Source organism: Sulfitobacter sediminivivens (genome assembly GCF_042611115.2).
Taxonomy (GTDB): domain Bacteria; phylum Pseudomonadota; class Alphaproteobacteria; order Rhodobacterales; family Rhodobacteraceae; genus Sulfitobacter; species Sulfitobacter sediminivivens.
In genome coordinates this window covers 55,796-109,211 of the sequence record NZ_JBHGAR020000010.1, presented here as the reverse complement: position 1 = coordinate 109,211, position 53,416 = coordinate 55,796, and the positions used below count along the sequence as shown (strand labels likewise).

Annotated in this window: 68 protein-coding genes (1 of these 68 only partly in view); 38 read left to right on the top strand and 30 right to left on the bottom strand. The window is 56.9% G+C overall.

Translation table 11 applies throughout. The annotated features are described in order from the left end of the window. Positions 1-129: 129 nt before the first annotated feature. The 6 genes from ACEWL3_RS12060 to ACEWL3_RS12035 all read left to right on the top strand — a co-directional run bounded on the left by ACEWL3_RS12060 (position 130) and on the right by ACEWL3_RS12035 (position 3,873). On the top strand, positions 130-684 hold the full coding sequence (locus ACEWL3_RS12060) for a LabA-like NYN domain-containing protein (protein WP_386182938.1): 555 nt from the start codon (positions 130-132) through the stop codon (positions 682-684). Between the two features lie 119 nt (positions 685-803). Beyond that, the gene (gene ispH, locus ACEWL3_RS12055; RefSeq protein ID WP_386182939.1) at positions 804-1,754 is read left to right on the top strand and encodes a 4-hydroxy-3-methylbut-2-enyl diphosphate reductase; all 951 of its coding nucleotides are present in this window, start codon (positions 804-806) and stop codon (positions 1,752-1,754) included. Next, entirely contained in the window at positions 1,751-2,218 is a 468-nt protein-coding gene (locus ACEWL3_RS12050) for a DUF3429 domain-containing protein (RefSeq protein ID WP_386182941.1), read from the top strand. The genes ispH and ACEWL3_RS12050 overlap by 4 nt, the downstream gene beginning before the upstream one ends. Beyond that, positions 2,215-2,808 carry a methyltransferase domain-containing protein gene (locus tag ACEWL3_RS12045; protein ID WP_386182943.1) on the top strand — a complete coding sequence of 198 codons (594 nt, stop codon included), beginning with the start codon at positions 2,215-2,217 and terminating at the stop codon, positions 2,806-2,808. Before ACEWL3_RS12050 ends, ACEWL3_RS12045 begins: the two co-directional genes overlap by 4 nt. After that, positions 2,801-3,253: a ribonuclease HI gene (gene rnhA, locus ACEWL3_RS12040; protein ID WP_386182945.1), complete on the top strand. Its 453-nt coding sequence runs from the start codon at positions 2,801-2,803 to the stop codon at positions 3,251-3,253. The genes ACEWL3_RS12045 and rnhA overlap by 8 nt, the downstream gene beginning before the upstream one ends. Next, positions 3,250-3,873 (top strand): trimeric intracellular cation channel family protein, encoded by a 624-nt coding sequence (locus tag ACEWL3_RS12035; protein ID WP_386182947.1) that lies wholly within the window; start codon positions 3,250-3,252, stop codon positions 3,871-3,873. The genes rnhA and ACEWL3_RS12035 overlap by 4 nt, the downstream gene beginning before the upstream one ends. A 40-nt stretch (positions 3,874-3,913) precedes the next feature. Here ACEWL3_RS12035 and ACEWL3_RS12030 read toward each other — a convergent pair whose 3' ends face one another. The 5 genes from ACEWL3_RS12030 to def (ACEWL3_RS12010) are packed head-to-tail and all read right to left on the bottom strand — an operon-like array spanning position 3,914 to position 6,599. Beyond that, positions 3,914-4,150 (bottom strand): hypothetical protein, encoded by a 237-nt coding sequence (locus tag ACEWL3_RS12030; RefSeq protein WP_114879897.1) that lies wholly within the window; start codon positions 4,148-4,150, stop codon positions 3,914-3,916. A 3-nt stretch (positions 4,151-4,153) separates the two neighbouring features. Beyond that, the gene (gene fmt, locus ACEWL3_RS12025; RefSeq protein WP_386182950.1) at positions 4,154-5,068 is read right to left on the bottom strand and encodes a methionyl-tRNA formyltransferase; all 915 of its coding nucleotides are present in this window, start codon (positions 5,066-5,068) and stop codon (positions 4,154-4,156) included. Positions 5,069-5,092: 24 nt separating this feature from the next. Further along, positions 5,093-5,590, bottom strand: coding sequence for a peptide deformylase (gene def, locus ACEWL3_RS12020; RefSeq protein ID WP_386182952.1), 498 nt, complete (start codon positions 5,588-5,590; stop codon positions 5,093-5,095). Then, entirely contained in the window at positions 5,587-6,084 is a 498-nt protein-coding gene (def, locus tag ACEWL3_RS12015) for a peptide deformylase (RefSeq protein WP_386182954.1), read from the bottom strand. The genes def (ACEWL3_RS12020) and def (ACEWL3_RS12015) overlap by 4 nt, the downstream gene beginning before the upstream one ends. After that, a complete protein-coding gene (gene def, locus ACEWL3_RS12010; RefSeq protein ID WP_386182956.1) occupies positions 6,081-6,599 on the bottom strand; it encodes a peptide deformylase in 519 nt (172 codons plus the stop codon). Before def (ACEWL3_RS12010) ends, def (ACEWL3_RS12015) begins: the two co-directional genes overlap by 4 nt. Before the next feature lie 97 nt (positions 6,600-6,696). On the opposite strand from def (ACEWL3_RS12010), the gene ACEWL3_RS12005 reads away from it, so the two are divergent. Continuing rightward, positions 6,697-7,872, top strand: a complete 1,176-nt coding sequence (locus ACEWL3_RS12005; protein WP_386182958.1) for a MalY/PatB family protein — start codon at positions 6,697-6,699, stop codon at positions 7,870-7,872. 43 nt (positions 7,873-7,915) lie between these two features. On the opposite strand, the gene ACEWL3_RS12000 is transcribed toward ACEWL3_RS12005, so the two are convergent. Then, entirely contained in the window at positions 7,916-8,269 is a 354-nt protein-coding gene (locus ACEWL3_RS12000; protein WP_386182960.1) for a hypothetical protein, read from the bottom strand. Between the two features lie 170 nt (positions 8,270-8,439). Between ACEWL3_RS12000 and ACEWL3_RS11995 the strand changes: the two genes are divergently transcribed. Beyond that, positions 8,440-9,414, top strand: coding sequence for a glutathione S-transferase family protein (locus ACEWL3_RS11995; RefSeq protein ID WP_386182962.1), 975 nt, complete (start codon positions 8,440-8,442; stop codon positions 9,412-9,414). Between the two features lie 9 nt (positions 9,415-9,423). Here the strand turns inward: ACEWL3_RS11995 and ACEWL3_RS11990 are convergent, their stop codons facing one another. After that, a complete protein-coding gene (locus ACEWL3_RS11990; protein WP_386183212.1) occupies positions 9,424-9,789 on the bottom strand; it encodes a response regulator transcription factor in 366 nt (121 codons plus the stop codon). Positions 9,790-9,993: 204 nt separating this feature from the next. On the opposite strand from ACEWL3_RS11990, the gene ACEWL3_RS11985 reads away from it, so the two are divergent. From ACEWL3_RS11985 to ACEWL3_RS11970, 4 genes are read left to right on the top strand one after another with little or no spacing between them, the layout of a single operon-like run. Then, positions 9,994-10,941 carry a threonine-phosphate decarboxylase gene (locus tag ACEWL3_RS11985; protein ID WP_386182964.1) on the top strand — a complete coding sequence of 316 codons (948 nt, stop codon included), beginning with the start codon at positions 9,994-9,996 and terminating at the stop codon, positions 10,939-10,941. Next, positions 10,938-11,852, top strand: coding sequence for an adenosylcobinamide-phosphate synthase CbiB (cbiB, locus tag ACEWL3_RS11980; RefSeq protein ID WP_386182966.1), 915 nt, complete (start codon positions 10,938-10,940; stop codon positions 11,850-11,852). The genes ACEWL3_RS11985 and cbiB overlap by 4 nt, the downstream gene beginning before the upstream one ends. Before the next feature lie 9 nt (positions 11,853-11,861). Next, positions 11,862-13,034 (top strand): lytic murein transglycosylase, encoded by a 1,173-nt coding sequence (locus tag ACEWL3_RS11975; protein WP_386182968.1) that lies wholly within the window; start codon positions 11,862-11,864, stop codon positions 13,032-13,034. A gap of 15 nt (positions 13,035-13,049) precedes the next feature. Next, positions 13,050-13,445 (top strand): rhodanese-like domain-containing protein, encoded by a 396-nt coding sequence (locus tag ACEWL3_RS11970; RefSeq protein ID WP_386182970.1) that lies wholly within the window; start codon positions 13,050-13,052, stop codon positions 13,443-13,445. A gap of 12 nt (positions 13,446-13,457) precedes the next feature. On the opposite strand, the gene ACEWL3_RS11965 is transcribed toward ACEWL3_RS11970, so the two are convergent. The 3 genes from ACEWL3_RS11965 to ACEWL3_RS11955 all read right to left on the bottom strand — a co-directional run bounded on the left by ACEWL3_RS11965 (position 13,458) and on the right by ACEWL3_RS11955 (position 17,837). Then, entirely contained in the window at positions 13,458-13,808 is a 351-nt protein-coding gene (locus ACEWL3_RS11965; protein ID WP_386182972.1) for a hypothetical protein, read from the bottom strand. Between the two features lie 42 nt (positions 13,809-13,850). Further along, positions 13,851-17,306 carry a chromosome segregation protein SMC gene (gene smc, locus ACEWL3_RS11960; RefSeq protein ID WP_386182974.1) on the bottom strand — a complete coding sequence of 1,152 codons (3,456 nt, stop codon included), beginning with the start codon at positions 17,304-17,306 and terminating at the stop codon, positions 13,851-13,853. Between the two features lie 123 nt (positions 17,307-17,429). Further along, on the bottom strand, positions 17,430-17,837 hold the full coding sequence (locus tag ACEWL3_RS11955; RefSeq protein WP_386182976.1) for a hypothetical protein: 408 nt from the start codon (positions 17,835-17,837) through the stop codon (positions 17,430-17,432). A 118-nt stretch (positions 17,838-17,955) separates the two neighbouring features. Here ACEWL3_RS11955 and ACEWL3_RS11950 point away from each other — a divergent pair, with 118 nt between their 5' ends. Beyond that, the gene (locus tag ACEWL3_RS11950) at positions 17,956-18,723 is read left to right on the top strand and encodes an FCD domain-containing protein (RefSeq protein WP_386182978.1); all 768 of its coding nucleotides are present in this window, start codon (positions 17,956-17,958) and stop codon (positions 18,721-18,723) included. Between the two features lie 108 nt (positions 18,724-18,831). Here ACEWL3_RS11950 and ACEWL3_RS11945 read toward each other — a convergent pair whose 3' ends face one another. The 6 genes from ACEWL3_RS11945 to ACEWL3_RS11920 form a co-directional block, all read right to left on the bottom strand. Further along, positions 18,832-19,404: a F0F1 ATP synthase subunit B gene (locus tag ACEWL3_RS11945; RefSeq protein ID WP_386182980.1), complete on the bottom strand. Its 573-nt coding sequence runs from the start codon at positions 19,402-19,404 to the stop codon at positions 18,832-18,834. Between the two features lie 3 nt (positions 19,405-19,407). Then, positions 19,408-19,968 carry a F0F1 ATP synthase subunit B' gene (locus ACEWL3_RS11940; RefSeq protein ID WP_386182982.1) on the bottom strand — a complete coding sequence of 187 codons (561 nt, stop codon included), beginning with the start codon at positions 19,966-19,968 and terminating at the stop codon, positions 19,408-19,410. A gap of 89 nt (positions 19,969-20,057) precedes the next feature. Continuing rightward, a complete protein-coding gene (locus ACEWL3_RS11935) occupies positions 20,058-20,282 on the bottom strand; it encodes a F0F1 ATP synthase subunit C (RefSeq protein ID WP_114879913.1) in 225 nt (74 codons plus the stop codon). 69 nt (positions 20,283-20,351) lie between these two features. Further along, positions 20,352-21,110 (bottom strand): F0F1 ATP synthase subunit A, encoded by a 759-nt coding sequence (locus ACEWL3_RS11930; RefSeq protein WP_386182984.1) that lies wholly within the window; start codon positions 21,108-21,110, stop codon positions 20,352-20,354. A 1-nt stretch (position 21,111) separates the two neighbouring features. Beyond that, a complete protein-coding gene (locus ACEWL3_RS11925) occupies positions 21,112-21,441 on the bottom strand; it encodes an AtpZ/AtpI family protein (RefSeq protein WP_386182986.1) in 330 nt (109 codons plus the stop codon). 204 nt (positions 21,442-21,645) lie between these two features. Then, positions 21,646-22,539, bottom strand: a complete 894-nt coding sequence (locus ACEWL3_RS11920) for a LysR substrate-binding domain-containing protein (RefSeq protein ID WP_386182988.1) — start codon at positions 22,537-22,539, stop codon at positions 21,646-21,648. A 106-nt stretch (positions 22,540-22,645) separates the two neighbouring features. Between ACEWL3_RS11920 and ACEWL3_RS11915 the strand changes: the two genes are divergently transcribed. Continuing rightward, on the top strand, positions 22,646-22,888 hold the full coding sequence (locus ACEWL3_RS11915; protein WP_386182990.1) for a hypothetical protein: 243 nt from the start codon (positions 22,646-22,648) through the stop codon (positions 22,886-22,888). A 39-nt stretch (positions 22,889-22,927) separates the two neighbouring features. Then, positions 22,928-23,269 (top strand): ArsR/SmtB family transcription factor, encoded by a 342-nt coding sequence (locus ACEWL3_RS11910; RefSeq protein WP_386182992.1) that lies wholly within the window; start codon positions 22,928-22,930, stop codon positions 23,267-23,269. Positions 23,270-23,445: 176 nt separating this feature from the next. Here ACEWL3_RS11910 and ACEWL3_RS11905 read toward each other — a convergent pair whose 3' ends face one another. Together ACEWL3_RS11905 and ACEWL3_RS11900 are read right to left on the bottom strand one after the other, a co-directional pair. Further along, positions 23,446-24,339: a DMT family transporter gene (locus ACEWL3_RS11905; RefSeq protein ID WP_386182994.1), complete on the bottom strand. Its 894-nt coding sequence runs from the start codon at positions 24,337-24,339 to the stop codon at positions 23,446-23,448. After that, positions 24,336-25,214, bottom strand: a complete 879-nt coding sequence (locus ACEWL3_RS11900) for a LysR family transcriptional regulator (RefSeq protein ID WP_386183214.1) — start codon at positions 25,212-25,214, stop codon at positions 24,336-24,338. The genes ACEWL3_RS11905 and ACEWL3_RS11900 overlap by 4 nt, the downstream gene beginning before the upstream one ends. A gap of 110 nt (positions 25,215-25,324) precedes the next feature. On the opposite strand from ACEWL3_RS11900, the gene ACEWL3_RS11895 reads away from it, so the two are divergent. From ACEWL3_RS11895 to trmD, 13 genes are all read left to right on the top strand, one after another. Next, positions 25,325-25,909 carry an FMN-dependent NADH-azoreductase gene (locus ACEWL3_RS11895; protein ID WP_386182996.1) on the top strand — a complete coding sequence of 195 codons (585 nt, stop codon included), beginning with the start codon at positions 25,325-25,327 and terminating at the stop codon, positions 25,907-25,909. After that, entirely contained in the window at positions 25,875-26,156 is a 282-nt protein-coding gene (locus ACEWL3_RS11890; RefSeq protein WP_435000929.1) for a hypothetical protein, read from the top strand. The genes ACEWL3_RS11895 and ACEWL3_RS11890 overlap by 35 nt, the downstream gene beginning before the upstream one ends. Positions 26,157-26,705: 549 nt before the next feature. Next, complete coding sequence (ffh, locus tag ACEWL3_RS11885; protein ID WP_386183000.1) at positions 26,706-28,202, top strand: signal recognition particle protein; 1,497 nt, start codon at positions 26,706-26,708, stop codon at positions 28,200-28,202. After that, positions 28,199-28,531, top strand: a complete 333-nt coding sequence (locus ACEWL3_RS11880) for an NIPSNAP family protein (protein WP_386183002.1) — start codon at positions 28,199-28,201, stop codon at positions 28,529-28,531. The genes ffh and ACEWL3_RS11880 overlap by 4 nt, the downstream gene beginning before the upstream one ends. Continuing rightward, positions 28,532-29,053, top strand: a complete 522-nt coding sequence (locus ACEWL3_RS11875; protein WP_386183004.1) for a GNAT family N-acetyltransferase — start codon at positions 28,532-28,534, stop codon at positions 29,051-29,053. Positions 29,054-29,058: 5 nt separating this feature from the next. Then, positions 29,059-29,613, top strand: a complete 555-nt coding sequence (locus ACEWL3_RS11870) for a GNAT family N-acetyltransferase (protein WP_435000926.1) — start codon at positions 29,059-29,061, stop codon at positions 29,611-29,613. Beyond that, complete coding sequence (locus ACEWL3_RS11865; protein WP_386183008.1) at positions 29,610-29,906, top strand: chorismate mutase; 297 nt, start codon at positions 29,610-29,612, stop codon at positions 29,904-29,906. Before ACEWL3_RS11870 ends, ACEWL3_RS11865 begins: the two co-directional genes overlap by 4 nt. Positions 29,907-29,927: 21 nt before the next feature. Further along, positions 29,928-30,344, top strand: a complete 417-nt coding sequence (gene rpsP, locus ACEWL3_RS11860; protein WP_386183010.1) for a 30S ribosomal protein S16 — start codon at positions 29,928-29,930, stop codon at positions 30,342-30,344. Positions 30,345-30,362: 18 nt separating this feature from the next. Continuing rightward, positions 30,363-30,992, top strand: a complete 630-nt coding sequence (gene bluB / locus ACEWL3_RS11855; RefSeq protein WP_386183012.1) for a 5,6-dimethylbenzimidazole synthase — start codon at positions 30,363-30,365, stop codon at positions 30,990-30,992. Beyond that, positions 30,992-31,141 (top strand): hypothetical protein, encoded by a 150-nt coding sequence (locus ACEWL3_RS11850; protein ID WP_205389828.1) that lies wholly within the window; start codon positions 30,992-30,994, stop codon positions 31,139-31,141. The genes bluB and ACEWL3_RS11850 overlap by 1 nt, the downstream gene beginning before the upstream one ends. Beyond that, positions 31,138-31,659: a ribosome maturation factor RimM gene (gene rimM / locus ACEWL3_RS11845; protein WP_386183015.1), complete on the top strand. Its 522-nt coding sequence runs from the start codon at positions 31,138-31,140 to the stop codon at positions 31,657-31,659. Before ACEWL3_RS11850 ends, rimM begins: the two co-directional genes overlap by 4 nt. After that, positions 31,659-32,444, top strand: coding sequence for a sulfotransferase (locus ACEWL3_RS11840; RefSeq protein ID WP_386183017.1), 786 nt, complete (start codon positions 31,659-31,661; stop codon positions 32,442-32,444). Before rimM ends, ACEWL3_RS11840 begins: the two co-directional genes overlap by 1 nt. Beyond that, positions 32,441-33,226: a tRNA (guanosine(37)-N1)-methyltransferase TrmD gene (gene trmD / locus ACEWL3_RS11835; RefSeq protein ID WP_386183019.1), complete on the top strand. Its 786-nt coding sequence runs from the start codon at positions 32,441-32,443 to the stop codon at positions 33,224-33,226. Before ACEWL3_RS11840 ends, trmD begins: the two co-directional genes overlap by 4 nt. A gap of 36 nt (positions 33,227-33,262) precedes the next feature. Here the strand turns inward: trmD and ACEWL3_RS11830 are convergent, their stop codons facing one another. Both ACEWL3_RS11830 and ppk2 read right to left on the bottom strand, forming a co-directional pair. Next, complete coding sequence (locus ACEWL3_RS11830; protein WP_386183021.1) at positions 33,263-33,511, bottom strand: HP1242/YdcH family protein; 249 nt, start codon at positions 33,509-33,511, stop codon at positions 33,263-33,265. Positions 33,512-33,536: 25 nt separating this feature from the next. Continuing rightward, positions 33,537-34,373 carry a polyphosphate kinase 2 gene (gene ppk2 / locus ACEWL3_RS11825; protein ID WP_386183216.1) on the bottom strand — a complete coding sequence of 279 codons (837 nt, stop codon included), beginning with the start codon at positions 34,371-34,373 and terminating at the stop codon, positions 33,537-33,539. Positions 34,374-34,771: 398 nt separating this feature from the next. On the opposite strand from ppk2, the gene rplS reads away from it, so the two are divergent. The 4 genes from rplS to ACEWL3_RS11805 all read left to right on the top strand — a co-directional run bounded on the left by rplS (position 34,772) and on the right by ACEWL3_RS11805 (position 37,506). Next, entirely contained in the window at positions 34,772-35,158 is a 387-nt protein-coding gene (gene rplS / locus ACEWL3_RS11820; protein WP_386183023.1) for a 50S ribosomal protein L19, read from the top strand. Between the two features lie 5 nt (positions 35,159-35,163). Then, a complete protein-coding gene (gene rpmE / locus ACEWL3_RS11815; RefSeq protein WP_114879935.1) occupies positions 35,164-35,385 on the top strand; it encodes a 50S ribosomal protein L31 in 222 nt (73 codons plus the stop codon). A gap of 232 nt (positions 35,386-35,617) precedes the next feature. After that, positions 35,618-36,427, top strand: coding sequence for a division plane positioning ATPase MipZ (locus ACEWL3_RS11810; RefSeq protein ID WP_386183026.1), 810 nt, complete (start codon positions 35,618-35,620; stop codon positions 36,425-36,427). Between the two features lie 179 nt (positions 36,428-36,606). Continuing rightward, complete coding sequence (locus tag ACEWL3_RS11805; protein ID WP_435000922.1) at positions 36,607-37,506, top strand: calcium/sodium antiporter; 900 nt, start codon at positions 36,607-36,609, stop codon at positions 37,504-37,506. 40 nt (positions 37,507-37,546) lie between these two features. Here ACEWL3_RS11805 and ACEWL3_RS11800 read toward each other — a convergent pair whose 3' ends face one another. Then, positions 37,547-38,422 carry a DMT family transporter gene (locus ACEWL3_RS11800; protein WP_386183030.1) on the bottom strand — a complete coding sequence of 292 codons (876 nt, stop codon included), beginning with the start codon at positions 38,420-38,422 and terminating at the stop codon, positions 37,547-37,549. Positions 38,423-38,449: 27 nt separating this feature from the next. Then, positions 38,450-38,899: a MarR family winged helix-turn-helix transcriptional regulator gene (locus tag ACEWL3_RS11795; protein ID WP_386183032.1), complete on the bottom strand. Its 450-nt coding sequence runs from the start codon at positions 38,897-38,899 to the stop codon at positions 38,450-38,452. 68 nt (positions 38,900-38,967) lie between these two features. Between ACEWL3_RS11795 and hmgA the strand changes: the two genes are divergently transcribed. The 5 genes from hmgA (at position 38,968) to ACEWL3_RS11770 (ending at position 44,553) form a co-directional block, all read left to right on the top strand. After that, positions 38,968-40,329 carry a homogentisate 1,2-dioxygenase gene (gene hmgA, locus ACEWL3_RS11790; protein WP_386183034.1) on the top strand — a complete coding sequence of 454 codons (1,362 nt, stop codon included), beginning with the start codon at positions 38,968-38,970 and terminating at the stop codon, positions 40,327-40,329. A gap of 68 nt (positions 40,330-40,397) precedes the next feature. Then, positions 40,398-41,651 (top strand): fumarylacetoacetase, encoded by a 1,254-nt coding sequence (gene fahA, locus ACEWL3_RS11785; protein WP_386183036.1) that lies wholly within the window; start codon positions 40,398-40,400, stop codon positions 41,649-41,651. 67 nt (positions 41,652-41,718) lie between these two features. Beyond that, a complete protein-coding gene (locus tag ACEWL3_RS11780) occupies positions 41,719-42,669 on the top strand; it encodes an MBL fold metallo-hydrolase (RefSeq protein ID WP_386183038.1) in 951 nt (316 codons plus the stop codon). 85 nt (positions 42,670-42,754) lie between these two features. Continuing rightward, positions 42,755-44,356: an FAD-dependent oxidoreductase gene (locus tag ACEWL3_RS11775; protein ID WP_386183040.1), complete on the top strand. Its 1,602-nt coding sequence runs from the start codon at positions 42,755-42,757 to the stop codon at positions 44,354-44,356. Then, the gene (locus tag ACEWL3_RS11770) at positions 44,356-44,553 is read left to right on the top strand and encodes a DUF2783 domain-containing protein (RefSeq protein ID WP_386183042.1); all 198 of its coding nucleotides are present in this window, start codon (positions 44,356-44,358) and stop codon (positions 44,551-44,553) included. Before ACEWL3_RS11775 ends, ACEWL3_RS11770 begins: the two co-directional genes overlap by 1 nt. A 311-nt stretch (positions 44,554-44,864) precedes the next feature. On the opposite strand, the gene ACEWL3_RS11765 is transcribed toward ACEWL3_RS11770, so the two are convergent. Then, positions 44,865-45,035 (bottom strand): hypothetical protein, encoded by a 171-nt coding sequence (locus ACEWL3_RS11765; protein WP_435000919.1) that lies wholly within the window; start codon positions 45,033-45,035, stop codon positions 44,865-44,867. Positions 45,036-45,076: 41 nt separating this feature from the next. Here ACEWL3_RS11765 and ACEWL3_RS11760 point away from each other — a divergent pair, with 41 nt between their 5' ends. Then, entirely contained in the window at positions 45,077-46,744 is a 1,668-nt protein-coding gene (locus tag ACEWL3_RS11760) for an ABC transporter substrate-binding protein (RefSeq protein WP_386183044.1), read from the top strand. 65 nt (positions 46,745-46,809) lie between these two features. Here ACEWL3_RS11760 and ACEWL3_RS11755 read toward each other — a convergent pair whose 3' ends face one another. From ACEWL3_RS11755 to ACEWL3_RS11725, 7 genes are all read right to left on the bottom strand, one after another. Next, positions 46,810-47,283, bottom strand: coding sequence for a 3-hydroxyacyl-CoA dehydrogenase family protein (locus ACEWL3_RS11755; RefSeq protein WP_386183046.1), 474 nt, complete (start codon positions 47,281-47,283; stop codon positions 46,810-46,812). Continuing rightward, positions 47,280-48,164: a helix-turn-helix transcriptional regulator gene (locus ACEWL3_RS11750; RefSeq protein WP_386183048.1), complete on the bottom strand. Its 885-nt coding sequence runs from the start codon at positions 48,162-48,164 to the stop codon at positions 47,280-47,282. Before ACEWL3_RS11750 ends, ACEWL3_RS11755 begins: the two co-directional genes overlap by 4 nt. Before the next feature lie 78 nt (positions 48,165-48,242). Beyond that, positions 48,243-48,668 (bottom strand): acyl-CoA thioesterase, encoded by a 426-nt coding sequence (locus tag ACEWL3_RS11745; RefSeq protein ID WP_386183050.1) that lies wholly within the window; start codon positions 48,666-48,668, stop codon positions 48,243-48,245. After that, positions 48,669-49,838 carry a benzoyl-CoA 2,3-epoxidase subunit BoxA gene (gene boxA, locus ACEWL3_RS11740; protein ID WP_386183052.1) on the bottom strand — a complete coding sequence of 390 codons (1,170 nt, stop codon included), beginning with the start codon at positions 49,836-49,838 and terminating at the stop codon, positions 48,669-48,671. 83 nt (positions 49,839-49,921) lie between these two features. Next, positions 49,922-51,373: a benzoyl-CoA 2,3-epoxidase subunit BoxB gene (gene boxB, locus ACEWL3_RS11735; protein ID WP_386183054.1), complete on the bottom strand. Its 1,452-nt coding sequence runs from the start codon at positions 51,371-51,373 to the stop codon at positions 49,922-49,924. 88 nt (positions 51,374-51,461) lie between these two features. Continuing rightward, complete coding sequence (boxC, locus tag ACEWL3_RS11730; protein ID WP_386183056.1) at positions 51,462-53,120, bottom strand: 2,3-epoxybenzoyl-CoA dihydrolase; 1,659 nt, start codon at positions 53,118-53,120, stop codon at positions 51,462-51,464. 114 nt (positions 53,121-53,234) lie between these two features. Further along, a protein-coding gene (locus ACEWL3_RS11725; RefSeq protein ID WP_386183058.1) for a DUF309 domain-containing protein crosses the window boundary here: on the bottom strand, positions 53,235-53,416 show its 3' end. Its footprint extends 274 nt past the window's final position; 182 of the gene's 456 nt are visible here — the last part of the coding sequence; the start codon falls outside the window, past its right edge; its stop codon occupies positions 53,235-53,237.

Genomic DNA, 53,416 nt, shown 5'->3' with positions numbered 1-53,416 from the left:
AAAAAGTCCTACCTATACCCCCCAATAACTCGGGGCAAAATTATTTGATTTGTGCTTTGATCGTTAATTCAATGCGACGTTATCTCAAGCCTGATTGTTTGGCGACGGCCCCGCCGAAAGGAAATAAAAATGTTCTACAAAGATGAGCGGCTGGCGTTGTTTATCGACGGCTCCAATCTTTATGCCGCAGCCAAATCCTTGGGCTTTGACATCGACTACAAGCTCTTAAGACAAGAGTTCATGCGCCGGGGCAAACTTCTGCGCGCGATCTATTACACCGCTTTGCTGGAAAATGACGAATATTCGCCAATCCGTCCTTTGGTGGATTGGTTGCACTACAATGGCTATACCATGGTGACGAAACCGGCCAAAGAATACACCGACAGCATGGGTCGGCGTAAAGTCAAAGGCAACATGGACATCGAACTGGCCGTGGACGCGATGGAGCTTGCACCGCGGCTCGATCACATTGTGATTTTCTCCGGTGACGGCGACTTTTGTCCCCTGGTAGACCATCTGCAGCGCCGAGGCGTGCGCGTTTCTGTTGTATCGACGATCCGCAGCCAGCCGCCGATGATTTCAGATGAACTGCGCCGCCAGGCGGATAACTTCATCGAATTGGACGATCTGCGCGAGGTAATCGGCAGGCCCCCTCGCGAACCGCTGCCTGCAGAAACCGAGTGATCGAAAACTGACGCCGGTGCCATGGTAAAGACGGCAATTGGCACGGCTTTAGCCCTGCGGCGGCACTGGACGAATGGCCCTCAAGGCCTTACTTCTGGGCCAAGCCGCCGGAGTGCCCGATGACCAAACCTGCCCTCACGCTCTATCTTGCCGCCCCGCGTGGGTTTTGTGCAGGCGTGGACCGCGCCATCAAGATCGTCGAAATGGCGCTGCAGAAATGGGGCGCGCCCGTCTATGTCCGGCATGAGATTGTGCACAACAAATTCGTTGTCGACGGGCTGCGCGATCTCGGTGCCATCTTTGTCGAGGAACTGTCTGAATGTCCCGACGACCGCCCGGTGATATTCTCGGCGCATGGTGTGCCCAAATCGGTCCCCAATGCCGCAGAAGCGCGCAATATGATCTATGTCGACGCGACGTGCCCATTGGTGAGCAAAGTCCATATCGAAGCCCAGCGACATGCAGATGCCGGTCTTCAGATGATCATGATCGGCCACAAAGGCCACCCCGAGACCATTGGCACAATGGGCCAATTGCCCGACGGCGAAGTTCTGTTGGTCGAAACGCCCGATGACGTTGACGACGTCGATGTGCGCGACCCAAACCGTCTGGCCTATGTCACCCAGACCACGCTTAGCGTGGATGATACCGCCGATATTGTCACCGCTCTCAAGGCACGATTTCCGGCCATCGTCGGCCCCCATAAAGAAGACATTTGCTACGCCACCACAAACCGCCAGGAAGCCGTCAAAGCGATGGCCCCGAAATGCGACGCAATGCTGGTTGTCGGCGCGCCCAATTCGTCAAACTCGCGCCGCTTGGTTGAGGTGGGCGCGCGCGCCGGATGTCCCTATGCGCAATTGGTTCAACGCGCCGCAGATATCGACTGGCGCAGCTTGGATGGCATTACCAGCATCGGCATCACTGCTGGCGCATCAGCCCCCGAGGTACTGATCAACGAGGTCATCGACGCATTTAAAACCCGCTATGACGTGACCACCGAAATCGTGGAAACCGCGCAAGAGAACGTTGAATTCAAGGTGCCCCGGGTCCTGAGAGTCCCGGCATGATCCGTATCCCAGCATCCGCGCTGCTGCTGGGGGTCGCCGGGCTCATCCCGTTTATCTGGGGTGCCTTGGTCACTTTGGGTTATGTCAACGCCAGCATCGGCGACCCCGCATCTGGTGGATATTCTATCATCGCAGCCACCGACGGCTCCCTTTTGATGATACGATATGGCGGCATCATTCTGCCCTTCATGTCTGGCATTCTCTGGGGGTTTGCCACCAAAGCCGAAGGCAACCAAAGCGGCGCTGCCTATGTCCTTTCTGTTTTGCCCGCTATCTGGTGGTTCCTGATGCCTGGCACCGATGCACCCGGCGCATTAATCAACCTGATGATCGGCTTCTCAACCGTCTTGCTCCTTGATCTTGCATTTCAACGCTGGGATCTTGCGCCACCGTGGTGGATGTCCCTGCGGATTCCGCTGACAATCGTGGTGCTGATCTGTCTGGCCATTGGGGTCTGGGCGTGAGCGATCCGAAAACGCTTGGCGTCTATGCCAAAAAGGCAGAGGAATACGCAGGTCTCGTCACAAAATCTGCAAAAAAAGACCCATTGCTGGGCAAGTTCATTCAAGCGCTCCCCGAGGGCGCTCATGTCCTTGATCTCGGCTGCGGGCCGGGAAAATCTGCAAGCATAATGGCACAGGCAGGATTGTCCGTCACGGCAATGGACGCGGTACCGGAAATGATCGCATTGGTCCCGGAGCATGCCTTGATCACACCGGTTCTCGGCACCTTTGACGACATTGCTGGCACGGATCTTTATGACGGCATTTGGGCCAACTTCAGCCTGCTGCATGCAAAGCGCACCGACCTACCGCACCACCTTAAGGCATTGCACAACGCACTCAAACCCGGTGGCCTTTTTCACATTGCCCTCAAGTCGGGTGAAAATAGCAAACGGGACCGCCTCGGGCGGTATTACACATACTACACGCAGGCCGATCTGACCGATTTGCTGACCGCTGCGGGCTTTGTGGTTGACAGTTGTACCACCGGCCGCGATGTGGGGCTTGATGGCACACCCGCCGATTGGATCGCCCTGCACGCCTATGGCTAAACTTTTCGCATACACGGACGGCGCGTGTTCAGGCAATCCCGGCCCCGGTGGCTGGGGTGCTTTGATGCAGGCACGCGATGGCGATACTGTTGTCAAAGAACGCGAACTCAAAGGCGGCGAGGCCGAAACAACCAACAACCGGATGGAGTTGCTGGCCGCCATCAACGCGCTGGAGGCGCTGGACCGCCCAACCGAGATTACCATCGTAACAGACAGCAATTATGTGAAGAACGGCATCACCGGCTGGATTTTTGGCTGGAAAAAGAACGGCTGGAAGAATGCGGCCAAAAAGCCCGTCAAAAACGCTGAACTGTGGCAACGGCTTGATGCCGCAAACGCCCGCCACACCGTCACGTGGGAATGGGTCAAAGGCCACGCTGGCCACCCCGAAAATGAACGCGCCGATGAACTGGCCCGCGCGGGCATGGCTCCGTTCAAAAAATGACCCTGCTCAGCCTGCTAGATTACGCGTCCGTCCTGATCTTTGCCATCACAGGTGCATTGGTCGCCAGCCGCGCACAACTTGACCTGATCGGCTTTGCCTTTATTGCTTGCCTCACAGCACTGGGCGGCGGCACTATCCGGGATCTACTGCTCGACCGTAATCCGATTTTCTGGATCGCGAACCCCACCTATCTGGCCGTTGCTGCAGGGGCCGCTTTGGTAGTCTTTTTCACTGCACACCTGCTCGAAAGCCGCCTGCGCACGCTGATCTGGCTCGACAGTCTTGCACTGGCCGTGGCGGTGGCCGCGGGGGCGGGCGTTGCGCTGTCGCTGGATCAATCTGCCATCATCGTCATCCTGATGGGGATGATCACCGGCTGCATGGGCGGCCTGATGCGCGATGTTGTTGTGGATGAGGTGCCGCTGGTGCTGAAACAAGGCGAGCTTTATGTCACAGCCGCGTTTGCCGGAGCCGCGACGGCAGTTCTGGTGCGCGTCTATGAGTATGATACCTTTTTGGCCTTGCTCGCCTGCGCCATCGTTACCTGGATTCTGCGCGCAGGGTCGCTGTTTTTTGGCTGGCATCTGCCGGTCTACAAAAGCACGCCGCCCAAAACCTGAACGATCAGCCCCTCACTTCACCCTTTTTCAAATACCGTCTTCATCGCCGCCAGTGAAACGGTACGATGATTAGCGCCCCGATTGAGGATACAATCGCATTCAAGCCGGGGCTCGAAAACCCAAAACCGAACATGATCCGCACGAAATAGAACAGGAATGCACCGCCAATGCAGATGATGATCGACTGCAAAATGCCATTGTGCGTCCACTCTGTCTTTTCGGAAACATATCCTACAATCCCCGCAATCACGACCGTCCCGAACATGGTCAGAAACATCTGCTATTCTCCTGTCAGCAGGGTGCCCGGCGCAATCTGCGCGCCGCGTTGAAAATCATCAACATCCTGCACAGCCTTGCCCGCCCGTTGCAAGCGCGTCAGTTGTACAGCACCAGTGCCACAGGCGATGCGCAACCCCTTGTCCAAAACCTCACCCGCAGGGCCAGACCCCTCTACCAAGGTTGAACCCAGTACCTTGACCCGCGTACCCGCCTGCTCAAACCACGCACCGGGAAACGGCGACAGACCCCTGATCAATCGGTCAATTTCTTGCGCCGGTTTGGTCCAATCAATCCGCGCTTCGGCTTTGTCAATCTTTGACGCATATGTCACCCCGTCATCTGGCTGTGGCACTGGTGTCAGACTATCCAGCGCTGCCAGCGCCTCAACAATCGCTGCGGCCCCCAGGTTGCTTAACCGATCGTGCAATTGGGCCGTTGTTTCATCCGCACCAATGTCTGTCACTTTGCGCATCAACACTGGACCTGTATCCAGCCCCGCGTCCATCTGCATGATGCACACGCCTGTTTCTGCATCCCCCGCCATGATCGCCCGGTGGATCGGTGCAGCCCCCCGCCAACGCGGCAACAGGCTTGCGTGAATGTTCAGACATCCCTTGCGAGGCGCATCCAACACCGCCTGCGGCAGGATCAACCCATAAGCCACGACCACCGCCACATCCGCCCCAAGTGCAGCAAAAGCCGCTTGTTCGTCAGCGGACTTCAACGACACCGGATGGCGCACCGGGAAACCCAAAGCTTCGGCACGCATCTGAACCGGGCTCGGCCGATCCTTTTTGCCGCGCCCGGCGGGCCGTGGCGGCTGGCAATAGACTGAAGCAATGTCGTGGCCCGCCGTCACCAGCGCATCAAGCACCGGCACCGAAAACTCTGGCGTTCCCATAAAAATGACGCGCATCGCGATTCCTTTCTGCCGCAGGCCTCAGCCTTTGGTCTTGCGGGCCCTGCGCAACAGCATGTCACGCTTGATCTTGCTCAGATTGTCGAAATACATCCGCCCTGCCAAGTGGTCGATCTGGTGCTGAACCGACGTCGCCTCTAGGCCCACAAAATCGCGTTCCAATATTGCACCACCTTCGTCCATATAGCGCACACTCACGCCGCGCGGACGGCTGATCTTTGCGGATACTCCCGGCAAATTTGGGCTGGCTTCTTCGTGCACATTCATGATCGCCGAGGCATCAATCACCTGCGGATTGGCCAACCGGATACGCCGATTTCGCGCCTCGGACACATCCACCACGGCCAGTTGCAGCATCACACCGATCTGCGGCGCACCAAGGCCGACACCGGGCATCGCATCCATCGTGTCGATCATATCCTCCCAGATACCGCGTACTTCATTGGTGATCTGAGGCACCTCGGCGGCCTTTGTCCTGAGCCGTTTGTCAGGCCAGGGGATGCAGCGCCGCACAGTCATTGCGCATGATACTCCGCAATCAGGGCATTCCGTTCGTCGGCGCCCAGATGATCAAAGGTCACGACCCCATCCAGATGATCCAATTCATGCTGAACGCAAGCTGCTGCAAACCCTTCAAAGCTCTGCACATAGCGCCCGCCATTCAGGCCAGTCCACACCATCTGAACCTGTGCAGGGCGGCTGATGTCAGCGGCGACACCCGGAATGCTCAGGCAGCCTTCGCTGTTGGTCGCCCGCTCCTCGCTCACTTCCTGCAACATCGGATTGAGGCAGACAATCGGATCAGGCTTGCCCTCTTTCCATCCCGTGTCCATCACAAATATACGCTGCATCGCGCCCACCTGCGGCCCCGCCAAACCACGCCCCGGTGCGGCATACATTGTCTCAAGCATGTCGGCGGCCAGTCTTTCAATTTCGGGGGTAATCTGCGTGATCGGCGAACAGGTTTCCGCCAGACGTGGGTCCGGCCACTTCAGAATCGGCAGAACGCTCATCCGCGCGCCAACTCGCGTTTGAGCTTCACCATCTTGCGGGTGATCATCTGACGCCGCAGCGGTTTGAGGTAGTCGATGAACAGCTTGCCATCCAAATGGTCGATCTCATGCTGGACGCAGGTCGCCCACAACTTGGTGAAGGTATCGGTTACTTCCTTGCCGTTGCGATCAATCCAACGCACATCAACCTCGGCCGGGCGTGTCACATCGGCAAACTGCTCAGGGATCGACAAACACCCTTCTTCATAGGTGTTCAGATCGTCCGAAGATGCGATCACTTCGGGATTGAACATGATCATAGGGCGCGGGGCCTCGCCCTCTTCCTTTACACAATCAAGCACGATCAGGCGGCTAAGAACGCCAACCTGAGGGGCCGCCAAGCCAACGCCGGGTGCCTCGTACATCGTGGTCAGCATATCATCGCCCAAAAGGCGCAATTCATCTGTCAGGTCCGTGACAGGCGCGCAGACTTTCTTGAGCCGGGGGTCGGGGTGCAAAAGAATGGTTCGTTTCATGAGCGTGATTTATGCAATGCCTGCACAGACTGCAACCGGGGGCTTGCAGTGCCCGCGTTTCCGGGTAGCTTGGCGCGCAACGTCACAGGAGGCCTTAATGAGTTTTGACCAGGTTATCGATCGGCGCGGTACCGATTCGAGTAAATGGGACCTTATGGAATCCTTTTCGGGGGTATCTCCCCAGGACGGCATCCCGATGTGGGTCGCAGACATGGATTTTGCGGCCCCCGATTTTCTGCAGGATGCCGTGCGCGGCCTACTCGAAAAAGCGAACTACGGCTATTTCAGCGGCATGGAAACGTATCAGGACGCCGTTAAATGGTGGATGCAACATCGCCACAACTGGTCTGTGGAAGCGGATTGGATGTTTGTCACATATGGTCTGGGCAACGGCATTGCCATGACGTTGCACGCGTTCAGCGCGCCGGGCGACGCGGTTGTGACCTTTACACCCGTCTATCACGAATTCGCCGCCAAGATCGCCAAGACAGGCCGCGTTAACACGCAACTGCCGCTGACCATTCAGGCGGATGGTACCTATGCGATGGATTTCGACGCCTATGATGCGCTATTGACCGGGAATGAAAAGATCGTCCTGATCAGTTCCCCGCACAATCCTGCCGGGAGGGTCTGGTCGCAAGACGAACTAACGGCGCTAGCGGACTTTTGCACACGTCACGATCTGCTGCTGGTGTCGGACGAGATTCACCATGACCTCATCCGGCCGGGGCACACATTTTTACCAACCCATGTGGCCGTGCCACAGATTACCGACAGACTGATCACCATGACCTCCGGCTCCAAGACCTTTAACATTGCGGGTGCCCGAACCGGCTGCGTGATGATCCCCGATCCTGACCTGCGCACCCGTTTCGGCGCGTTCTACCGCAGCCTTGATATCAGCCCAAACCTGCTGGGTATTACGCTGACCCATGCCGCCTATTCCCCGGCGGGGGCGCTCTGGGTTGATGGGCTGGTGGCCTATCTTGACCGCAATGCGACCCTGTTTAATGACCGGATAAACGCCATCCCCGGCGTGCGGGCAATGCCGATGCAATCGACCTATCTGGCATGGGTGGATTTTGCGGACACCGGCATGACGTCAGATGAAATTCTAGACCGCATTCATCGCGACGCGCGGATTGCTCCAACACCGGGCAGCGGCCTTGGCAAGGGCGGCGAAAGCTTCATGCGTTTCAACATCGCCACTCCCCGCGCCCGGCTCGTAGAAGCCTGCGACCGGTTGGCCGACGCGTTCAAAGACTTGCAATAACCGACTTATGGCGAGGCGAAATCAGCCCTGCCTCAGGTCGTCTTTACCTGCCATCCGTGATCAGGCCGGCAGGCGCGTTCGCCAGTTTCTCAAAATCCAATGCCGCTGATTGTGCGACGGCAGTGGCGCGTTTGAATTCATACTGCATTTCGCCTGCCTCCTCTTCGCCTGCAACAATAAGGCACTGGAACAAATGGTTTGCCCCATCGTAAAGATCGACCAGCCCGCGCAGGTGCGGCGCATCCTCTGCCGCAACGGCAAATCCCGTTTTCCACATCCGCAGAACCGGGTGCACCTGTCCGTCCACATTGATCCGCAATCGCGATGATTTGCGCAGCCCGGCCAGACGTGCCGCATCCAATCCTGCCTGAATTTCTTTTGAAAAAACCGTTTCCATCGTTACCCCCCTAAATAGGTCTAGGCTGCCCTAAACCGCCCTAAATTCAAGTTAATTTTTTATCACAAGCTATAGGTGTGCATTCACGAACGCCTGCTGCGCGGCGTGAATCTTGGACGTCTGCCGATCGATACTCTATATATGGCAGGGAAATTGAGGAGATAGACAAGATGGGGCTATTGGTTGATGGCGTTTGGCAAGATCAATGGTACGATACCAAATCTTCAGACGGGAAATTTGAACGTGCACAGGCACAGTTTCGCAACTGGGTCACAGTGGACGGCAGCGCCGGTTCTTCAGGAAAAAGTGGTTTCAAAGCAGAATCAGGGCGATATCACCTCTATGTTAGCCATGCCTGTCCCTGGGCGCATCGCACGCTGATTTTCCGCCAGATCAAGGATCTGACGTCCCACATCGACGTCTCTGTCGTGCATCCCGACATGCTGGGCGACGGCTGGACATTCGAAACTGATGACAAAGGAGCCACCGGGGACCGTCTGTTCGATCTGCCCTATGCGCGCGACATATATACCAAGGCTGATCCAGAATTTTCTGGACGTGTGACCGTGCCCATGTTGTGGGACACCGACCAGAATACCATCGTCTCCAACGAAAGTTCTGAAATCATTCGCATGTTCAATTCCGCGTTTGACAGCATCACAGGCAATACAGAGGACTACTGGCCCGGCAGCCTGCGTGCCAAGATCGCACCGGTGAATGACCGTATCTATGACACATTGAACAATGGTGTGTACAAATGCGGCTTTGCAACCACACAAAGCGCATACGACGCCGCAGTTCACCCCTTGTTTGAAACTCTTGATTGGCTCGAAGGCATCCTGTCAGAGAACAGATACCTGATTGGTGACAAGCTGACTGAAGCGGATTGGCGTTTATTTACCACACTTGTGCGTTTTGATCCGGTCTATCATCTTCATTTCAAATGCAATCGGGCCCGCATCATAGATTACCCAAACTTATGGGCCTACACACGCGAACTCTATCAATGGCCCGGCGTGGCGCAGACCGTCAATTTCGACCATATTGTCCGGCACTACCATTACAGCCACGAGACCATTAACCCAAACCGGATCATCCCAATCAATCCGGACTTGGATTTTAACGCACCACACGGGCGCGGGTGAAAACCGCTCTCAGCTGATATCTGATCCGTAATGCGCAACCATTGCCGCCAAATCATCTGGCGGCGTCGCCAGGGGCAGGAACGCCCGTGCATTCGCCGAGTGCGCAAAGATCGATCCGTCCGAAAAGAACGTCGTGTTGGTCACAAAAATGACCCGCGCATCAGGTTGCCGGTAATTCGCATAGTCGGCAACGGCAAGTGCCGATCCGTCCTCAAGGACCAAATCCAGAATGATGATATCTGTGTCTTGTTCCGCGAGAAAAGCAATCGCGCCGTCCTGGGTTTCGGTTTTCGATACCCGCATTCCCTGACGCTCCAGATGGCGCTGCCAAAGCCCAGCCAACTCTGGCTGGCTCTCAACGATCAGAACTCGCAGTTGGGTTTCCAAGGACAACGTTTTCCCAATCTTTAAACTAAGACAACTGATAAACACGATAGTTCGAAAACTTAACAAATAGTAAAGTTTCCATTAAGGAACCTAACAAACAGGATCGCCCTTGAACAAGCGGCATTTTTCCGCTCTTTGCAACCCGTCATTCTGGCCCAATTTGGCCGATGTCCCGACGAAAGGTAATGCACGTTGGACAATCTCAAACGCGACCATGGTGGCGGTGTGGATGCAGCCGCAGACGCATACGGCGGGGTGCGGGGCGATTGGCTGGACCTGTCCACTGGCATCAATCCGGTCCCCTACCCGCTCCCAACCATCGCAGACGATGCTTGGGTCGCCTTGCCTGATCAGGCTGCGCGCGATGCGATCGAAACGGCCGCGCGCGAATTTTGGAATGTGCCGGAAACGGCGGCAGTTCTTGCGGTTCCCGGTGCGTCTTCGGCCATCGCTCAGATCCCGCGATTGGTACAGGCGGGCGACGTCCATATCCCCGGCCCGACCTATAACGAACATGCCGCCAGTTTCGCCGCAACCGGATGGCGCGTGACCCAATCGCCTGGCACCGCCTCAGCATCGGTTCATGTTCACCCCAACAACCCCGATGGCCGTCAATGTGATGCCAAAGATATGCGCGGCGCACTCCGAATTATCGACGAAAGCTTTTGTGATGTGGTCCACGATGCGACACTGATTTCCGAGGCTGCACAGCCCGGCACGCTGATCCTGAAAAGTTTCGGCAAGTTTTGGGGGCTGGCTGGCCTGCGGCTCGGTTTTGTCATCGGCGATCCGGCGCTTGTTGAGCGCTTGGGTGCAATGCTCGGACCTTGGGCCGTTGCCGGGCCTGCGTTGACCATTGGAACAGCGGCTCTGCGCGACGGCGATTGGGCCGCTGCCACCCGTGCGCGCCTGCAACAAGATGCGGATCGCCTTGATCAATTGGTTCTGAAAAAGGACGCAAGACTGGTTGGCGGGACCTCCCTTTTCAGGCTCTACGAGGTCGCGGATGCCGCCCAATGGCAACATACACTTGCCCACCATCACATCTGGTCTCGGGTATTTCCCTATAACCCAAAATGGCTGCGGCTGGGCCTGCCCGCCCCTACCGGATGGGATCGGTTGGAAGCAGCACTCGCATGAACACGGCATTGGTCCTGAGCCTTGCGCTGTTGCTTGACGCGATGTTCGGGGAACCCCAGTGGCTGTGGAATCGCCTGCCGCACCCGGCGGTGCTCATGGGTCGGTTGATCAACCAGTGTGATGAACGTTTCAATTCAGAACACTCGCGAAAGCTCAAAGGTCTTCTGGTGCTCTTGGCCCTAATCGCCGGGGCTGCTGTTCTTGGTCAAATCCTCAGCCTTTTTGGACCAGTTGTCGAAGTTGTTGTCGTCGCGATCATGCTGGCGCAGCGGTCCCTGGTCAATCATGTGCGCGCCGTCGCTGACGGCTTGCGCCTGTCCCTGACCCAAGGGCGCCGTGCTGTTGCGATGATCGTTAGCCGCGACACCAACGCAATGCAGGAACCGGCCGTCGCACGGTCCGCAATAGAAAGCGCCGCCGAAAACCTGAGTGACGGCGTGATTGCACCTGCCTTCTGGTTTCTGATTGGCGGCTTGCCCGGATTGCTGATCTACAAGATCGTGAACACCGCCGACAGCATGATTGGATACCTGACCCCGCGCCACGCCGACTTTGGCTGGGCGTCGGCGCGCATGGACGATCTGCTCAACCTGATCCCCGCACGCCTGACCGCTGCCTTGATTGCACTGCCCGGCGGGGTTTTGCAGCGGTGGCGCGGCATTCAGACCGATGCCGCCAAACACCGATCCCCCAACGCCGGCTGGCCAGAGGCCGCGATGGCACGTGCCATAGATGTGGCCTTGGCCGGGCCACGCAGCTATGATGGTCAGATGCAGCAATTTGCGTGGGTGAATGTTACGGGGGCGCGTATCATCGGACCTGCCGCGATCGACGCTGCCATCACCCGTCTGTGGCAGGCATGGGCGGTGATGCTGGGCATAAGCCTGACCCTCGGCCTGTTGTTAATCTAAAGGACCATCATGCGCCCCATTTTCTTTGCCGCTGTGCTTCTGGCAGCACCCCTAACAGCCTTTGCCGACACACCCTGTGGCGGACCGTTCACCACCTTTATCGAAGGTCTCAAGACCGAAGCCGCGGCGTCGGGGATCGCCCCCGCCACTGCCAATGCATTCTTGGCCAACGTTGGGTTGGACCCGTCCGTTTTGCGCGCCGATCAAAAGCAGGGCGTGTTTCAAATACCGTTCGTCGAATTTTCGCGGCGGCTGATCTCAAACGACCGGATCAATCGCGGTCGGTCAAACGGCCAAAAATATGATGCGGTCTTTGACAGGATTGAGGCCAACTATGGTGTTGACCGGGGCGTACTGCTCGCATTCTGGGCGTTCGAAACCGACTACGGGACCTTTCAGGGGGATTTCAACACGGCAAACGCGCTGGTGACACTTGCCCACGATTGCCGCCGCCCGGAACTCTTCCGTCCCCAGATTTTTGCCGCGATGGAACTTTTCGCGCGCGGCGATTTTAACCCGAACACCACGACCGGTGCATGGGCTGGCGAAATTGGCATGGTCCAGATGCTGCCATACGATATCCTCGAAAATGGTGTTGATGGGGATGGCGACGGCGTGGTATCGCTTAAGACCTCCCCTGCGGATGCCCTCACATCGGGTGGCAAAATGCTGCAAAGTCTTGGATGGCGGGCGGGCGAACCGTGGCTGGCAGAAGTCGTGCTACCGCGTGATTTCGATTGGTCACAGACAGGATTGGAAATAGCCAGACCCATCTCGGAATGGTCGGCCCTTGGGGTTGAACCCCGCAATGGCCCACTGGTAGAAGGCTTGAAAGCATCTGTGCTGATCCCGCAAGGTCGCAATGGCCCGGCCTTTATCGCCTACCCCAATTTCCGCGTCTATTTTGAATGGAACCAAAGCTTTACCTACGTCATGACCGCCGCCTATTTCGCCACGCGTTTGCAGGGGGCCAAGGTCTTTGAAGCGGGCAATCCGGATCGGGGACTGGACAGCAACCAGATGAAAGCATTGCAGAACCGGTTGCAAGACTTGGGGTATGATGTCGGTGGCATTGATGGCATCCTTGGCTCTGGCACCCGTGCCGCCGTGCGCGCCGAACAGAACCGGTTGGGGATGCCGGTGGATGGCTGGCCCACACCCGAACTCTTGTCAAAGCTCTGAGACGAGGAGACTAAAATGGCCCTTAAAATATCAGCCGCCCAGATGGTTGCAGATGCCCGCGCCCGGATTGAGGAAATCGAAACCAGCGATGGCATTGCGATGGTCAACGATCCAAATGTCCAGATCGTTGACCTGCGCGACCCCCGCGAACGGGCGCGCAGCGGCTTTATCCCCGGCAGCTTTCACTGCCCACGCGGAATGTTGGAATTTTGGATTGATCCCGACAGCCCCTATTTCAAAGACGTTTTTGCCGAAGACAAAAAGTTCGTCTTTCATTGCGCATCTGGCTGGCGGTCCGCAATTTCCGTAGCAACATTGCAAGATATGGGTTTTGATGCAGCGCACCTCAAGGACGGGTTTAGTGGTTGGGAAAAAGAGGGCGGGCCGGTTGAAAAGGACGCACCGAAATAGCGATTCCTACAATCATCTGGGCCGCACCGGAAACCGTCCACCATCCTGCGTCAACAGCACCAAACGCCCATGGCTGCGCACAAAGCGATCACATCGCGTGCGCCCGTTCACAAAGGTGACACAGACCTCGCCGTCTGGCCGCACCTCAAAATGTCCAAAAGCTGTCGCACCGCTCTGGTATGAATAGCTATAGGCACCGCCCACAGAATACCGCGACTTTCCACCCTCATAGAACGACAGAACATGACCATCCGTCAGGTTTAAAACCTCTTCATGCGTCAGCGCCGTGTCGTCTTCAAGCACATCAAACCCATCGGCAAAAACGGACGTCGGAAGCAGGGCAAGGGCCAGAACAAATCTCATGGCAAAAGGCTACTGCCGGACATCGACAATAGCCACTGACGTTCACGCGACCAACGTTTCAGCGGCCTTGAGATCGACAGAAACCAATTGGCTCACACCCTGCTCCGCCATTGTCACCCCAAACAGTCGATCCATTCGTGCCATCGTAACAGCGTGGTGGGTGATGATTAAAAACCGCGTGTCTGTCTGGCGGCACATTTCGTCCAACAGGTCGCAGAACCGCGTCACGTTGGCGTCATCGAGCGGCGCATCAACCTCGTCGAGCACACAAATCGGCGCGGGATTTGCAAGGAAAACGGCAAAGATCAGCGCCATCGCCGTCAGCGTCTGCTCTCCCCCACTCAGCAGGCTCAGCGTGCTCAGCTTTTTGCCGGGTGGCTGGCACATGATTTCCAATCCCGCTTCGAGCGGATCATCAGATTCGACCATCACCAAGTTGGCTTCACCACCACCAAACAAATGTTTGAACAGCAATGAAAAGTTCGAATTTACCTGTTCGAATGCGGTGAGCAACCGTTCGCGTCCCTCGCGGTTCAGACTGGCAATGCCACTGCGCAATGTCTTGATCGCTTCTTCAAGATCCGCCTTTTCCGCCGCCAGATTGTCATGCTCTTCCTGCACTTCTTTTGCGTCTTCCTCGGCTCGCAGGTTCACGGCCCCCAATGCATCACGCTGACGCTTTAGCCGATTTACATCGGTTTCCAACGCATCCGCGCCGGGCATCTGATCGGGGTTCATATCAAGTGCTGTCAGCAATTGATTGGGCGTCAACTGCTGATCCTCAGCGATCCGTTCCGCCGCAGCCGCCGCTGTCTCTTTTGCGGCCTCAGCCCGGGCCTCTGAACGTGCGCGGCCCTCACGGGCCTCTGACGCCTGCCGCTCCGCATCGCGCTCGGCGGTTGTCGCCTCACGTTGCGTGCTTTCACCGACCGACAGTTTATCCGCCGCCTCTGCGCGCCGGACTTCTGCCGTTGAAATGGCATCGCTCAGTTCATCGCGCTTTGCGGCAATCTCGGCTGGGGCGGCGCTCGCCTCTTTCAGGTCTGCCTCTGAGTTCGTTTTGCGCTCCACCAATTCCGCAGTGCGTTTTTCGGCAGTCTCAAGTCGGTGCCGCCAACCGCTGATTTCCTTGGTGACTTCCTGCGCCCGTTTCGTGCGCGCGTCGCCCTCGCGACGCAATTCGTCATGGCCGGACCGCCGCGACATCATCGTGATGCGCGCGGCCTCGACGGCCATGCGAATGTCATCAAGACTGGCGCGCGCTTCGGTCAGATCGCCCAAATCCGCCAACGCCCGCTCCGCCTCAAGCACACGTCCACGTGCCGACATCGCTTCGTCCTCATGGCGTTTGACGGCCAGACCAAGGCTTTCCAAACGGCCCTCGGCCAGATTGCGATCTGCCTCGGACCGGCTCAGCGCGCGGCCTGCATCGGCAACCATCCGATCCGCATCGCGTCGCGCCTCACGTGCGCGTTTGTCCGCATCGGATTGTTCAGCCAAAGTGCGTGTGAGGGTCTCATGCGCTGACCGCGCGCCCTCGGCCCTCTGGCTGGCTTGCTCAAGCGCTTGCTTCAGGACCTCAAGCCGGTTCAACTGTTGCAATCTCAGGGCAGCAGCGGATGGCGCATCCTCAGCCCACGCGCGATAGCCATCCCAGCGCCACAGATCACCTTCCGGCGACACCAACCGTTGGCCCGGCAACAATGCATGTTGCAGGCGCGGACCATCGTCAGGATCAACAAGCCCTATTTGGCCCATGCGGCGGACCAGTACCTCCGGCACTGACACATGCTGCGTCAACGGTGTGACCCCAGCAGGCAGCGGTTGCGGTGCATCATAGCTAGGCAAGACCGCCCAGCCCGAAGGTCCGTCCGCCTCAACCTGCGGCGCGCGCAGATCATCGGCCAATGCTGCGCCAAGCGCCTTTTCGAACCCATGTTCGACCTGTAACCGGTCAAGGATTTGACCCCCTTCTGCTGTGTCGCGTTCAACCAGTTTGGCCAACGCGCCTGCCTCAGCACGCAGGGCGTTCATCTCTCCCTCAGCCTCGGACCGTTCGGCGCGCGCATCCGCTTCTCTGGCTTGGGTCTCTGCACGGGCGGCTTCGGCATTCAAAAGTGCCGTATCGGCGGCTTCGGCGGCGGCAACTGCGGCTGCTTCGGCGCTTTGGGCCGCCGCAAAATCCACACCCGCTTTCTCTAGCGCGGCGCGGCTCTGTGCCACTGCGTCCTGTGCTTTCTGCGCCTCAGCCTCTGACTTTTCCTGCGTCTTTCTGCTGTCTTCAAGCAACCGTTCAGCCGATCCATGCCGGGCTGCCAGTCGTGCCATATCTTCGGTCAGCTGTGACAGATCACCTTCGCGCACCTGCAAGACCGCCGCCGCCTCACGCGCGGCCTCTGCGGCGCTCTCAAGGGCCGCTTCATGTCCCTCACCCGTCTTGGCAAGCTCGCGGGCCTCCCATTCCAGCCGCTCAATGGTTTCGCCCGCATCTTTGTTCAGGCCGCCTTCACGCTCGATATCGCGCGCCAATTGCGCAATGCGCCCCATCAGTGTTTCGATTGTCGCCTGTGCGCGCGCCTCTTGATCGGCCAACGTATCGCGCTGTACCGCCAACCGCTGTAATACTGCGGCTGCAATTGCCTCTTCCTCGCGCAGCGCGGGCAAAGCATCCTCAGCGACCTGTCGCGCCTTCGCAGCCTGCTGGACCACGCCTTGCGCCTGCGCAGCCGCAGTCACCCGGGCGCGCAGTTCTTCATCCGCCTTTGCGCGGGCATCATCCGCCTCACGCCAGCGCCGATAAAGCAGCATCCCTTCGGTCTTACGCAAATCATCGCCAATCTCGCGATACCGCGCCGCCTGTCGCGCCTGCCGGGCCAGTTGCGCCAACTGGGTTGCCAGTTGTTCAATCACATCATCCACGCGGGAAAGGTTCGCTTCGGCACCGTTCAGTTTCAGCTCTGCCTCATGTCGCCGCTGATAAAGACCCGAAATTCCAGCAGCTTCTTCCAGAATACGGCGGCGGCTCTTGGGCTTGGCATTGATCAGCTCTGCAATCTGCCCCTGCCGCACCAACGCTGGGCTGTGCGCACCGGTTGAGGCATCGGCAAACAGCATCTGCACATCGCGCGCACGCACGTCTTTGCCCGCCACCTTATAAGCACTGCCCACATCACGGGTGATCCGGCGCACGATCTCAAGATTATCGGTGTCGTTGAACCCTGAGGGGGCCAACCGCTCGCTGTTGTCAATGTGCAGAGCGACTTCTGCAAAGTTGCGTGCGGGCCGGGTGGCGGCCCCGGCAAAAATCACGTCTTCCATGCCACCGCCCCGGACAGCCGTGGGGCGGTTTTCCCCCATCACCCAACGCAGCGCTTCCAACAGGTTCGATTTACCACAGCCGTTTGGCCCCACAACGCCGGTCAAACCATCTGAGATGATCAGGTCGGTGGGGTCCACAAAGCTTTTGAAGCCTGTCAGTCTAAGTTTGGAAAAGCGCAAGTACTGCCGTGCTCCGATGATTCCATAGCTCGTAGGAAAATGAAGGTTCAGCGCCCCCTAAGTCAACACCATCACACCATACACAGGGGGTATATCGGCGGTTATCCACAAGATATTGCGATATTAGGCGGGATAGCAGTCCAAATCGACACTGACCTGACCAACGCCACTCAATTCGGTCCCGCGCACTGGGATGCAATCAAGCGCCGCCGGCGCGATCCGGTCACGTGGCGCGCCCTTACCGCAGTCCAACAGCCCTGTCGCCAATGCCTGATCGCCGCGCACCTCTTTGACTTTGCACCCGCTGACCTTGGCCATGGCGATGCCGGCTCGGTCCCGGATCGGTCCGAACCGAGGGGCATATTGCGTGTTGACGCGCATCGCTTCGGCCAGATCATCGCGCACGCGCACATCAAAAACCGACCCCTCAACAGTTACTCGGGTGGCAGGCAGGCCGCGAAAATGCGGACCAGCGGTGTTGCAGCCAGCAAGACCAAAGCAAAGACACATGAGATAGGCATAACGCGACATCCCGCATTGTCAGACGCGGATGGTTAACAATTTGTTACAACTCATGCCGCCCGGCCCATAAAAGCAATTGCTGCCCCGACCCTCTGGTCATATAATTTGACCAATTCGAGGATTTGCAATGCCCTTTCGCCCAGTGACCCAAGAAAAACTGTCTCATGCCGTGATCGGCCAGATCGAGCAACTGATCCTGCGCGGCATCTTACGACCGGGTGAACGGCTGCCTGCAGAACGTGAATTGGCCGAACGGTTTGGCGTTTCCCGGCCTTCCTTGCGCGATGCAATATCCCAGCTTCAGAAGACAGGCCTACTCAGCACCAAACCGGGGGCCGGCATCTATGTTGCTGACGTTCTGGGCAGTGCATTTTCGCCCGCCCTGATTGATCTGTTCTCGCGTCATGACGAGGCTGTATTCGACTACCTGTCTTTTCGCCGTGATATGGAAGGACTGGCCGCGATGCGCGCGGCACAGTTTGGGTCCGACACCGATCTTGCCGTTGTCCAAGCCGTGTTCGACAAGATGGAAAAGGCCCATACAAAACGGGATGCCAATGAGGAAGCGCAACTGGACGCGCAGTTCCATATGGCAATTATTGAGGCCAGCCATAACGTGGTGATGCTGCATATGATGCGCTCGATGTATGAATTGCTGCGCGGCGGGGTATTCTATAACCGTCAGGTGATGTTTAAACAAAAAATCAGCCGTTCCGCGCTTTTGGATCAACACCGCGCCATCAACAACGCCCTGCAAAGCCGCGATCCCGCCGCTGCGCGGGCTGCGGTTGAAGCCCATCTGAGTTACGTCGCCGCCTCGCTGACCGATCAGCAAAAAGCCGACCGCAACGACCAGATCGCCCGCCAGCGTCTGGAGCATGAAAGCAACACGTGATCCGGATAACTCGAAGGTGATGGAATGCGAAATCTTCACCTTGCCAGACAAACAAAAAACCCCGGCCAGTGACCGGGGTTTTCAGAATTATCGTACTGGCATCAAAGCCTAGTGCAGTTTCGCATCTACCTGCTCAATCGCCTCATCAATCAGCTTGTTGCCATCTGCGGCAGACATCTGTTTCGCGATCACGTCTCGTGCCGCAGCAACCGCAATCGTAACGGCAGTATCGCGCACTTCTTTCACCGCGGCAGCCTGAGCTGACACAATCTGTTCCTCAGCAGCGGCCATCCGGCGCTCCAGTGATTTAGCCAGATCTGCGCGTGCCTGTTCAGCAGCGGCATTGGCTTCTTCCTTCGCGGCAGAAACGATGCGATCCGCCTGATCCTGCACTTCTTTCTGCTTGCGCTCATAGGACGCCAGCAATGTTTGCGCTTCTTCACGCAGGGTGCGGGCTTCTTCCAACTCGGACTTGATGCCATCGGCACGTTTGTCCAGCATCCCACCCAAAAGTCCCGGCACCTTAAAGTAGATCAGGACGGCGATGAACAAAAGGAACGCCAGCAAAACCACAAAGTCAGTATTCTTGAGCGAAAAGAACACCTCGCCCGCAGCAAATGCAGGAGAGGCTATCATCGCGGCCAACGCGGTTGAAACGGATAAACGCATGTTCTTAACCATCGGTTATCCTTTCATCCGTGAGGTCACAGCAGCGTTGATGGTTTTAGCATCAGCCTTGCCACCCATCGCTGCAACGATTTCCTTGGCCGTATCCTTGGCCACGACTTTAACGTTCTCCAACGCGCTTGCGCGAATTTCAGCGATCGCTTTTTCCGATTCAGCGGCTTTCGCTGCAATCTCGGCGTCGGCACGGGAAATCGCATCGTCCAGATCCGCCTGCATATCCGCTTTGGCTTGCCCAACGATGCTGTGCGCCTCAGCGCGGGCATCAAGCAGAGCCTTGTCATATGCAGCTTCGGCTTCAACGGCCTTGGCCTTTAGGTCTTCGGCGGCGGCGATGTCATTGGTGATCGTGCCCTGACGTTCTGCCAGAACCGCACCGATACGTGGCAACGCCACGCGGGACAGAATAAAATATGTCGCGATCAGCGCCAGAACCAGCCAGAATATCTGATTTCCCCAAGTCGAGAAATCGAGCTGTGGCATGCCCGGTGTGCTGGCGTGTTCAGCCATGTCAACGCCAACGGCGTCGGCCAAACCATCGCTATGTGTTTCAGTTGCCATTTTGGCTTCTCCTTGGAAACTTGGCCGTTACGTGCCGGGCAGATACGTGCGTCGCATCTGCCCGCCTGTAAGGATATCAGTTCCGAGGATTAAACAGCGAACATCAACAGCAGGGCAACGAGGAACGCGAAGATCCCCAAAGCTTCTGCAAAAGCGATGCCGATGAAAAGTGTTGCTGTCTGACCGGCGGCTGCCGATGGGTTGCGCAATGCGCCGGACAAGAAGTTGCCAGCAACGTTACCAACACCGATGGCTGCTGCCCCGGAACCGATTGCTGCCAGACCTGCGCCGATGTGTGCGAGTTCGCCTTCCATGTGAATTCTCCTATTAGGTTGGAAGTTGAGTATTGGGACGGGTTAATTTCGCCCGAATGGATGATGTCGTTAGTGACCCGGATGCAGTGCGTCTTTGAGGTACACACATGTTAGGATGGTGAAAACGTAGGCCTGAATGAAGGACACAAGGACTTCGAGGCCGTACATGGCGGTGATCGCCACGATGGATACCGGGCTGATCAGGGTAATTGCGGCGAAGCCCGCGAACACTTTGATCACCGCGTGACCCGCCATGACGTTGCCCGCCAAACGAATGGAGTGGCTGACGGGGCGCACAAAATAGCTGATCAATTCGATGATCGCCAGAACCGGGCGCAGGGCCAACGGGGCAGATGCAACCCAGAACAAGCCCAAAAAGGCCGCGCCATTCTTGACGAAACCCAAAATGGTCACAGTCAGGAACACTGCCATTGCCAAAACAACGGTCACAGCGAAATGCGATGTTGGCGTAAAGGCGGTCGGGATCAGACCAAGGAAGTTGGCGCAGACGATGAACATAAAGAGCGTCATGATATAAGGGAAATACTTGAGCCCGTCCTTGCCGCATATATCTTCGACCATCTTATAGACAAAGCCATAAGCCAATTCAGCGACCGACTGCATCCGCGTTGGAATGATTGAACGTTTCGACGTGCCCAGAACCAGCAGGGCAAAAGTCGCCAGAACCGCCAGCGCCATCCACAATGTGGAATTGGTGATCGAGTACCAGGTTACAGCACCATCGCCCAAGATGTTCTCAACCTTGAACTGATCCATCGGGTGAAAGACCAGACCGCCTGTCTCTGCGCCGCTTGCCTCTGTTGCCATTTCAGGCTCCTTCGTTCTTTTTAGCCTGTTCGGCCAACTGCTTTTCCTGGATTTCCTTGGCAGAGCGGAGCATCGTCTTCACCCCAGCCGCCAAGCCCAGCATCACAAACAGCACCATGAAGATGGGCAATGTGCCGAACAGCAAATCAAGCCCGTATCCGATGCCAAAACCGATCCCAAGACCGGCCACCAATTCAATCACCATCCGCCATGCCAAATTGGCCTGAGAATAATGCTCATCCACGCGGGGTTTTGGCGCGTTGCGCTTTCTTGCGGCGTCAAGTTTGGCCTCAAGCTGCTGCAGTTGCTGCTGTTGGTCCGGGTCTGGCACGCCGCATTCCCCATTGGATAACTTGTCACGTAGCTACTGGTGGGATCGCTCGGAGTCAACCGCATCCATGCTCACTGCGTAATGCAAATAACATATTGTTTTTGCAGGTCTTTTAACAACGAAGATGCGCGCCTGATCCCCCATCCAATCTGGCAATGTGTCATCCTGAGGCTAATTCGTTATTCAACCAGTTGGTTGATGTTTTCAAACTGCCGGCTCGCTCCGAAAGGAACGGGTTTCATCAAGGAGCCATGCACGGAACTGCTTTACCGCTGAGCGACGCACGCCACGGCTGCCGTAAACCAGATAAAAGGCACCATCCCTGATCCCGATATCAAAGCACCGCACCAAGCGCCCCAGCCCGACATCAAACGAAACACATTCTGAAGACCCCAAGTACACCCCAAGCCCATTCAATCCGGCCTCGTAGGCGAGCGGCGACTTCATACGCCACTCATGATCCAAAAGCGCATCCGTTTGAACACCGGCAGCAGCGAACCATTGCTTCCAGATGTTGTTGGTCCGATCTCGGAGCAGCGGCAGTTTCAACAAATCCTCCGGCTTGCGAATACAATCTCCCATCAAATCAGGTGACGCATGGGGATAGATCGGGGCCGCGCTTAACAGATCGGACGGCCCATCCAATTTACCAGTGTGCGCAAATCGGACAGCAATATCCGCCTCGTATCTTTCAACATCCGCAAGAGCAGGCGATGCCTCCAGCCGCACCTCAACTTCTGGATAGGCCTTTCGAAACCCGGCCAATCGCGGAATGATAAATCGCTCAGCAAAAAGCGGCTCGCTGTTCACCGTAACTTGCCCTGTTGGCACATCGGCAAGGTCGTCCGTCGCATCTGCGATCATATCCAAGGCAGGCAGCACCCTTTCCAGATAGCTGCGCCCCACCATCGTCAACTCGACACCACGCGGCAAATCACGAAACAATTTCACACCGAGGCGAGCCTCTAACCCGCGCACATGACGGCTGATCGCTGAATGACTGACCAACAGCTCCTCCGCCGCACGGCTAAAGCTTTCATGGCGTGCCGCGGCATCAAACGCACGCAGGGCATTCAGAGGCGGAAGATTTCGCGACATTCATATACGTGCATTTTTTGCACACATAATGTCAAGTATTGGCGTTTGATCCAAAGGGCTTCTTCACCGTATCAATGCGTATCACTCAAAGATAACTGGAAATATCATGTCCTATTTGCATTTAAACGCGCTTCAGCGCGCCGGGCTCATTCGTGCTAAAATTCAGCATATTGTGAAATGGCCCCGCCTAAGTTCATTGATCAAATTGGCCAAACTGGGGTCAGATCCACGCCAATCCTATCCCAAACTCTCAGATCATCTGGCGCGCGACATCGGACTGGACCCTGCAGACCGGGAATGGGGCAGCATCGAACTGCCGTCGCAGACAACACATCATCCGCGCGGATGAATCGCTTTCCTGAAGCTGCGACCCTAGGTATGACAGGGCATGACACGAGACATTGACCAGGTATTTGCCGCCCTCTCCGATCCTACCCGCCGCACCATTCTGGCGATGCTGCTTGAGGATGATATGGCCGTCACAGATGTGGCAGAGCCATTTGACATGTCTCTGGCCGCGATCTCTAAACATTTGGGGGTTTTGTCGGCTGCCGGGCTTATCTCGCAGGAAAAGCGCGGGCGGGTCAAATGGTGCAAACTGGAACCGGATGCGATGCGCAAGGCTTCGGTTTGGATGCAGGGGTTTGGACAGTTCGAACCGGTCAATCTGGATGACTTTGAAAGGTTTCTCGCGCGCGAACTATCGGAGGTGGTATCAGACGAGGCATAAAACCGAGGTATGAAATTTCAGGCCCCGTCTGATGGTTCGCTTATAAAACGAACTGAACGATTGCCAAAACAATGACCACAAGACCGACAAGATAAATGATACCACGCATGGAGAATTCCTTTTAGTTTGCTTCTGGACCCCAACACATCAGGCAGCGGTTCGGTTCCAAAAAAGGTTCAAACGGTCTTTGCCACGTCGTCGCGCAGCAGCAAAAGGAGCGCCAAAACGGTAAAAGCCACCCCGATCAACACGATCGAACCGGGCGCGCCCTTGCCCAGCATGATCTCCCAGACGATGACCCAGCTTGGCGTCAGATAGGTATAGGCCATCACCTTGGCGGACGGCAGGCGCAGGGTGGCAAACTGCAACAGAATGATGGTCAATGCGGTTGCAAAAAAGGCCACATAAACAAGCGCAATCCAGACCATGTTTGGCAATTTGGCCCACTCAATAGCCACAAGGTCAGACCAGCCATAGATCAACAGCAGCACTGATCCGGCAAGCAATGTGCCAAAGGTAAACATCACCGCACTTTCGCCCCGGTTCAGGCGACGCACCATGGGTGTATAAATGGCATGGCTGACGCAACCGACGAAATAGATCGCTTCGCCCCGGCCCACGTCAAACGCCAGAAATGCAGCCAGATCCGCTTTGAAGATGACCCAAAGCGCCCCGCAGCCACCAATGCTCAGGGCAAGTGCCATGCGCTGTGTCAGAACTTGCCGCAACAGCACCCATGCAAAGCCCGCCGCCATCAGGGGCACCAGTGTAAATACAGCCGCCGCACTGACGGGTTGCGCGGTTTTCAGACCCTCAAACATCAGCACAAAGTAAACGGCAAAAAGTCCGCCCAGGATCGCGTACCGCCAGGGTGCTGTGAACCCTTGTCGGCTCACCGCGCCCCGTGACAAGGCAAATCCGCCGACCAGCACCGTCGCGATACAGAACCGAAGCGTGTTGAAAGCTGTGGGGCTGATATCATTGGCGACCAGCGCGCCCAGTGAAAACGACCCTGCAACCAGCGCCGAAAAAGCGAGCATGGCCAGATGCCCCAAGGTGCCAGGGTTCATTGCGGCCCCTGTTGCATCTGTTCCTTGATGAACCGCAGCAAAGCCTGCACTTTTGTTGTGCGGTGCAGATCGACATGGGTCACAAGCCAGATCGGTGCAGCCCATTCTGGCCGCGGTGGATATATCTCCACCAGACCGGGATCACCCTCTGCCTGTTCTTTGACCAGAAATCCAATGCCGGCCCCGGCGCGCACCGCAACTTCGGCCGCGCGGGTGTCAGACGTGCGGTACGATATTGACGATTCCGGCACATTTTCGCGCAGCCATTTGTAATAAGGTGCGCGGTTGTCCAGATCATCGGCCCCCACGAAACGGTGTTTACCATAGTCCTGTGGTCCTTCCGGCATGCCGTATTCAGCCACATAGCTGCCACTGGCATAGGCACCTATTTGCAGATCCAGCATCGGCTGCACAACGTTGTCAGGCTGGTCAGGTGCCAACCCCGCCCGGATGGCGACATGGGCTTCGCCATATTCCAGCCGAAACAGCCTGGAGCTGGTAAGATACCGGACAACCACATCCTTGTGCTGTTGCTGAAAAGCCGCGAGCATCGGCGCAATCAGCGGCGCGAGAGATGTCAAAGATGTCACAACCAGATCGCCAGACACCTCAGACCCCCGCCCTTTGATCCGGCCAACCATCTGATTGAACTGGTCATCGGTTGCCTTGGCCACGCGCAAAAGATCCTCGCCAGCCTCGGTGGCCGTATACCCTCGCGGGTGGCGCTGAAAAAGCTTCACGCCAAGCCGCCCTTCAAGCGCATCGATATGGCGAATGACCGTCGCGTGATGAACACCCAGAACCTCGGCCGCACCGCTCACCGTGCCCACACGGGCAACTTGGTACGCAGTCTTTATCTCATCCCAATCATCCATCTGAACCTCATGTGCGCTGGCGAACATATTCTGCGCCATATTGCCCGTTGAGTTCGCAAATACAATAGTCAATTGATGAGCAGACCCACCTCCTTCTGAAAGGACATCACATGACCATTCTGCGTATTGATTCATCTGCCAATATCGAAACCTCCGTCACCCGCGAACTGACAGATCACATCATCTCAAGTCTGGGGGCAACTGACGTCACCATCCGCGACCTTGCCAAAAATGCATTGCCGCAGATCGATCACGTCTGGACCGTCGCCCGCGCCGTCCCTGCGAAGGACCGCACCGATGAACAGGCGAACGCCCTTGCACAATCTGACGCGCTGATCGCCGAAATCATGGCTGCAGACACCATCGTGATCGGTGCCCCTGTGTACAACTTTGGTATTCCAGCTTCTCTCAAAGCATGGATTGACCTGATCGCCCGTGCGGGCGTGACGTTTCGCTATACTGAAAAGGGGCCAATTGGCTTGATTGACGGCAAGCGCGTGATCATCGCACTGGCATCTGGGGGCACACCGATGGGCTCTGACATGGATTTCGCCAGTGGCTATCTGCGACATGTGCTGGGATTCATGGGAATGACAGACGTGACCTTTGTTGCTGCGGACACCCTTGCCAAAGACCCAAGCGGCACGATGCTGCGCGCCCATGCGCAGATCGACACTCTGGCCGTTGCCGCATAACAATCGGGGCGCGGCACACCATCAAGGGTCGCGCCCCCTTTTGACGGAATTAGCCGTTGAGGCTAAGGCAAATGCGATGAAAGTGACCCGCAATACCCTGGACCAATTGATCATTTCCGATACACTCTGGCTGATCAGCATCGCATTGACCTGTTTCATTTTAATCTTCGTCGCTGCGGGCCTATTCGCAGCAAGTGAAATACCGTGGCTTGGGTTTCCCTTTGCCGCTAATGGTGCCGGGATCTGAGCGGTCGCATTCTGGGCGTTTGTCCGACGAGTGCAGGTTATCATAGATCGCCCAGCCAATACGCTCACGATCCGAAGGCAGTCCATTCTGGGTTATCAAAGCGTCACACACGCCCTAAGCGACCTGTCACGCGCGGTGGTGGAAACCTCCGTCAGCAACAATCGCACTTCCGGTTCTCGCACCCTCATGAACCGGGCAACACTGATATTTGACACCGGAATGAGCCCGGGCGCGCACCCCATCACCAAAGTCTACACGTCCGGTCAAGGTGCCAGCCGCGCCGCACGCGCCATCAACACCTGGCTCGGACCACAGCACAACAGTTGACTCTGCCCCGGTCACAGCCTAAACGCCGCTCAAATCCCGGAAGCATTGCCTTCCGGTCCCCGCCATTTGTGGGGATCGCCCTCCGTCAGCGCGTTGCGCCCACGGGGGCAAAACCATTTGGTTTTGTTCCCGTTCAAAACGTCTCGGGGGCAATTGTGCATTTACCGCAGGGTTCCTAAGTTCAGGATACCCCGCAACCGAACCGAGAAAGGGCTTTGCCCCATGTTTGAGAACCTGTCTGAACGCCTGTCAGGCGTCTTTGATCGCCTCACCAAACAGGGTGCGTTGTCTGAGGACGACGTCAAAACCGCCCTGCGAGAGGTTCGCGTCGCCCTGCTTGAGGCGGATGTGTCGCTGCCCGTGGCCCGCGATTTTGTCAAAGCGGTTCAGGACAAGGCCACCGGCCAGGCTGTCACAAAATCCATCACCCCCGGCCAACAAGTCGTCAAGATTGTCCATGACGCCCTGATCGACACGCTGAAAGGCGAAGGCGAACCCGGTGCACTGAAAATCGACAGTCCGCCGGCACCGATCCTGATGGTCGGTCTTCAGGGTGGCGGCAAGACAACCACAACTGCGAAATTGGCAAAGCGTTTGAAAGAACGCGACGGCAAACGCGTGCTGATGGCATCGCTTGACGTCAACCGCCCGGCCGCGATGGAACAGCTGGCCATCCTCGGTGTGCAAATCGGCGTCGACACTTTGCCCATCGTCAAAGGCGAAGACCCGGTCTCCATCGCCAAGCGCGCCAAGACCCAAGCTGCGATGGGTGGCTATGACGTCTATATGCTCGACACGGCTGGACGTCTCAGCATCGACGAAGAGCTGATGAGCCAGGTCGAAGCAGTACGTAACGTGGCCAACCCCCGCGAAACCCTGCTGGTTGTTGATGGCCTGACAGGTCAGGATGCCGTGCACACCGCCCAGAATTTCGATGACCGTATCGGTATCACCGGCGTTGTCCTGACCCGGATGGACGGGGACGGGCGTGGCGGTGCAGCGCTGTCGATGCGCGCGGTGACTGGCAAGCCGATCAAATTCGTCGGCCTTGGCGAAAAGATGGACGCGCTCGAAACGTTCGAACCAGAACGCATCGCGGGCCGCATCCTTGGCATGGGCGACATCGTCGCACTGGTCGAAAAGGCGCAGGAAACCATCGAGGCCGAGCAGGCCGAAAAGATGATGCGGCGCATGGCCAAAGGTCAGTTCAATATGAACGACCTCAAGATGCAGCTGGAACAGATGATCAAGATGGGCGGAATGCAAGGCATGATGGGCATGATGCCCGGCATGGGCAAAATGGCCAAAAAGGTCGAGGATGCAGGCCTTGACGACAAAATCCTCACACGCCAGATCGCCCTGATCCAATCCATGACAAAGAAAGAGCGCGCCAATCCTGCACTCTTGCAGGCCAGCCGTAAAAAACGGATCGCCAAAGGTGCGGGCCTGGAAGTCAGCGAATTGAACAAGCTGATGAAAATGCACCGCCAGATGTCCGACATGATGAAGAAGATGGGTAAAATGGGCAAAGGCGGCATGCTCAAGCAAGCCATGAAGGGCATGTTTGGCAAAGGCGGCATGGACCCCAGCCAGATGGACCCCAAAGCATTGGAAGCAGCGGCCAAACAGATGGGCGGCAAACTGCCCGGTGGTCTGGGCGGCATGGGCGGCGGCATGGGCCTGCCTTCCGGGCTGAGCGGATTTGGGAAAAAGAAATGATCACCTGCACCGTCAGATATGAAATCGACCCCGACAAATTGGCCGAGTTTGAGGTCTATGCGAAAGCATGGCTGCATCTTGTGCCAAAGCTCGGTGGGACCCATCACGGCTATCACATGCCGCATGAGGGGCCGAATGACATCGCCTATTGCCATTTCTCGTTCCCATCACTCGCCGATTACGAAGCCTACCGCGCAAAGATGTGGGAAGACCCGGAATGCCTGCGCGCCTATGAGCACGCCAAGCGCACAAAATGCATCCGCCGCTATGATCGTTCTTTCACCAAGCCGCTGTTTGACGGCGCAACCGTTGATGATTTGGGTCTCTGAATGACGCCAGCCCCAACCATAGAAACCAAACGCCTGATTTTGCGCGGACCGAAAGCGTCGGACTTTGAACCGATTGCCACATTCTATGCCGATCCAGAGCGCTCAATGGGCTTTGGTGGCGTGCTGCCGCGTGATCAGGCTTGGCGCTGGTTTGCCAGCATGATTGGCCATTGGCATCTGCGCGGGTACGGCTTTTGGACCATCACCGACAAAGCCGCCGGCACCGCCCTTGGTATCTGTGGCATCTGGAATCCCGAAGGCTGGCCCGAAGCGGAACTGGGGTGGATCGCTTTCCCGCAGGCCGAGGGCAAAGGCATCGCGTTTGAAGCGGCAACCGCAGTGCGGCACCACGCCTACACCGTCATGGGTTTTACCACGATGACCAGCAACATCGTACCGGGCAATGCGCGCTCCATCGCTTTGGCGGAACGGCTGGGTGCGGTTCATGAAACGACCTATGACAACATAAACATGGGCACCGAACACATGTTTCGCCATCCTGCGCCGGCGGACCTTGCATGACCGCCATGGCCTTGACCCTCCCCACGCTAAAGACAGATCGCTTGATCCTGCGCACGCCAAGACTGCAAGACGCGGAATACTATGTCGCGTACAAGATGTCCGAGCGCGCCAAATTCACTGGCGGTCCACTTGATCAAAATGCAGCACAAGCAGGCTTTTTCAAGAACGCAGGTCAATGGGTGATCCGAGGGTATGGCCTGTTTATGGCCACGACCCAGAGCGATCCCAAAACCGTCATTGGCGGCTTTGGCGTATTTCACCCCCTGAACCAGAAAGAACCTGAATTTGGCTGGACGCTCTATGACCGCGCGGCAGAGGGCAAAGGATACGTCACAGAAGCCATGCGCGCGATCATCCCTTGGGCGTGGCCTGTGATGGGCGTGAACACGGCGCAATCGCATATTGATGAAGGAAATCACGCATCCGTCGCCGTGGCACGTGCGTTGGGCGCAACATTGGACGCAGAAACCACCCGGATCGAAAACGCCGACGGTGGCGAATTTGCCGATCACGACACATACGTAAACATCTGGCGTCACCAAAAGGGAGCGCTCAAATGACCAATACAACCACCCTGGCCGCGCAGATCCTCAAGGATCACCGCGCGTCCATCGACCGTCTCGACGCAATCCTTGTCTATACGCTGGGCGAGCGGTTCAAACACACACAGGCTGTGGGGAAACTCAAAGCCGAACACGACCTTCCCCCGTCCGATCCGTCCCGCGAAGGGGCCCAGATCGCACGGCTCGAAGATTTGGCGAAAGAGGCTGACCTCGATCCCGAATTCGCCAAGAAGTTCCTGAACTTCATCATCGCTGAAGTCATTCAGCATCACAAATCACACCAATCGTAAAAACCTAAAGGACTACACACCATGGCTATGAAAATTCGTCTCGCCCGCGGCGGCTCCAAGAAACGCCCCTTTTATCGCATCGTCGCTGCAGACAGCCGCATGCCACGCGATGGCCGCTTTATTGAAAAGCTGGGCACCTATAACCCGCTGCTGCCAAAAGACAGCGAAGAGCGCGTGAAAATGGACGTCGAAAAGATCCAGGAATGGATTGCAAAAGGCGCACAGCCTACAGACCGCGTTGCCCGTATGCTCGAAGCTGCCGGCGTTCGTGACAAAACAGAGCGTAACAACCCCAACAAAGGCACACCGGGCAAGAAAGCCCAGGACCGTGTCGAAGAGAAAGCCGCCAAGGCAACCGCCGCTGCCGAAGCTGCCGCCGCCCCTGCCGAGGAAGCGCCAGCAGAAGAGGCAGCCGCCGACGAAGCAGCCGCAGAATAATCTGAGGCAAAGTCCGGCATGGAAACATTCTCACAAGACTTCCGTGCCGGGCTGCACGACCTGATGCGCTGGCGGCGCGACGTCCGCCACTTTCTGACCGATCCTGTGGACGAGGCATTGATCAGCGAATGCCTCGACACCTTTCATCTGGCCCCGTCCGTCGGCCTGTCAGAACCCTGGCGCATCATCCGCGTCGCCTCTGACACCGCGCGCCAGGCCGCACTTGAGAATTTCAAAGCAGCCAATGCCGAAGCCCTTGCGGGGTATTCTGGCGAACAGGCGGCCCTTTATGCCTCGCTCAAGCTGTCGGGGATGCAGGACGCGCCTGAACAGATGGCAATCTACTGTGATGAGGGCACCGAAAAAGGACACGGCCTTGGCGCTGGTACCATGCCGGAAATGCGCCGCTATTCTGTAGTTGGCGCGATCACGCTGATGTGGCTAACCGCGCGGACGCACGGCCTTGGGCTGGGATGGGTCTCTGTTCTTGACCCCGTTCGTCTTAACCGTGATCTTGAGGTGCCGGAGGGGTGGTCTTTGGTCGCCTATCTCTGCCTGGGGTGGCCCCGCGAGAGCACCCTGACGCCCGAACTAGAAACCAAAAACTGGGAGGTTCGCGCCCCCCATCTGCATGTGGAAAACCGCTGATGTACCGTTTGATCAAACTTGTCGTTGTTCTGGCCATCGGTTTTGGCATTGGCATGTGGTACGAACGCTTCCTCATGCGCTCGGAATGTGCCGCAGGTGCAGGTGAATGGACGGGCACGATCTGCGTGGACTCGGAGTTGCTGCAATGACTGAAATGATCTGTGTTGGTGCCATCGCAGGCTCTTACGGTGTGCGCGGTGAGCTGCGCGTCAAAAGCTATTGTGCGGTCCCCGAAGATATTGAAACCTACACACCGCTCTGGTCAGAGGACCGCAGCCGCCAGTTTGCCCTCGCCATCCTGCACCCAATCAAAAACGGCTTTGCTGCACGGATCACCGATGTCTCCACCAAGGAAGAGGCCGACGCCCTGCGCGGCACCGCCCTTTATGCGGACCGCGACCAACTGCCGTCGCTGCCCGATGATGAATTTTACCACGCCGATCTGATTGGCCTTTCGGTTTATGACACCGGCGGCGTATTGCTTGGCACGGTCAAGGCCGTCCAGAACCACGGCGCTGACGACCTGTTGGAACTCCAACTTGCAGGCACCTCTGCCACCACGTTTCTGCCCTTTACCAAAGCCGCTGTGCCAACGGTCGACCTCGCCTTGGGCCGCATCGTGGCCGACCCGCCGCATGGCGTCTTGCCGGAAACGGATAGCAAGTAATGCCGCGCCGGATCATCCTGCATGCAGGGTTCCACAAGACCGGAACGTCCAGCATCCAGGCCACGTTGCGCGAAAATCGGGTCGCCCTGAAAAAACACGCGGCACTGCGCCTGCGCTGGCACATGCAAGAACTCATCAGCGCCACGCGCGGTTATTCCACATGGCGTGATCCGCTGACCCTGATCAAAGCGCAGGACCGCTTTGAAACGGTGATGAACGAATTGCCCGGCATGCCGCGCCGGACGCTGATCATCTCAGCCGAAGAACTCTCGGGCCACCTGCCCGGCCGCGGCGATCTGGATGATTATTCCGCCGCACCCGTACTGCTTTATGCGTTCTGGGAGATCATGACCAAGCGCTACCCGGAAGCTGAGATCTTGCTCTACCTTTCCACCCGTGCCCCTGAAGCATGGCTTAAATCCGCCCATTGGGAACACGTCAAAGCATCCAATATGACAATGGACGCCGATGCCTTCTGCGACCGGTATCTTGCGGCGGCGAACCTTGAGGGGATGGTTGCCGACATCGCCAGCCGCGTGCCCTGCCCTGTCCATCACACAGCGCTTGAAGATTGTCGTGATCTGCCACTTGGCCCCGCCGACCCATTGCTTGATCTGTGTGAGCTTCCACTCAGCCTGCGCGCCGAACTGGTGGCCCCTCCACCCGCGAACACGCGGTTGGGCGACGATGTACTGAACGCGATGATCGAGGCCAACAAAAATCACAGGACACCAGATGCCCGAAATGCTGCCAAGGCCGCAATCCTCGCTGAGGCACGCCAATGAAAACACCCCGCTCCTATGGCCGCCAATCGGTCCGCGCCACGTTGCAGCCACGTGAATTGATGCAGGACTCGCCCGACTATGCCGACATCTGGCAGGCACGCGTTGTCACGCTTTTTCCCGAACTCTTTCCCGGCGTGCTGGGGGCCAGCCTGACGGGCAAAGCCTTGCAGGACGGCAAGTGGCAATTGCACACCCACGACCTGCGCCCTTACGGGATCGGCAAACACCGCAATGTCGATGACACCCCTGCCGGTGGCGGTGCGGGCATGGTCCTGCGTGCCGATGTAGTTGGTCCCGCACTGGCCGACGCGCAAAGCCACGCCCATGGCAGATGGCCGATCCTGTATATGTCCCCGCGCGGCCAACGCTTTGATCAGGCGATGGCGCGCGATCTGTCCACATGCGCGGGCGTCACCATGCTTTGTGGCCGGTTTGAAGGCGTGGATGAACGGGTGATTGAACACTTCGGTATCACCGAAGTGAGCCTTGGCGATTTTGTTATGACAGGCGGCGAACTGGCGGCCCAGGCGATGATCGACGCCACCGTGCGCCTGTTGCCTGGCGTGCTGGGCAATGCCGACAGCACCGTTGAGGAAAGCCATTCAAACGGTCTGCTCGAACACCCCCAATACACCCGCCCCGCGATCTGGGAAGGGCGCGAGATCCCTCCCGTCCTGATGTCCGGGAACCACGGTGAAATCGCCAAATGGCGACAGCAACAAGCTGAAATCCTGACCAAAACCCGCCGCCCCGACATGTGGGCACGCCGGGACCACAAATAAAGCTAGGCACTGCCGTAACTCTGTTTTGCCAAGGCTCTACCCTGCAGTTTGCGCCGTCAAATAGGCGTAAATCTCATCTTTGAGCGCCAGTCGCCGCTTGCGCATGTTACTCATGTGATCGTCACTGGTGGGCTCCACATCGGTTTCAGCCCGGTGAATCGCACGGTTCAATGTGTGATAGGTGTCCGCCAGATTTTCAAAGTGGCGGTCGCTCTGACGCAACTGCGCCATCTGTGTGGTCAACTCGGGAAATTCTTCGGCAAGTTCGTGTGGGGTATGGGACATATGTCGTTCCTTTTTTGAATTGGGGTCACTTGTTGTTGCGTTCAGGATGCAAAGACGCAGCCAGTACATGATCGGAGTCATGAACGATCGCTTCGGCTTGATGATAGATTTTGGGGTCCGGCGCTCTGGCAACCTCAGGGTCCTTGCCCGGATAATCAAGCTGAGCCAAAAAATGCCGCATGCACGTGAGGCGTGCGCGTTTCTTGTCGTTTGACCGGATCACCGTCCAAGGCGCATCCGCTGTGTCCGTGTAGAAAAACATCGCCTCTTTCGCCTCGGTATAATCATCCCACTTATCAAGACTGGCACGATCAATCGGCGACAGCTTCCACCGCTTGAGCGGATCAGTTTCGCGCGAGGCAAAGCGTCTCTTTTGCTCTTCTTGGGTGACGGAAAACCAATATTTGAACAGCTTGATACCGCTGCGCACCAACATGCGTTCAAATTCCGGCGTTTGCCGCATGAATTCCAGGTATTCGGTGGGTGCGCAAAAGTTCATCACTCTCTCAACACCCGCACGATTGTACCACGACCGGTCATATAGAACGATCTCGCCTGCGGTTGGCAGATGTTTGATGTAGCGCTGAAAAAACCACTGGCCCCGTTCTTCGTCCGTGGGTTTGTTCAAGGCAACCACGCGCGCCGCCCGCGGATTGAGGTGTTCTGTGAACCGTTTGATCGTGCCCCCTTTGCCCGCAGCATCCCGCCCCTCGAACAAAAGCACAAATTTCTGATCGGTCTCCTGAACCCAATGCTGAACTTTGAGCAACTCGACCTGCAACGCAGACTTTTCGGTTTCGTAGGTTCGGCGCGCCATCTTGGTTCTATAGGGGTATTCACCGCTTTCAAAACCAAGGATCATGTTGGTTGTGGCCACCTTTAACGCTGTTGTCTTATTGGTACTGGCTGTTGGCACGCTATCTCCTTTTCTTCACACTTTCTCGGATGTCGCGATAAGAATAATCTGTCGCAAGCCAATTTGCCTTGACGTGGATCAACCATGCCCACCAAAGTCAGTTAGCGGTACCTTGCGGCCACAATCACCCCCCCTTGATCCATCCCCACAGACCGCCTATACGACGCCAGTCTGGAATCGCTTTTGCGGACCCGGACCTTTCTGCTGTTTGCAGATCGCAAAACAAGGAATGACGATGCTACCTCCGGTGGGCCACTACGGTGCAGTCCCGAAACACAGACCGAAGCTCTTGGATCGCGCAATAACTTCGTGGAACACCACGAGCATCATAGGAGACGCGTCAGATGAACCTGATCGCAGAGATTGAGGCGGAACAAATCGCCGAACTGGGCAAAGACATCCCAGATTTCCGTGCGGGCGATACCGTCCGTGTCGGTTTTAAAGTAACCGAAGGCACCCGCACCCGTGTGCAGAATTACGAAGGCGTCTGCATCGCCCGTAACAACGGCCATGGTATTGCCGGATCGTTCACCGTCCGCAAAATCAGCTTTGGTGAAGGCGTGGAACGTGTATTCCCGCTGCACTCAACAAACATCGACGAAATCACCGTGGTCCGCCGTGGTCGTGTGCGTCGTGCGAAACTGTATTACCTGCGTGCGCGCCGTGGTAAATCAGCACGTATCGTTGAGAATGCTCACTACAAGAAACCCAAGTCTGACGCGAAAGGATAAGCGCGATGAAAGCCGATACACATCCCGAATATCACACAATCAACGTCAAAATGACCGACGGCACGATTGTGGAAATGAAATCGACATGGGGCAAGGAAGGCGACCAGCTGTCGCTTGATATCGACCCATCCGTGCACCCCGCGTGGACCGGCGGCTCCAGCCGTCTGATGGACACCGGCGGCCGCGTGTCGAAGTTCAAAAACAAATATGCAGGCCTTGGTTTCTGATACCTTTTGCCTTTGCGATAATAATGGCGCAGCCTCAGGCTGCGCCATTTTTCTTTGGTATTTCCGAGGTGACGGGACAGCGCAAATTCGCTCAACTTTTGCCAAACAAGCCACAGTCAGACCAATTATCACAGCCACACACTCTGCTGCATCTTCCCAAATGCAGTTACACCACATATAGTGTCGCACAACAATCACCTGCACAAACCGCAGGGAACAGAGGGACATGGGCATGGCGCATATTATCGTCGTCGGAAACGAAAAAGGTGGGGCGGGCAAATCCACAGTGTCCATGCATTTGGCCACAGCCCTCGCGCGAATGGGCCACAAGGTCAGCGGCCTTGATCTGGACCTGCGCCAGCGCACTTTCGGCCGCTATGTCGAAAACCGTCTCGCATTCGTAAAACAAGCCAGCCTTGATCTGGTCAGCCCGGCCCTGTGCGAACTGCCTGAGGTCGAACCAAGCAGCTTGCGCCCCGGCGAAAACATGTACGATCACCGGCTTAGCGTGGCGGTAACATCGCTTGAACCTTACAACGACTTTATCCTGATTGACTGTCCCGGTTCTCACACCCGGCTCAGCCAGGTCGCGCATTCGCTGGCCGACACGCTGATCACGCCGCTCAACGACAGCTTTATCGACTTTGATCTGCTGGCCCATACCGATGCCTCGGGCGACAAGATCACCGGGCCGTCCGTCTACTCTGAAATGGTGTGGAACGCACGGCAGCTGCGCGCGCAGGCCGGGCTTTCGCCCATTGACTGGATTGTCGTGCGCAACCGCATGGGTGCCCAGCGCATGGTCAACAAGGAAAAGATGGAGCGCGCGATCCAGAACCTCAGTAAACGGATCGGATTCCGCATCGCACCGGGCTTTAACGAACGCGTCATCTTTCGCGAGCTGTTCCCCCGTGGCCTGACCCTGCTGGACCTCAAGGACATCGGCGTCAAACAACTCAACATCTCGAATGTCGCCGCCCGTCAGGAACTCCGCGATATGATCAAGGCCCTGAATTTGCCGGGTGTGACCGCTGATTTCTGAAGGTTTCTGAAGTACGTCCTTGCGAGACAAAAGGAGCTTTCGCACCTTTCGTGCCAGCAGCCTCATTTCCCTTAACTTTATTCTCATGGCCTCCTTGTCGCATAGGGTTTCAACGCCGATATGCAGCTAGAGCGCGGCGCATTGCCCGCTGGAGGTCTTTCTTGGACTACCTGTATATCATGACCGGCCTCGCCGGGCTGTTTTTTGGCGGCGAAGCGCTCGTTAGAGGTAGCGTCAGCATTGCACGGCGGATGTCGATTTCGCCGCTGATCATCGGGTTGACTATCGTTGGCTTCGGAACCTCAACACCCGAACTTCTGGTGTCCGTACAGGCCGCTCTGAAAGGCATTCCTGACATCGCAGTTGGCAACATTATTGGATCAAACATCGCAAATATTTTGCTGATTTTGGGAGTTACTTCCGTGGTCTGGCCGATCAAGGTTGCTGTTGCCACGTTGCGACGCGACACGACATTCATGATCGTATCGGCCTTATTACTGGTGCCGCTATTCGCGTTGGGCGAAATTGGTCGAACAAGTGGTCTGCTGCTGGTGGTCGGGCTGTTATTTTATTTGGTTTGGACGTTCCTGAAGTCGCGACAAGACAAAATTGTAGACGAGAACCCAGCAGGACAATCGTCTGTTACAATATCATTGCTCTGGGTCGCATTCGGCCTTTCAGCGTTGTTGTTTGGAGCGCAGTTTCTGGTCGACGGTGCCGCATCCGTCGCACGTGGTTTTGGCGTGTCCGAGGCATTTATCGGGCTTACGATCGTGGCCGTCGGGACGTCGCTCCCAGAACTTGCTACGTCACTTATCGCGGCATTTCGCCGCCAGTCAGATATCGCAATCGGAAATGTTATCGGTTCGAACATTTTCAACGTGCTGGGTATTCTGGGTGCCACTGCCCTTATCACGCCAATTCCGGTTGCAGCACGGTTCCTGACTTTCGATCTACCCGTCATGATTGCTGTTTCGTTAGGACTGGTTGGTCTGTTGCTGACCCGTCCGCAGATCGGTCGCTCATTGGGTGCACTGATGTTGCTCGGCTACGCCGTTTACGTGGTTGCCGCTCAATAAAGGAAATGTGTTTCTTGTGCGTGGGATCCGGTGCATAAGACTACACTTCGGTGGGCAAAACTCTGCGCCGCCGCAACACCACCATGTTCGATACCGTCAGCGCCCCGATCACAATCCCGCCCCCGATCAAGGCATGGCCGCCCGGGTTTTCCCCAATCACCAGCCATGCCAGCAAAGGGGCCAGCACCGATTCCAGCAGCACCAGCAATCCAACCTCTGCCGACGTGATGTATCTTGGTCCCAACGCCAGCAGCACCGAACTGATCAGAATGAACCCGCCATGCCCCAGCACAAAAGGCACTTGTGACACCGGCACCGACAAAGGTGTTGCAAAGGGCCAGACCACCAGCGCCGCAATCAGATACCCCATCGCGACGCCCGGTACCATCGACGTGCCGCGCACATGCCGCGCCGCCGTCAAAGCGGCGGCAAACATCGCCGACAACGCAAATGCCAACAGGTCCCCAGACAGGCTCGCACCCGACGTTTCACCCGACCCATAGGCGATCACAGCCAACCCCGGAACCACGGCGGCGATGGTAAGCAAAGTGCGTTGACTGAACGGTTCGGCCAGAAAAATGCGGCTGAACCCAGCAGCAAAGACCGGCAATGACGCAATGATGAAGACCACATTGGCCACTGAGGTCAGGCTGACCGCCAACACAAACAAGACGCCGCTGCTGCCGACGCCCAACATATAGATCAGACCGAACCGTCCTGTCGCGAGCATATCCCTGAAAGGCGCGGTTCCAGACGTGGCCAGCAGATAAAGCGCCGTCCCCCCACCCGCCAAAAGCAGCCGCCAAAACGCGATGGTCCATGCGTCCGCATCAATCAACCGCACAAACAACGAATCCGGCACGACAAAAAGGACACCGAAAAATGTGATCAAAAGGCCTTTGGTCTGGTCCGTCATGAAAACATCGGTGACCGTTCTGCGCGTTCAAGTAAAGCGGACAGTTTCCATTGCCGCCAATTTGACCAGCGCCCGGCGCAAAACTTTGCTCTCTTCCGCCGTCAGCGACGTCATCAATGCGGCCTCATATTTTTCCGCAATCCCGCGCAGCTCAATATAGGCGGCCTGCCCGGATGCCGTCAGGGTCAGATGTTCCACCCGCCTGTCATTTTCGTCCCGTTCGCGGCTGACAAAACGGCGCGATACCAGCCCATGGACCGCGCGGCTGATCTTGGTCTTGTGGGTTTTGGCACGCGCACCAATTTCGCTGGCCGTCATGCATCCATAAAGCCCTAGATGAAACAACACCCGCCATTCAGTGCGCAACATGCCATAACGGTCCTTGTACACCTGTTGAAACGCAATCGAACTGGTCTCGGCTGCCTGTGTAAGCAGATAAGGCAGGAATTGCTCCAGTTCGAAATCACTGTTTTTCATCGCGGCACCGCTTGTTAGTTACAAAAACAACTATTACGGATGGGGCAGATTCTGCAAGGGGGCACCTCATGAACCGCCAGACCACACCGAATGACCTGACCCATGCGGCAACGCCAATGGGCACACATCCCGGATATATGCCCGGTTTCGGCAATGATTTCGAAACCGAAGCCCTTCCCGGAGCATTGCCGCAAGGCATGAACTCACCGCAAAAATGCAATTATGGTCTTTACGGCGAACAATTGAGCGGCACGGCCTTCACCGCCCCCAGCCATCAGAACGAACGCACCTGGTGCTACCGCATCCGCCCTTCGGTGAAACACTCGCACCGCTATGAAAAGATCAATCTGCCCTACTGGAAATCCGCGCCCCACATCCCACAGGATGTGATATCGCTGGGCCAATACCGCTGGGATCCGGTGCCCCATACCGACACGCCTCTGACATGGCTGACCGGCATGCGTACCATGACCACAGCCGGTGACGTGAACACCCAGGTTGGCATGGCGAGCCACATCTATCTGGTCACTGACAGCATGGTGGACAGCTATTTCTACTCCGCTGATTCCGAACTGCTGGTGGTCCCGCAAGAAGGGCAGCTTCGCTTCTGTACCGAACTGGGCGTCATCGAATTGGAACCCAAGGAAATCGCAATTATCCCCCGTGGACTACTCTACCGCGTCGAAGTCATCAGCGGGCCGGCACGCGGATTTGTCTGCGAAAACTACGGTCAGAAATTCGAATTGCCGGGCCGCGGCCCCATCGGGGCCAACTGCATGGCCAACCGCCGCGATTTCAAAACTCCGGTGGCAGCGTTTGAAGACCGCGAGGTCCCCTCAACCGTCACCATCAAATGGTGCGGCCAGTTCCACGAAACCAAAATCGGCCACTCGCCCTTGGATGTGGTCGCTTGGCACGGCAATTACTGTCCGGTCAAATACGATCTGCGCACCTATTGCCCGGTCGGCTCGATCCTGTTTGACCACCCCGACCCGTCGATCTTTACCGTCCTGACCGCCGCCTCCGGCGTCCCAGGCACCGCCAACATCGACTTTGTTCTGTTCCGCGAACGCTGGATGGTGGCCGAAGATACCTTCCGCCCGCCATGGTACCACAAGAATGTCATGTCTGAGATGATGGGCAATATTTATGGCCAATACGATGCCAAACCCAAGGGTTTCGTTCCCGGTGGCCTGTCACTGCACAACATGATGCTGCCCCATGGACCTGACAAAAATGCGTTTGATGGTGCGTCAAACGCAGACCTCAAGGCCGAGAAACTGGACAATACCATGTCGTTCATGTTTGAGACGCGGTTCCCCCAACACCTGACTGAATTTGCCGCCAAAGAGGCACCGTTGCAGGATGATTACATCGACTGCTGGAGCGACATAGAAAAGAAATTCGACGGGACCCCCGGCAAAAAGTGAGGGTGCAGGATCCCCGCACCTTACTTAAGGTGGGCGCGTCGCCCACCCTCACAAACAAGGATACCTAGATGACCCTCCTCACTTCTTGGGTGGAAAGCGCCAACAGCGCTGACACTGATTTTCCACTCAACAACTTGCCCTACGGCGTGTTCTCGACCAATTCTCTCGAACCCCGCTGCGGTGTGGCGATTGGCGATATGATCCTCGACATGGCCGCGATGGAGGAAGAGGACCTGATCCTCCTGCATTTCGAGCCAGTCTTCGACGTCCCCTATTGGAACGATGTGATGGATCTTGGCCCCGAAATCTGGGCTAAACTGCGTCACCACCTGACCGAACTGCTGAGCTCAGACAGCCCAGAACAAGCCAAAGTCGCGCCTCATCTGGTACCGATGGAGGAAGCGCGCCTGCATATGCCCATGATGGTCAGCGAGTACACCGATTTTTACGCAGGCCGCCACCACGCCACCAACGTCGGCACGATGTTCCGGGGGGCCGAAAACGCACTGCCGCCAAACTGGCTGCACATCCCAATCGGCTACAATGGCCGCGCCAGTACGGTTGTGGTCTCTGGCAGCGACATCACCCGCCCCAATGGTCAGACCAAAGCACCAGATGCCGAAAACCCCAGCTTTGGTCCCTGCAAACGCCTCGATATTGAACTGGAGATGGGGGCGATTGTCGGCACTTCAACGGACATGGGCCAACCGATCACCGTGGCGCAGGCGGACGAGATGATCTTTGGCTATGTCCTGCTCAACGACTGGTCGGCACGGGACATTCAGGCCTGGGAATATCAGCCGCTCGGCCCCTTTCAGGCCAAGGCATTTGCCACCTCGATCAGCCCCTGGATCGTCACCCGCGCGGCCCTCGAACCCTTCCGCACTTCAACGCCCGAGCGTGAAAAAGACCTGCTGCCTTATCTCCGGGAACCCGGTCCGATGCTCTATGACATCGACCTCAGCGTGATCATCGAACCGGACGGCGGCGCGCAAGAAGTCATCGCACGCACCAACTATAACCAGATGTACTATTCCGCCGCCCAGCAACTGACCCACCACGCCTCCTCTGGTTGCGCCATGAATGCAGGCGACCTTTTGGGCTCCGGCACCATTTCTGGCCCTGAAAAATCACAACGCGGCAGCCTGCTGGAACTCAGCTGGGGCGGCAAGGAACCGATCACCCTGTCCGATGGCTCTACCCGCAGCTTCATCGAAGACGGCGACACCATGATCCTTACCGGTCACGCATCGGGCGAGGGGTACCGCATCGGCTTTGGTGCCTGCGCCGGGAAAATCCTGCCGGCCATAAAGTACCCCTAGATTTCATTGTTCTTCAAATACACACATCCTGCGGTCTGACCGCAAACCGACCTCGAAAGGAAACACGATGGCCAAAGCCTTTGCATCCCAGGGCGACATGACGGAAAAAACCATCACCTTTGACGAGATTGGCCGCGACCTCTGGGCCTTCACCGCCGAAGGCGATCCCAATTCGGGTGTGATCATCGGCGATGACAGCGTGATGATTGTCGAAGCACAGGCAACCCCGCGTCTGGCAAAAAAGGTCATCGACAAGGTCCATTCCATCACCGACAAACCAATCAGCCATGTGGTGCTGACCCATTATCATGCCGTGCGGGTCTTGGGGGCTTCTGCCTACGGTGCCGATCAGATCATCATGGGCGACACCGCCCGCGCCATGGTGGTAGAGCGGGGGCAGGAAGACTGGGACAGCGAATTCCAGCGGTTCCCGCGTCTTTTTGAAGGGCACGAAAGCATCCCCGGCCTGACTTACCCGACCACCACATTCTCTGACAGCATGACAATCTATCTCGGTAACCGCCGTGTCGACCTAATGCACCTTGGCCGCGCCCATACGGCAGGCGACATCGTCATCCATGTACCGGACGAAAACGTGATGTTCACCGGCGACATCGTCGAAGATCACTCCGCCTGCTATTGCGGTGACGGGCATTTCAACGACTGGGGTCATACCCTCGACAACATCGCGAGCTTTGACGTGGATGCCATCGCCCCCGGCCGTGGCGGTGCGCTCATCGGCAAAGATGCCGTTGCCCGTGCCATCGACAGCACCCGTGATTTTGTCAGCAGCACTTACGCCCCCGCCGTCCGCGTCGCGGCCCGTGGCGGATCATTGAAAGAAGCATGGGACGCCGTGCGCGCCGCCTGTGACCCAAAATTCGCGGATTATGCGATCTACGAACACTGCCTGCCCTTCAACGTCGCCCGCGCCTACGACGAAGCCCGCGGCATCGACACCCCACGCATCTGGACAGCCCAGCGAGATCTGGACATGTGGGCGGCATTGCAGGGGTGAAAGGAGATTGGCGATTGGTCCGTTGTACGCCAAACGCCACTCCCGCAATACCGACGTAATACCGACACGAAAATCGGAGTACCCCATGGCCTACGACTACGCCCCCTTCCCCTACACCGCCCCCCCCGGATTGAGTGCCCCAGAACCGCGGCATCAGGTGGTGATTGTGGGCGCTGGCCCGATTGGTCTCGCGATGGCGGTGGACCTTGCGACACGTGGCATCAAGTCGGTGGTATTGGATGATAACAACGTGGTGTCCGTGGGGTCCCGCGCGATCTGCTGGGCGAAACGCACGTTGGAAATCTTTGACCGTCTCGGCGTCGGTGAGCGGATGCTGGAAAAAGGTGTCACATGGAAAGTAGGCCGAAACTTCTTTGGCAAGGATGAAGTCTATAACTTCGATCTGCTCCCCGAACCGGGCCATAAATATCCCGCCTTTATCAACCTGCAACAATACTACGTCGAACAATATCTCATTGAACGAGTTCAGGAATTCCCGGATCTGATCGATCTGCGATTCCTGAACAAGGTCACCGACCACGCCGATCACGGCACCCATGTGAGCCTAAAGATAGAAACACCCGATGGCCCCTATTCGCTGGAGGCAGATTGGTACATCGCCTGCGATGGTGCCGCGTCGCCCACCCGCAACCGTTTGAATCTCCCGTTTGAAGGTCAGACGTTTGACGAACATTTTCTGATCGTCGACGTCGAAATGGAGCAGTCCCCCTTTGGCGATCACGACACTCCCGAACGCTGGTTCTGGTTTGCACCGCCCTTCCACCCTGGCCAGTCAGCACTGCTGCATAAACAGCCCGACAACATCTACCGCATCGACTTGCAGCTTGGCCCAGACACCGACCCAAAGACCGAAGCGACCGAGGAAAAGGTTACCCCCCGCCTCAAGGCGATGCTGGGCGACAAACCCTTCCGGCTCGACTGGATGAGCGTCTATAAATTCCGCTGCGCCAAGCTGGATCGCTTTGTCCACAATCGTGTGCTCTTTGTCGGCGACAGCGCCCATGTGGTCAGCCCCTTTGGCGCACGCGGTGGCAATGGCGGCATTCAGGATTTGGACAATCTGGGCTGGAAACTGGCGGCAGTGCTGAACGGTGACGCACCCGCCACGTTGATCGAAACCTACAACGAAGAACGCACACACGGCTCTGCTGAAAACATCCTGCATTCATCACGCGCCACCAATTTCATGACCCCAAAATCCCCGATCGAAGCGCTGTTTCGGGATGAAGTGTTGAACCTTGCCACCACCCATCCCTTTGCGCGTAGGTTGATCAATTCGGGCCGTTTGTCTCGGCCCTGCTCGTTGGCGGGCATGTCATTGCAGACCCCCGGCACTGCGCCGGTTCAACCCGGCGAGGCGCTGATTGATGCGCCCATCAAAGGCCCGAACGGCGACACGTGGCTAATTGCTGAGGCCCAAGGTCAATTTACACTGCTTGGATTTGGGGATGTGAAACTGCCGACCATTCCGGGGATTGCGTCTATCGGGATCAATAGCCGTGCCGGATACCCGTGTTTCGAAGACGTGGAGGGCCATGCAACCCGACGTTACGGACGCAACCACATCTATCTAATACGTCCGGATGGCCACATTTGCGCAGTTTTTGACCGGCCCGATGCCGCGGCTATCACCGCTGCATACACCCAAGCCAGAGGAATTCAATAATGGCCCTTAATGATAAACTTGGAGACAATGGCGATGCCTTTTACAACTGCCTGATGGCGGCGCATGATGGCCTCAGCGAGGCGCAAAGCCACGCTTTGAACGCCCGCCTCGTCCTGATCCTCGCCAACGAAATTGCTGATTTGGACGTCCTGCAAGACCTGATTGGTGAGGCGGCTCAAAACGCAAGGGCCCAATGACGGGTGTCCAAAGACAGCCAGGTTGTTAGACTTATATAGATTCGCGTTGGCCCAAAAATCGTGATCATTTCGGCTTTTGCCCCGACTGCAGAAAATTAATCTTTTGTATTTGAAATCCTGCTTCGCCTGTCGATGGACCGGCTAAACATGGCCGTTTCTCGGGCGCGTCTCAAAATCTGTTGACCCGTAATTATGGGCGACTATCCTCAGAGCGACATTCAACCGCACTCAGATGGCGCTGCCAGCCCATCCAAGGTCCGTTCCAACAGCAGCGGCGGGAACGATCACTGACCTTGTCGCGTTTGTATATATCAACCGCTGTGCAGGCTTTCCATCGCTGTACCCGGCAGAGCGGTGTTCAACTCTGTGCGATGGGCTTGACGCATGCAACGCAGTGTCTGAGTATCGCGCAGCACCCACAAGGGACGCTGAAAAAAGCAGATCAACTGCATCACCTGACGCCACATAACGGCGATTTCCATGACAGCAAAAAACGCTGCCAACGACAACAGAGAGGAAGACCATGAGTTTTTTGACACGGACCGGCAAGCCGCTTCCGCAGGCCATTTTGGATTCTGCTGAGAGTGCGAAAAAAGATCCGGTGAACCGTCGCGAGTTTCTGGCATTGGCCAGTGCCTTTGGTGCGACCGCCGCAACTGCATATTCGATGATCGGAATGGCCAGACCCGCCATGGCCGCCGGCCACAAAGAAGGCGGCACCGTCCGCATGCAGCAAGAAGTACGCGCACTCAAAGATCCACGCACCTATGACTGGTCGCAGATCGCAAACTTCTCCCGCGGCTGGCTGGAATATCTGGCGATTTGGGAGAACGATGGTACGTTCTCACCCGCCCTGCTGGAAAGCTGGGAAATCAACGACGACGCCACTGAATACACATTGAACGTTCGCAAGGGCGTCAAGTGGAACAATGGGACCGATTTCACCGCTGCAGATGTTGCGCGCAACATCGAAGGCTGGTGCGACAAGTCGCTTGAAGGCAACTCAATGGCGGGCCGTTTTGCTACATTGGTAGACGAAGCAACCGGCAAAGCCATCGAAGGATCGATTTCCGTCGTGGATGATCACACCGTCAAGCTGATGTTACCACGTCCAGACATCACATTGATCCCTGGCATGGCAGACTACCCAGCGGCAATCGTGCCCGAAGGCTTCAATGCAGATACAATGCTCGACAATCCTATCGGCACCGGCCCTTACCTGCCCGAGTCTCTTGAGGTTGGCGTAAAAGCTGTGATGGTCAAGAACACCGATCACACATGGTGGGGCACCGAAGTCTATGGCGGCCCATACATCGACCGCCTGGAATACATCGACTACGGCACAGACCCATCTGCATGGATCGCCGCCGCCGAAGCCGAAGAAGTGGACGCTTTCTATTCTATGGAAGGCGAATACATCGACATCATGAGCACGCTGGACGGCTGGAACGAAAACACCATCGCCACTGCTGCGACGATAGTTATCCGTCCAAACCAGGAGGCCGAAATCGACGGCGTCAAACCATACGCTGACAAGCGTGTGCGTCAGGCACTTGCCATGGCTGTCGACAACGCGGTTCTGCTGGAATTGGGTTACGCTGGCCGCGGCTTGGTTGCCGACAACCACCACGTCGGTCCAATGCACCCTGAGTTCGCTGAAATTCCACCGCGCACAGTCGATCCAGTAGCAGCCAAGGCGCTAATGGACGAAGCAGGTATGGGCGATTACGAGCACGAGTTGTTCTCAATCGACGATGCATGGCGCAAAGATACAACTGACGCTGTTGCAGCCCAGTTGCGTGATGCTGGCATCAAGGTAAAGCGGACAATTTTGCCCGGCTCCACTTTCTGGAACGATTGGGTCAAGTACCCGTTCTCATCCACCAACTGGAACGCGCGTCCTTTGGGCGTTCAGATCTGGGCGCTTGCCTATAAGACCGGTGAAGCATGGAACGAAGCGGCGTACTCCAGCCCTGAATTCGATGCCAACCTGGAAAAGGCACTTGCAACGGCTGACGTCGATGCCCGTCGCGAATTGATGGCAATCGGTCAGAAGATGATGCAGGACGACGGGGTTACAATCCAGCCATATTGGCGTTCACTGTACAACCACACCAAAGTTGGTCTGGTAGGTGCAGAGCACCACATCGGCTTTGAATACCATCCTGCACGGATGGCCTGGACCGCCTGATCCGGGAAAATTCTTGAGAAGGGGCCGCGCCAGTCGCGGCCCTTTTTTTATGCAATCACATATGGTTAGACCTGCCGGCCTTGGGGAAAATTGACGGCTTTTGCCAAAAGCGATGGAGCGGCATTATTCTCGGCCAATGCGCTGCGCAACGCCGCGTTCATCATCGAAACCAACGCCGCATCACTGATCTCGACCCGATTTGCCCTGGCAAACCACGCCTCTTCACGGATCAAATCTTCGATCAGCGGATCAATGACGGCACCCCCGCCACCGGGATACCGATAATATCCGACACCACCGATCTTGCCCACGCGCCCTTCGGCAACCATACGCGGCAGTATGGAGCCTTTAGGTTTCGGGCGGCGCACCAACACACGATCAAGACCCAATAGATCCTGTGCTTCGCAAGGGCCCATCGAATATCCCCATGCGGTCAGCGCCTCGTCCAACTCCCATGGGTTTGTGTGGTGCAAAAGCAGATGTTCAGCGGCCCACCAAAAAGCATCCTGCAGCGCCGCGACCATATCCACCTCAGTCATACAGGATCAAGGAACCGCCGCTTGGCGATGAGTGTCAGCAGATCATTGAGCGATGACCGCACCGCCCGGTTCGACGTGTTCACCTGCGCCTCGGCTTTGTTGTAAAGCGGCGTACGCAGTTTGAGCAATTCATTCAACTGGGTCATTGCCGCCGGATTGCCCTGCATCGGTCGCACATCACCCTGGGCGCGCACCCGCTGCATATGCTCAGGCGGGCTGGTCTTGACCCACACCGTATGAAACCGCTCCAACAGGCGTGCATAGGTCGCAGGCTCGGCCACGATGCCCCCTGCAACAGCTAAAATCACCCGGTCGTGCCGGGCGCTGACCCGCTCCAACGCCTCGGCCTCCATCTCGCGGTACCCTTCTTGACCATAAAGCGCCATCACCTCTGCCAAAGGCATGTCGGTTTCCGCCTCGATGTCTTTGTTCAACTCGACAAACGGAATATTCAGCGCTTCGCCCGCCAGTTTGCCAAGGGTCGATTTGCCAGCGCCGCGCAAACCGATCAGACATATCCGGCCCGCCCGCATCACATCCGGGTTCTGTGGGGCCAACAGACTGCGGACCTTTTGTTGTACGTCCAAAGGGGCTTGGCGAAAAAGCGCGACAACCCGTTGCACGTCGTGGTCCATTGGCACGTCCTCAGCCAACAGCGCGCCCACCTTCAGATCAAGCGCCGCCGCGACCCGTTGCAAAAGCAAAATCGAAATATTGCCTTCCCCGGCTTCCAACTGTGCCAGATAGCGGGGTGACACACCGGACAGTTCAGACAGCACACGCCGGGGCATGCCACGCGCCTTGCGCGCCTCTGCAACACGCATCGCAAGCTGTGCGATCAATTCCGCGCCGGGGTCATAGGATGGATCTGTAATAGGCATGGCTTCCAATTCAGGAACAATATTGCAAGTCTAACGTACAAAATGCGCCCAACAACCGCGATTTGCGCAAAAGTTGCACTATTGCGCACGAACCAAGGGTTCGATCACACGGCGCAGCGCGTCTGGCGCGGATTGGCTTTTGAATTGATCTGCGATGGTGAAGACGCATGTAAAGCTGCCCTCGAAACACAACACACCGTTCTGACGCGCCTTCATCCCAAAGGTGATGGATTTATTGCCAAGCCGGGTTGGGTACGTCTCGCACATCAACATGTGGCGCGGGGTGACAGGGCTGAGGAAATCCATATTCAGGTTCACAAACGGCGTTCCGATGTTGCGGTCAAGCTCAAGCTGAAACCAGCCATCTCCGTCAAAATGCGCTTCCCACCAGGCATTGATCGCTTCCAAAGCGAAGGCGGGCAAGCGGCCCGTATAAACAATGCGCGCAGGATCACAGTCACCCCATGTCACATTGATCTGGTGCACGAATGGTTCTTTGCTCATTTAATACGTTTCCACATGATATCGGCCCTCTTCGCGCATCGTGTCGCGCAGCGCAATCCACTGAATGCCCATGCTTTCCGCGATTGAGGTCATGGCGCGTTCCACCCCGTCTTCCATCCCGCGCAGGCCGCAGATGTAAATATAAGTGCGCGGATCACCCAACAATTCGGCAACGGCCTCCTGCTCCGTCACGATCCGATCCTGCACATATTCCTTATCCTGATCGGGCAAACGGCTGAACACCAGATGCTGTTTCAGCACACTTTCAGGAACCTTCTTGAGAGGGCCAAAATAGGGCAGGCTTTTGGGCGTGCGGGCACCAAAGAACATGGTCATGCCACCCGTTGCCCCACTGCGCTGTCGCTGCATGGTAAAGGCACGCATGGGGGCCGACCCGGTGCCCGTACAGATCAACAGAAGATGCGCATCAGATTGACTGGGCATCAGAAACGTCGCGCCGAACGGCCCCGTCACATCTACAGTGGAACCCTGTTCCAGATCACAAAGATAGTTCGACGCCAGCCCTTTGTCCTCACGCTTTACCGTCAACGAAATATTGTGATAGCCGGGCCGCTCGCCATCGCGGGGGCTGGATACGGAATAAAGCCGCGGCAGATGCGCGTTGCCATCCGCATCAACACCCGGTGGAATGATCCCGACCGACTGGCCCTCAAGCACCGGAAACGGCAACCCGCCCGGGTCAAGGATGATATGGCGAACATCATGATCGGGGTCATCGGTCAAGGCGTAATTGCCCTGGACGGTCATCTTGGCAGGCCTGCTCAGATTGTACATGTTGACTGTTGGTTTGCCCGCATTTGCAGGTGCGCGCGCCTTGCCTCCTGCGCCCTTATGCGCTTCGGCCAAGAGTTCTTCGATGGGGTCAGCCGCCTCATCTGTGGCGACCGTTTCGATGTCTTCTTGTTCCGGCAACTCCTCCATCTGGTATTGCTGTTCGAGTGTATAGGGCGTCTCAACCACCCGCCATTCGTCGATTGACCCGGTGGGGCAAACCGGAATGCAATCCATACAAAAGTTGCAGATATCCGCGTTGACCACGACGTTGTTGTCGTCATGCTCAATCGCCTGAATCGGACAGGTGTTCTCGCAGGTGTAGCACCGAATACAGATTTCCGGGTCGATCAGATGTTGTTTGACGGGTTTGTTCATCACAGGCCCTTCGTGTGCGCAGATGGGATCAAACCCCACCTTTCGGAATTTCGGTCAGGTGGGGTTTGGCCCCACCGCGCTGTTCAAGCCATGTGCAATTTCACATACTCAAAATCGCCCGGTTTGTTATCAATCCCTACCTTGGGTGCCGCAATCCATGACGCGTATTGTCCGGCCTCAAAGCAAGGCACCATCAGCGATTGGATAAAGTCACCATCGGCCTTGGTTGGCAACCACTCGTTCCGGCGTTTCTGCCAGTCCTCGGCAGAGATCACATTGCCGTCCGGATCGACAGCCACGGTGCTGAACACACCAATCTGGCGGTGAAACCCTTCATGTGGGAGTTTCAGTTCATATTCGATACCCGCCTTGGCGATCTGCTTGTTCCAACGCCCCACGCCGCCCGCCGCATCACGCACATAGTCGTCGCGCAGGCGCATATTGACTGCCGTAAGCGCTGGCACATCCTCGGTCAAAATTTTCCCATCGACTATCGAGGTCACCGCGTAGGTGTCATTTTGCAGCTTGTGATCATCGTCAATGCGGTGCTCCATATACCGGCCTTTGATGCCAGCGTTGAATGCGTTGGCAGCATTTGTGCTGACTTCCTGGCCAAACAGGTCAAGTGACAGCGTATAATGAAGGTTCAGCTTTTTCTGGATCGTGGGCAGATCGATAACACCCAAATCGCGGATTTTGCCAATGTCATAGGGGTCGGTAATTCCCGCCTTGTTCATCGCTTCAACCGTGGCCTGAATGGTCCGGCCCACACCGGTTTCACCAACAAACATGTGGTGCGCTTCTTCGGTCAGCATAAAGCGGCAGGTGCGCGACAGCGGGTCAAAGCCGGATTGCGCAAGGCTTTCCAACTGCATCTTGCCATCGCGGTCCGTGAAATAGGTGAACATGAAAAAGCTCAGCCAATCCGGCGTTTCCTCATTGAAAGCACCCAACATACGCGGCGCTTCCTCGGAACCGGACGACCGCACCAACAGATCATTCGCTTCTTCACGACCATCACGGCCAAAGTATTTTTGCAGCAAATAGACCATCGCCCAAAGGTGCCGGCCTTCCTCGACGTTCACCTGAAACAGGTTGCGCAGATCATAAAGCGACGGCGCGGTCAGCCCCAGAAAACGCTGCTGCTCAACCGACCCCGGTTCAGTATCCCCTTGGATGACAATCAGACGCTTGAGCATGTTGCGGTATTCGCCCGGCACTTCTTGCCAGGCGGTCTCGCCGACATGTTCGCCCATGGGTATCTTGCGGTCCTCCACAGCTGGTGCCAGCAAAACGCCCCAACGGTATTCGGGCATCTTCACGTAATCAAACTTGGCCCAGCCTTTGGGGTCCACACTCACAGCGGTGCGCAGATAAACCATGCTTTCCTGAAAATTCTGCGGGATCAGATCGTTCCACCAGTTGATGTAACCGGGGTGCCATTTTTCCAGCGCTTTCAGCACTTTTTTATCTTCGCTCAGCCCCACATTGTTCGGGATTTGCGTGTCGTAGCTTACGTTGATCAGGTCCAGCATTTCATCTCTCCTCAAGCACGGGCTGGCGATGCGCCCCCCTTACAATTTCCCTCGCAAGGCAGGCGCATCGCCCCCCTCACCTTTCAGTTCACACACGTTCCATGTTGTATTTGCCGCGCACACCGGTGCCATAACGCTGCAATGCGCCTTCATCACCAACCGCATTGGGGCGTTGAAAAATCCAGTTCTGCCACGCGGTCAACCGGCCGAAAATCCGGGTTTCCATCGTTTCCGGCCCGGCAAACCGCAGGTTCGCCTCCATCCCCGTCATTGCATCAGGGCTAAAGCTGGCGCGCTCTTCCATAAACAGCCGCACCTCATCTTCCCAGTCAATGTCGTCATAGGCATAAGTGACAAGGCCAAGCTCTTCGGCATCCCCGGCTTCCACCGCCTCGCCAATGCTGCATTTGAGTTTTTCAACCTGTTCAGGCGTTCCCAAAAAGCGTGTTTCCAACCGGGTCAGATCATTGCCCATAGGATAGCTACCAAAGTTGCCTTCGCTCAGCGTCACGGCCGCGAGCGGGCGGTTATCCCCATCAAATTCTTCCAGCATCATATAGCTGCGGTCAGCGGCCCACAGCAGCTCTGCCAAAGGCCCGGCAAAACACGATCCATGCTCCACAATCGCGACAAGGCTGCGCGAAGTCATATCGACCCGCTTCATGACCCGCTTCCAATACTGGATCACTTCATTGGCCAGCCAATGATCCGCATTATTCAGCAACAAAGCCTCGTGCGCGATCACAAGTTCCGGGTCGCCCTGTGTCTGAAATTCGATCAGGCCCAGTTCTTTTTCATTGTTGCGCAAATGCAGGATCGCATCGTCCAGTTCGCGCGCAGCCCGCAGCAGCCACGCGTCCGCACCTTGATCCATGAAAAAATCCATGTCGTCAGGCGCGTCTTCGCCCGGCCCTTTGATCATCACTGTGGCACGCCTTGCGTCAGGGTGAAGCGTGACCTCGACAGATGAATAGATCACGCCATCCGCTGTGAAATTCCGCTGGAGCGGGGTCAGTTCAATGCCCGCGCTGACATCTGCCTTGTCCGATGCCGCCGCCATCTCCTTGGCCCGCGCAACAACCGTTTCGTCAAATTTCGAGTTCGGGATAACCTCATCCACCAGCCGCCACTCAACCGCACGCTTGCCCTTCACACCTTCTTCGATAGAACAAAACACATCCGCCAGATCCCGCCGCACTTTGCGCTTGTCGGTCACGCGGGTCAGCCCACCTGTGCCCGGCAAGACCGCCAGCAAAGGCACCTCAGGCAGGGCCACCGATGACGTGCTGTCATCGGTCAGCATCAGGTGATTGCACGCCAGCGCCAGCTCATAACCACCGCCCGCGCAGGCCCCTTTGATCGCGCAAATATAGTTCTGACCGGAATCGGCCAAAGCGGCTTCATAGGTGTTGCGGGTCTCATTGGTAAATTTGCAAAAATTGACCTTATGCGCATGAGCAGCGCCGCCCAGCATGCGGATATTGGCCCCCGCGCAGAACACCTTGTCCTTGGCTGATTGCATCACCACGACCTTTACCTCGGGGTGTTCAAACCTCATTCGCTGCACCACATCGGCCAGTTCTATATCGACGCCAAGGTCATAGCTGTTCAGCTTCAGATCATAGCCATCAAACAGCCCTCCCTTTTCGTCAACATCCATAAAAAGATTGGCGACCGGGCCGTCATACGTCACCTTCCAATGCCGATACTTGGATGGGTCGGTCTGAAAGTCGATGATCTTGGTCATGGCGCGTCCTTTGGCGGATGATGCTGGCTTTGATGTATTATAATTCATTTATCCAGGGCGAACAGGTGGGCAATTCTAGATATTTCACCGAATATTTGCACTATATAGCAACATTTATCGCTCTATGCGGTTTTCAGTCTCTCTGACCCATGCCTGCGCATCCCCCACAGTCAGCCCCAGAATCGCACGGTCATTCGGGCAGCGCGCCAGATGCGCTTGCACCATATTGCACAAACGCCACGCTGCTTGTGGGCGGTCCATCCGCAGCTTTAGCCGCGCATTCGCCAGTTGAATCA

Coding starts and splice junctions, on each gene's coding strand:
- ACEWL3_RS12060 (WP_386182938.1), top strand. CDS start 130: ATGTTCTACAAAGATGAGCGGCTGGCGTTGTTTATCGACGGCTCCAAT.
- ispH (WP_386182939.1), top strand. CDS start 804: ATGACCAAACCTGCCCTCACGCTCTATCTTGCCGCCCCGCGTGGGTTT.
- ACEWL3_RS12050 (WP_386182941.1), top strand. CDS start 1,751: ATGATCCGTATCCCAGCATCCGCGCTGCTGCTGGGGGTCGCCGGGCTC.
- rnhA (WP_386182945.1), top strand. CDS start 2,801: ATGGCTAAACTTTTCGCATACACGGACGGCGCGTGTTCAGGCAATCCC.
- ACEWL3_RS12035 (WP_386182947.1), top strand. CDS start 3,250: ATGACCCTGCTCAGCCTGCTAGATTACGCGTCCGTCCTGATCTTTGCC.
- ACEWL3_RS12030 (WP_114879897.1), bottom strand. CDS start 4,150: ATGTTTCTGACCATGTTCGGGACGGTCGTGATTGCGGGGATTGTAGGA.
- fmt (WP_386182950.1), bottom strand. CDS start 5,068: ATGCGCGTCATTTTTATGGGAACGCCAGAGTTTTCGGTGCCGGTGCTT.
- def (WP_386182952.1), bottom strand. CDS start 5,590: ATGACTGTGCGGCGCTGCATCCCCTGGCCTGACAAACGGCTCAGGACA.
- def (WP_386182954.1), bottom strand. CDS start 6,084: ATGAGCGTTCTGCCGATTCTGAAGTGGCCGGACCCACGTCTGGCGGAA.
- def (WP_386182956.1), bottom strand. CDS start 6,599: ATGAAACGAACCATTCTTTTGCACCCCGACCCCCGGCTCAAGAAAGTC.
- ACEWL3_RS12005 (WP_386182958.1), top strand. CDS start 6,697: ATGAGTTTTGACCAGGTTATCGATCGGCGCGGTACCGATTCGAGTAAA.
- ACEWL3_RS12000 (WP_386182960.1), bottom strand. CDS start 8,269: ATGGAAACGGTTTTTTCAAAAGAAATTCAGGCAGGATTGGATGCGGCA.
- ACEWL3_RS11995 (WP_386182962.1), top strand. CDS start 8,440: ATGGGGCTATTGGTTGATGGCGTTTGGCAAGATCAATGGTACGATACC.
- cbiB (WP_386182966.1), top strand. CDS start 10,938: ATGAACACGGCATTGGTCCTGAGCCTTGCGCTGTTGCTTGACGCGATG.
- ACEWL3_RS11975 (WP_386182968.1), top strand. CDS start 11,862: ATGCGCCCCATTTTCTTTGCCGCTGTGCTTCTGGCAGCACCCCTAACA.
- ACEWL3_RS11970 (WP_386182970.1), top strand. CDS start 13,050: ATGGCCCTTAAAATATCAGCCGCCCAGATGGTTGCAGATGCCCGCGCC.
- ACEWL3_RS11965 (WP_386182972.1), bottom strand. CDS start 13,808: ATGAGATTTGTTCTGGCCCTTGCCCTGCTTCCGACGTCCGTTTTTGCC.
- ACEWL3_RS11955 (WP_386182976.1), bottom strand. CDS start 17,837: ATGTCGCGTTATGCCTATCTCATGTGTCTTTGCTTTGGTCTTGCTGGC.
- ACEWL3_RS11950 (WP_386182978.1), top strand. CDS start 17,956: ATGCCCTTTCGCCCAGTGACCCAAGAAAAACTGTCTCATGCCGTGATC.
- ACEWL3_RS11945 (WP_386182980.1), bottom strand. CDS start 19,404: ATGGTTAAGAACATGCGTTTATCCGTTTCAACCGCGTTGGCCGCGATG.
- ACEWL3_RS11940 (WP_386182982.1), bottom strand. CDS start 19,968: ATGGCAACTGAAACACATAGCGATGGTTTGGCCGACGCCGTTGGCGTT.
- ACEWL3_RS11935 (WP_114879913.1), bottom strand. CDS start 20,282: ATGGAAGGCGAACTCGCACACATCGGCGCAGGTCTGGCAGCAATCGGT.
- ACEWL3_RS11930 (WP_386182984.1), bottom strand. CDS start 21,110: ATGGCAACAGAGGCAAGCGGCGCAGAGACAGGCGGTCTGGTCTTTCAC.
- ACEWL3_RS11920 (WP_386182988.1), bottom strand. CDS start 22,539: ATGTCGCGAAATCTTCCGCCTCTGAATGCCCTGCGTGCGTTTGATGCC.
- ACEWL3_RS11915 (WP_386182990.1), top strand. CDS start 22,646: ATGTCCTATTTGCATTTAAACGCGCTTCAGCGCGCCGGGCTCATTCGT.
- ACEWL3_RS11910 (WP_386182992.1), top strand. CDS start 22,928: ATGACACGAGACATTGACCAGGTATTTGCCGCCCTCTCCGATCCTACC.
- ACEWL3_RS11905 (WP_386182994.1), bottom strand. CDS start 24,339: ATGAACCCTGGCACCTTGGGGCATCTGGCCATGCTCGCTTTTTCGGCG.
- ACEWL3_RS11900 (WP_386183214.1), bottom strand. CDS start 25,214: ATGGATGATTGGGATGAGATAAAGACTGCGTACCAAGTTGCCCGTGTG.
- ACEWL3_RS11895 (WP_386182996.1), top strand. CDS start 25,325: ATGACCATTCTGCGTATTGATTCATCTGCCAATATCGAAACCTCCGTC.
- ACEWL3_RS11890 (WP_435000929.1), top strand. CDS start 25,875: ATGCGCAGATCGACACTCTGGCCGTTGCCGCATAACAATCGGGGCGCG.
- ffh (WP_386183000.1), top strand. CDS start 26,706: ATGTTTGAGAACCTGTCTGAACGCCTGTCAGGCGTCTTTGATCGCCTC.
- ACEWL3_RS11880 (WP_386183002.1), top strand. CDS start 28,199: ATGATCACCTGCACCGTCAGATATGAAATCGACCCCGACAAATTGGCC.
- ACEWL3_RS11875 (WP_386183004.1), top strand. CDS start 28,532: ATGACGCCAGCCCCAACCATAGAAACCAAACGCCTGATTTTGCGCGGA.
- ACEWL3_RS11870 (WP_435000926.1), top strand. CDS start 29,059: ATGGCCTTGACCCTCCCCACGCTAAAGACAGATCGCTTGATCCTGCGC.
- ACEWL3_RS11865 (WP_386183008.1), top strand. CDS start 29,610: ATGACCAATACAACCACCCTGGCCGCGCAGATCCTCAAGGATCACCGC.
- rpsP (WP_386183010.1), top strand. CDS start 29,928: ATGGCTATGAAAATTCGTCTCGCCCGCGGCGGCTCCAAGAAACGCCCC.
- bluB (WP_386183012.1), top strand. CDS start 30,363: ATGGAAACATTCTCACAAGACTTCCGTGCCGGGCTGCACGACCTGATG.
- ACEWL3_RS11850 (WP_205389828.1), top strand. CDS start 30,992: ATGTACCGTTTGATCAAACTTGTCGTTGTTCTGGCCATCGGTTTTGGC.
- rimM (WP_386183015.1), top strand. CDS start 31,138: ATGACTGAAATGATCTGTGTTGGTGCCATCGCAGGCTCTTACGGTGTG.
- ACEWL3_RS11840 (WP_386183017.1), top strand. CDS start 31,659: ATGCCGCGCCGGATCATCCTGCATGCAGGGTTCCACAAGACCGGAACG.
- trmD (WP_386183019.1), top strand. CDS start 32,441: ATGAAAACACCCCGCTCCTATGGCCGCCAATCGGTCCGCGCCACGTTG.
- ACEWL3_RS11830 (WP_386183021.1), bottom strand. CDS start 33,511: ATGTCCCATACCCCACACGAACTTGCCGAAGAATTTCCCGAGTTGACC.
- ppk2 (WP_386183216.1), bottom strand. CDS start 34,373: ATGATCCTTGGTTTTGAAAGCGGTGAATACCCCTATAGAACCAAGATG.
- rplS (WP_386183023.1), top strand. CDS start 34,772: ATGAACCTGATCGCAGAGATTGAGGCGGAACAAATCGCCGAACTGGGC.
- rpmE (WP_114879935.1), top strand. CDS start 35,164: ATGAAAGCCGATACACATCCCGAATATCACACAATCAACGTCAAAATG.
- ACEWL3_RS11810 (WP_386183026.1), top strand. CDS start 35,618: ATGGCGCATATTATCGTCGTCGGAAACGAAAAAGGTGGGGCGGGCAAA.
- ACEWL3_RS11805 (WP_435000922.1), top strand. CDS start 36,607: ATGACCGGCCTCGCCGGGCTGTTTTTTGGCGGCGAAGCGCTCGTTAGA.
- ACEWL3_RS11800 (WP_386183030.1), bottom strand. CDS start 38,422: ATGACGGACCAGACCAAAGGCCTTTTGATCACATTTTTCGGTGTCCTT.
- ACEWL3_RS11795 (WP_386183032.1), bottom strand. CDS start 38,899: ATGAAAAACAGTGATTTCGAACTGGAGCAATTCCTGCCTTATCTGCTT.
- hmgA (WP_386183034.1), top strand. CDS start 38,968: ATGAACCGCCAGACCACACCGAATGACCTGACCCATGCGGCAACGCCA.
- fahA (WP_386183036.1), top strand. CDS start 40,398: ATGACCCTCCTCACTTCTTGGGTGGAAAGCGCCAACAGCGCTGACACT.
- ACEWL3_RS11780 (WP_386183038.1), top strand. CDS start 41,719: ATGGCCAAAGCCTTTGCATCCCAGGGCGACATGACGGAAAAAACCATC.
- ACEWL3_RS11775 (WP_386183040.1), top strand. CDS start 42,755: ATGGCCTACGACTACGCCCCCTTCCCCTACACCGCCCCCCCCGGATTG.
- ACEWL3_RS11770 (WP_386183042.1), top strand. CDS start 44,356: ATGGCCCTTAATGATAAACTTGGAGACAATGGCGATGCCTTTTACAAC.
- ACEWL3_RS11765 (WP_435000919.1), bottom strand. CDS start 45,035: ATGGAAATCGCCGTTATGTGGCGTCAGGTGATGCAGTTGATCTGCTTT.
- ACEWL3_RS11760 (WP_386183044.1), top strand. CDS start 45,077: ATGAGTTTTTTGACACGGACCGGCAAGCCGCTTCCGCAGGCCATTTTG.
- ACEWL3_RS11755 (WP_386183046.1), bottom strand. CDS start 47,283: ATGACTGAGGTGGATATGGTCGCGGCGCTGCAGGATGCTTTTTGGTGG.
- ACEWL3_RS11750 (WP_386183048.1), bottom strand. CDS start 48,164: ATGCCTATTACAGATCCATCCTATGACCCCGGCGCGGAATTGATCGCA.
- ACEWL3_RS11745 (WP_386183050.1), bottom strand. CDS start 48,668: ATGAGCAAAGAACCATTCGTGCACCAGATCAATGTGACATGGGGTGAC.
- boxA (WP_386183052.1), bottom strand. CDS start 49,838: ATGAACAAACCCGTCAAACAACATCTGATCGACCCGGAAATCTGTATT.
- boxB (WP_386183054.1), bottom strand. CDS start 51,373: ATGCTGGACCTGATCAACGTAAGCTACGACACGCAAATCCCGAACAAT.
- boxC (WP_386183056.1), bottom strand. CDS start 53,120: ATGACCAAGATCATCGACTTTCAGACCGACCCATCCAAGTATCGGCAT.